General features: G+C 66.2%; 52 protein-coding genes (1 of these 52 only partly in view). 28 read left to right on the top strand and 24 right to left on the bottom strand.

Features of this window, described 5'->3' with window-relative positions; all coding sequences use genetic code 11:
• The 5 genes from lysA to IN820_RS14925 all read left to right on the top strand — a co-directional run.
• A protein-coding gene (gene lysA, locus IN820_RS14945; RefSeq protein WP_193681721.1) for a diaminopimelate decarboxylase crosses the window boundary here: on the top strand, nt 1-666 show its 3' portion. Its footprint begins 582 nt before the window's first position; only the last 666 of its 1,248 coding nucleotides appear in the window; its start codon lies off the left edge, out of view; the stop codon is at nt 664-666.
• Between the two features lie 10 nt (nt 667-676).
• Nucleotides 677-1,507 (top strand): diaminopimelate epimerase, encoded by an 831-nt coding sequence (gene dapF / locus IN820_RS14940; protein WP_193681720.1) that lies wholly within the window; start codon nt 677-679, stop codon nt 1,505-1,507.
• Nucleotides 1,504-2,199: a DUF484 family protein gene (locus tag IN820_RS14935; protein ID WP_193681719.1), complete on the top strand. Its 696-nt coding sequence runs from the start codon at nt 1,504-1,506 to the stop codon at nt 2,197-2,199. The genes dapF and IN820_RS14935 overlap by 4 nt, the downstream gene beginning before the upstream one ends.
• Nucleotides 2,200-2,330: 131 nt before the next feature.
• Entirely contained in the window at nt 2,331-3,230 is a 900-nt protein-coding gene (gene xerC / locus IN820_RS14930) for a tyrosine recombinase XerC (protein ID WP_193681718.1), read from the top strand.
• Nucleotides 3,227-3,928 (top strand): HAD family hydrolase, encoded by a 702-nt coding sequence (locus tag IN820_RS14925; protein ID WP_193681717.1) that lies wholly within the window; start codon nt 3,227-3,229, stop codon nt 3,926-3,928. Before xerC ends, IN820_RS14925 begins: the two co-directional genes overlap by 4 nt.
• A gap of 238 nt (nt 3,929-4,166) precedes the next feature.
• On the opposite strand, the gene sutA is transcribed toward IN820_RS14925, so the two are convergent.
• The 5 genes from sutA to glnK form a co-directional block, all read right to left on the bottom strand.
• Nucleotides 4,167-4,496 carry a transcriptional regulator SutA gene (sutA, locus tag IN820_RS14920; RefSeq protein ID WP_193681716.1) on the bottom strand — a complete coding sequence of 110 codons (330 nt, stop codon included), beginning with the start codon at nt 4,494-4,496 and terminating at the stop codon, nt 4,167-4,169.
• 77 nt (nt 4,497-4,573) lie between these two features.
• Entirely contained in the window at nt 4,574-4,999 is a 426-nt protein-coding gene (locus IN820_RS14915; protein ID WP_193681715.1) for a secondary thiamine-phosphate synthase enzyme YjbQ, read from the bottom strand.
• A 99-nt stretch (nt 5,000-5,098) separates the two neighbouring features.
• Entirely contained in the window at nt 5,099-6,346 is a 1,248-nt protein-coding gene (locus tag IN820_RS14910) for an ammonium transporter (protein WP_193681714.1), read from the bottom strand.
• A 112-nt stretch (nt 6,347-6,458) separates the two neighbouring features.
• The gene (locus tag IN820_RS14905; RefSeq protein ID WP_193681713.1) at nt 6,459-7,775 is read right to left on the bottom strand and encodes an ammonium transporter; all 1,317 of its coding nucleotides are present in this window, start codon (nt 7,773-7,775) and stop codon (nt 6,459-6,461) included.
• Nucleotides 7,776-7,812: 37 nt separating this feature from the next.
• Complete coding sequence (gene glnK, locus IN820_RS14900) at nt 7,813-8,151, bottom strand: P-II family nitrogen regulator (RefSeq protein ID WP_003096476.1); 339 nt, start codon at nt 8,149-8,151, stop codon at nt 7,813-7,815.
• A 399-nt stretch (nt 8,152-8,550) separates the two neighbouring features.
• Between glnK and IN820_RS14895 the strand changes: the two genes are divergently transcribed.
• The 3 genes from IN820_RS14895 (at nt 8,551) to IN820_RS14885 (ending at nt 12,692) form a co-directional block, all read left to right on the top strand.
• Nucleotides 8,551-8,814 carry an accessory factor UbiK family protein gene (locus IN820_RS14895; RefSeq protein ID WP_193681712.1) on the top strand — a complete coding sequence of 88 codons (264 nt, stop codon included), beginning with the start codon at nt 8,551-8,553 and terminating at the stop codon, nt 8,812-8,814.
• A 34-nt stretch (nt 8,815-8,848) separates the two neighbouring features.
• Nucleotides 8,849-10,351, top strand: coding sequence for a YifB family Mg chelatase-like AAA ATPase (locus IN820_RS14890; RefSeq protein ID WP_193681711.1), 1,503 nt, complete (start codon nt 8,849-8,851; stop codon nt 10,349-10,351).
• Between the two features lie 364 nt (nt 10,352-10,715).
• On the top strand, nt 10,716-12,692 hold the full coding sequence (locus IN820_RS14885; RefSeq protein WP_193681710.1) for a BCCT family transporter: 1,977 nt from the start codon (nt 10,716-10,718) through the stop codon (nt 12,690-12,692).
• Between the two features lie 36 nt (nt 12,693-12,728).
• On the opposite strand, the gene IN820_RS14880 is transcribed toward IN820_RS14885, so the two are convergent.
• Nucleotides 12,729-14,363, bottom strand: a complete 1,635-nt coding sequence (locus tag IN820_RS14880) for a putative bifunctional diguanylate cyclase/phosphodiesterase (protein ID WP_193681730.1) — start codon at nt 14,361-14,363, stop codon at nt 12,729-12,731.
• 230 nt (nt 14,364-14,593) lie between these two features.
• Here IN820_RS14880 and rep point away from each other — a divergent pair, with 230 nt between their 5' ends.
• Nucleotides 14,594-16,603 (top strand): DNA helicase Rep, encoded by a 2,010-nt coding sequence (rep, locus tag IN820_RS14875; RefSeq protein WP_193681709.1) that lies wholly within the window; start codon nt 14,594-14,596, stop codon nt 16,601-16,603.
• Between the two features lie 179 nt (nt 16,604-16,782).
• The gene (trhA, locus tag IN820_RS14870; protein ID WP_193681708.1) at nt 16,783-17,400 is read left to right on the top strand and encodes a PAQR family membrane homeostasis protein TrhA; all 618 of its coding nucleotides are present in this window, start codon (nt 16,783-16,785) and stop codon (nt 17,398-17,400) included.
• Nucleotides 17,401-17,413: 13 nt separating this feature from the next.
• On the opposite strand, the gene IN820_RS14865 is transcribed toward trhA, so the two are convergent.
• From IN820_RS14865 to gap, 5 genes are all read right to left on the bottom strand, one after another.
• Nucleotides 17,414-18,202 carry an IclR family transcriptional regulator gene (locus tag IN820_RS14865; protein WP_193681707.1) on the bottom strand — a complete coding sequence of 263 codons (789 nt, stop codon included), beginning with the start codon at nt 18,200-18,202 and terminating at the stop codon, nt 17,414-17,416.
• A 204-nt stretch (nt 18,203-18,406) separates the two neighbouring features.
• Complete coding sequence (locus IN820_RS14860) at nt 18,407-19,909, bottom strand: CoA-acylating methylmalonate-semialdehyde dehydrogenase (protein WP_193681706.1); 1,503 nt, start codon at nt 19,907-19,909, stop codon at nt 18,407-18,409.
• 4 nt (nt 19,910-19,913) lie between these two features.
• Entirely contained in the window at nt 19,914-21,080 is a 1,167-nt protein-coding gene (locus IN820_RS14855) for an iron-containing alcohol dehydrogenase (RefSeq protein WP_193681705.1), read from the bottom strand.
• A 216-nt stretch (nt 21,081-21,296) separates the two neighbouring features.
• Nucleotides 21,297-21,917, bottom strand: a complete 621-nt coding sequence (locus tag IN820_RS14850) for a cyclodeaminase/cyclohydrolase family protein (RefSeq protein WP_193681704.1) — start codon at nt 21,915-21,917, stop codon at nt 21,297-21,299.
• Nucleotides 21,914-22,927 (bottom strand): type I glyceraldehyde-3-phosphate dehydrogenase, encoded by a 1,014-nt coding sequence (gene gap / locus IN820_RS14845; RefSeq protein WP_193681703.1) that lies wholly within the window; start codon nt 22,925-22,927, stop codon nt 21,914-21,916. The genes IN820_RS14850 and gap overlap by 4 nt, the downstream gene beginning before the upstream one ends.
• A gap of 294 nt (nt 22,928-23,221) precedes the next feature.
• Here gap and IN820_RS14840 point away from each other — a divergent pair, with 294 nt between their 5' ends.
• From IN820_RS14840 to IN820_RS14830, 3 genes are all read left to right on the top strand, one after another.
• Complete coding sequence (locus IN820_RS14840) at nt 23,222-24,754, top strand: alpha-amylase family glycosyl hydrolase (protein ID WP_193681702.1); 1,533 nt, start codon at nt 23,222-23,224, stop codon at nt 24,752-24,754.
• Nucleotides 24,755-24,756: 2 nt separating this feature from the next.
• The gene (locus IN820_RS14835; RefSeq protein WP_193681701.1) at nt 24,757-26,376 is read left to right on the top strand and encodes an alpha-amylase family protein; all 1,620 of its coding nucleotides are present in this window, start codon (nt 24,757-24,759) and stop codon (nt 26,374-26,376) included.
• Nucleotides 26,377-26,633: 257 nt separating this feature from the next.
• Nucleotides 26,634-27,206, top strand: coding sequence for a xanthine phosphoribosyltransferase (locus IN820_RS14830; RefSeq protein WP_193681700.1), 573 nt, complete (start codon nt 26,634-26,636; stop codon nt 27,204-27,206).
• Here the strand turns inward: IN820_RS14830 and IN820_RS14825 are convergent.
• From IN820_RS14825 to dadA, 5 genes are all read right to left on the bottom strand, one after another.
• Complete coding sequence (locus IN820_RS14825; protein WP_193681699.1) at nt 27,196-27,732, bottom strand: cupin domain-containing protein; 537 nt, start codon at nt 27,730-27,732, stop codon at nt 27,196-27,198. The two genes, IN820_RS14830 and IN820_RS14825, sit on opposite strands and share 11 nt — an antisense overlap.
• A gap of 142 nt (nt 27,733-27,874) precedes the next feature.
• Complete coding sequence (locus IN820_RS14820) at nt 27,875-28,300, bottom strand: c-type cytochrome (protein WP_193681698.1); 426 nt, start codon at nt 28,298-28,300, stop codon at nt 27,875-27,877.
• Between the two features lie 308 nt (nt 28,301-28,608).
• A complete protein-coding gene (locus tag IN820_RS14815; RefSeq protein ID WP_193681697.1) occupies nt 28,609-29,157 on the bottom strand; it encodes a cupin domain-containing protein in 549 nt (182 codons plus the stop codon).
• A 265-nt stretch (nt 29,158-29,422) separates the two neighbouring features.
• On the bottom strand, nt 29,423-29,797 hold the full coding sequence (locus IN820_RS14810) for a RidA family protein (protein WP_193681696.1): 375 nt from the start codon (nt 29,795-29,797) through the stop codon (nt 29,423-29,425).
• On the bottom strand, nt 29,772-31,070 hold the full coding sequence (dadA, locus tag IN820_RS14805) for a D-amino acid dehydrogenase (RefSeq protein WP_193681695.1): 1,299 nt from the start codon (nt 31,068-31,070) through the stop codon (nt 29,772-29,774). Before dadA ends, IN820_RS14810 begins: the two co-directional genes overlap by 26 nt.
• Before the next feature lie 150 nt (nt 31,071-31,220).
• On the opposite strand from dadA, the gene IN820_RS14800 reads away from it, so the two are divergent.
• The 4 genes from IN820_RS14800 to IN820_RS14785 all read left to right on the top strand — a co-directional run bounded on the left by IN820_RS14800 (nt 31,221) and on the right by IN820_RS14785 (nt 35,670).
• Complete coding sequence (locus IN820_RS14800) at nt 31,221-31,709, top strand: Lrp/AsnC ligand binding domain-containing protein (protein ID WP_193681694.1); 489 nt, start codon at nt 31,221-31,223, stop codon at nt 31,707-31,709.
• A 126-nt stretch (nt 31,710-31,835) separates the two neighbouring features.
• Nucleotides 31,836-33,146: an NAD(P)/FAD-dependent oxidoreductase gene (locus tag IN820_RS14795; protein WP_193681693.1), complete on the top strand. Its 1,311-nt coding sequence runs from the start codon at nt 31,836-31,838 to the stop codon at nt 33,144-33,146.
• A 56-nt stretch (nt 33,147-33,202) separates the two neighbouring features.
• The gene (locus IN820_RS14790; protein ID WP_193681692.1) at nt 33,203-34,750 is read left to right on the top strand and encodes a phospholipase D family protein; all 1,548 of its coding nucleotides are present in this window, start codon (nt 33,203-33,205) and stop codon (nt 34,748-34,750) included.
• Between the two features lie 170 nt (nt 34,751-34,920).
• Entirely contained in the window at nt 34,921-35,670 is a 750-nt protein-coding gene (locus IN820_RS14785; RefSeq protein ID WP_193681691.1) for a hypothetical protein, read from the top strand.
• A gap of 16 nt (nt 35,671-35,686) precedes the next feature.
• Here IN820_RS14785 and IN820_RS14780 read toward each other — a convergent pair whose 3' ends face one another.
• Nucleotides 35,687-37,159, bottom strand: coding sequence for a methyl-accepting chemotaxis protein (locus IN820_RS14780; protein WP_235989171.1), 1,473 nt, complete (start codon nt 37,157-37,159; stop codon nt 35,687-35,689).
• Between the two features lie 260 nt (nt 37,160-37,419).
• Nucleotides 37,420-38,940, bottom strand: coding sequence for a 3-hydroxyacyl-CoA dehydrogenase (locus IN820_RS14775; RefSeq protein ID WP_193681689.1), 1,521 nt, complete (start codon nt 38,938-38,940; stop codon nt 37,420-37,422).
• Nucleotides 38,941-39,061: 121 nt separating this feature from the next.
• Between IN820_RS14775 and IN820_RS14770 the strand changes: the two genes are divergently transcribed.
• Nucleotides 39,062-39,505, top strand: coding sequence for a PaaI family thioesterase (locus IN820_RS14770; RefSeq protein ID WP_193681688.1), 444 nt, complete (start codon nt 39,062-39,064; stop codon nt 39,503-39,505).
• A gap of 4 nt (nt 39,506-39,509) precedes the next feature.
• Entirely contained in the window at nt 39,510-40,850 is a 1,341-nt protein-coding gene (locus tag IN820_RS14765; protein WP_193681687.1) for a hypothetical protein, read from the top strand.
• 47 nt (nt 40,851-40,897) lie between these two features.
• On the opposite strand, the gene radC is transcribed toward IN820_RS14765, so the two are convergent.
• Nucleotides 40,898-41,572, bottom strand: coding sequence for a RadC family protein (gene radC, locus IN820_RS14760; protein ID WP_193681686.1), 675 nt, complete (start codon nt 41,570-41,572; stop codon nt 40,898-40,900).
• Between the two features lie 140 nt (nt 41,573-41,712).
• Here radC and coaBC point away from each other — a divergent pair, with 140 nt between their 5' ends.
• Genes coaBC through argB form a run of 4 tightly spaced genes read left to right on the top strand, consistent with a single transcriptional unit; the run spans nt 41,713 to nt 46,918 of the window.
• Nucleotides 41,713-42,924 (top strand): bifunctional phosphopantothenoylcysteine decarboxylase/phosphopantothenate--cysteine ligase CoaBC, encoded by a 1,212-nt coding sequence (gene coaBC, locus IN820_RS14755; RefSeq protein WP_193681685.1) that lies wholly within the window; start codon nt 41,713-41,715, stop codon nt 42,922-42,924.
• 1 nt (nt 42,925) lies between these two features.
• Nucleotides 42,926-43,381 carry a dUTP diphosphatase gene (dut, locus tag IN820_RS14750; RefSeq protein ID WP_193681684.1) on the top strand — a complete coding sequence of 152 codons (456 nt, stop codon included), beginning with the start codon at nt 42,926-42,928 and terminating at the stop codon, nt 43,379-43,381.
• Between the two features lie 39 nt (nt 43,382-43,420).
• A complete protein-coding gene (locus IN820_RS22870) occupies nt 43,421-46,000 on the top strand; it encodes a phosphomannomutase/phosphoglucomutase (RefSeq protein WP_193681683.1) in 2,580 nt (859 codons plus the stop codon).
• Nucleotides 46,001-46,015: 15 nt separating this feature from the next.
• The gene (argB, locus tag IN820_RS14740) at nt 46,016-46,918 is read left to right on the top strand and encodes an acetylglutamate kinase (RefSeq protein WP_193681682.1); all 903 of its coding nucleotides are present in this window, start codon (nt 46,016-46,018) and stop codon (nt 46,916-46,918) included.
• A 55-nt stretch (nt 46,919-46,973) separates the two neighbouring features.
• Here argB and IN820_RS14735 read toward each other — a convergent pair whose 3' ends face one another.
• The 3 genes from IN820_RS14735 to pyrE form a co-directional block, all read right to left on the bottom strand.
• Nucleotides 46,974-48,449 (bottom strand): DUF3360 family protein, encoded by a 1,476-nt coding sequence (locus IN820_RS14735; RefSeq protein ID WP_193681681.1) that lies wholly within the window; start codon nt 48,447-48,449, stop codon nt 46,974-46,976.
• A 218-nt stretch (nt 48,450-48,667) separates the two neighbouring features.
• Complete coding sequence (locus IN820_RS14730) at nt 48,668-49,261, bottom strand: DUF4124 domain-containing protein (RefSeq protein ID WP_193681680.1); 594 nt, start codon at nt 49,259-49,261, stop codon at nt 48,668-48,670.
• 20 nt (nt 49,262-49,281) lie between these two features.
• Nucleotides 49,282-49,923: an orotate phosphoribosyltransferase gene (pyrE, locus tag IN820_RS14725; protein ID WP_193681679.1), complete on the bottom strand. Its 642-nt coding sequence runs from the start codon at nt 49,921-49,923 to the stop codon at nt 49,282-49,284.
• Between the two features lie 85 nt (nt 49,924-50,008).
• On the opposite strand from pyrE, the gene IN820_RS14720 reads away from it, so the two are divergent.
• The gene (locus IN820_RS14720; RefSeq protein ID WP_193681678.1) at nt 50,009-50,788 is read left to right on the top strand and encodes an exodeoxyribonuclease III; all 780 of its coding nucleotides are present in this window, start codon (nt 50,009-50,011) and stop codon (nt 50,786-50,788) included.
• Between the two features lie 236 nt (nt 50,789-51,024).
• On the opposite strand, the gene IN820_RS14715 is transcribed toward IN820_RS14720, so the two are convergent.
• Together IN820_RS14715 and rph are read right to left on the bottom strand one after the other, a co-directional pair.
• A complete protein-coding gene (locus tag IN820_RS14715) occupies nt 51,025-51,393 on the bottom strand; it encodes a DUF4870 domain-containing protein (protein WP_193681677.1) in 369 nt (122 codons plus the stop codon).
• 11 nt (nt 51,394-51,404) lie between these two features.
• Nucleotides 51,405-52,127 (bottom strand): ribonuclease PH, encoded by a 723-nt coding sequence (gene rph, locus IN820_RS14710; protein ID WP_193681676.1) that lies wholly within the window; start codon nt 52,125-52,127, stop codon nt 51,405-51,407.
• Nucleotides 52,128-52,270: 143 nt separating this feature from the next.
• Between rph and IN820_RS14705 the strand changes: the two genes are divergently transcribed.
• The 4 genes from IN820_RS14705 to spoT all read left to right on the top strand — a co-directional run bounded on the left by IN820_RS14705 (nt 52,271) and on the right by spoT (nt 56,504).
• Nucleotides 52,271-53,134, top strand: coding sequence for a YicC/YloC family endoribonuclease (locus tag IN820_RS14705; protein WP_193681675.1), 864 nt, complete (start codon nt 52,271-52,273; stop codon nt 53,132-53,134).
• A gap of 68 nt (nt 53,135-53,202) precedes the next feature.
• Nucleotides 53,203-53,823, top strand: coding sequence for a guanylate kinase (gene gmk, locus IN820_RS14700; protein ID WP_193681674.1), 621 nt, complete (start codon nt 53,203-53,205; stop codon nt 53,821-53,823).
• A gap of 248 nt (nt 53,824-54,071) precedes the next feature.
• A complete protein-coding gene (rpoZ, locus tag IN820_RS14695; protein WP_003283345.1) occupies nt 54,072-54,335 on the top strand; it encodes a DNA-directed RNA polymerase subunit omega in 264 nt (87 codons plus the stop codon).
• Between the two features lie 60 nt (nt 54,336-54,395).
• Nucleotides 54,396-56,504, top strand: coding sequence for a bifunctional GTP diphosphokinase/guanosine-3',5'-bis pyrophosphate 3'-pyrophosphohydrolase (gene spoT, locus IN820_RS14690; RefSeq protein WP_193681673.1), 2,109 nt, complete (start codon nt 54,396-54,398; stop codon nt 56,502-56,504).
• The last annotated feature ends 52 nt before the right edge of the window (nt 56,505-56,556 follow it).

The raw sequence follows: 56,556 nt of genomic DNA, 5'->3' as shown, positions 1-56,556 counted from the left end.
GGCGTCGACTGCCACATCGGTTCGCAGCTGACCAGCCTGCCGCCGTTCCTCGATGCCCTCGACCGCCTGCTGGCGCTGATCGACCGACTCGCCGAGCGCGACATCCGCATCCGCCACCTGGACCTGGGCGGTGGCCTGGGCGTGCGCTACCGCGACGAACAGCCGCCGCTGGCCGGCGACTACATCCAGGCCGTGCGCCAGCGCATCGAGGGCCGCGGACTGGCGCTGGTATTCGAGCCGGGCCGCTCCATCGTCGCCAACGCCGGCGTGCTGCTGACCCGCGTGGAATACCTCAAGCACACCGCGCACAAGGATTTCGCCATCGTCGACGCGGCGATGAACGACCTGATCCGTCCGGCGCTGTACCAGGCCTGGATGAACGTGGTCGCCGTGCAGCCCCATGAAGGCGATACGCGCCGTTACGACATCGTCGGGCCGATCTGCGAGACCGGCGACTTCCTCGCCAAGGATCGCGAGCTGGCGCTGGCCGAAGGCGATCTGCTGGCCGTGTGCTCGGCCGGTGCCTACGGTTTCGTCATGAGTTCCAACTACAACAGCCGCGGCCGCGCTGCGGAGGTGCTGGTGGATGGCGAGCAGGCCTTCGAGGTGCGCCGCCGTGAAAGCGTGCAAGAGCTTTATGCCGGCGAAAGCCTGCTGCCCAGTTGAGACCGAGACCATGCTTCTGCGCTTTACCAAGATGCACGGCCTGGGCAACGACTTCATGGTCATCGACCTGGTCAGCCAGCATGCGCACATCCAGCCCAAGCACGCCAAGCAATGGGGCGATCGCCACACCGGGATCGGCTTCGACCAATTGCTGCTCGTCGAGCCGCCGCAGAATCCGGACGTGGATTTCCGCTACCGCATCTTCAATTCCGACGGTTCGGAAGTGGAGCAGTGCGGCAATGGCGCACGCTGCTTCGCCCGCTTCGTGGTGGACAAGCGCCTGACCGTCAAACGCCGGATTCGCGTCGAAACCAAGGGTGGCATCATCGAGCTGGATATCCGTCCCGATGGTCAGATCCGCGTCGACATGGGCCCGCCACGGCTGGTTCCGGCCGATATTCCGTTCCAGGCCGAACGCGAGGCGCTCAGCTATCCGCTGCAGGTCGATGGCCAGAACCTCGAAATCGCCGCCGTATCCATGGGCAATCCCCATGCGGTGCTGCGCGTCGACAATGTCGACCACGCACCGGTGCATGAACTGGGGCCGAAGATCGAACACCATCCACGCTTCCCGCAGCGGGTCAACGCGGGCTTCCTGCAAGTCATCGACCGCCAGCATGCGCGCCTGCGCGTCTGGGAGCGTGGCGCCGGGGAAACCCAGGCCTGCGGCACCGGCGCCTGCGCCGCGGCGGTCGCCGCCATCGGCCAGGGCTGGATGGATTCGCCGCTGCAGATCGAGCTGCCCGGCGGCCGTCTGTCCATCGAATGGGCAGGCCCGGGGCAGCCGGTTATGATGACCGGCCCCGCCGTTCGCGTTTTTGAAGGACAGGTTCGCCTATGACCGACCAGACCCAGGGCAACGAGCCGCTGCCCGACGCCGAAGCCGTCGCCGCCTACCTGCGTGCCCACCCGGAATTCTTCGTCGACCACGACGAGCTGATTCCCGAACTGCGCATCCCCCACCAGCCCGGCAGCGCGGTGTCGCTGGTGGAGCGTCAGGTCAAGCTGCTGCGCGAGCGCAACATCGAGATGCGCCATCGCCTGTCGCAGTTGATGGACGTCGCCCGCGACAACGACCGGCTGTTCGACAAGACCCGCCGGCTGGTGCTCGACCTGCTCGACGCCGGCAGCCTGGAGGAAGTGGTCAGCGCCGTGGAAGACAGCCTGCGCCACGAATTCCAGGTGCCCTACGTCAGCCTGATCCTGTTCAGCGACGCCTCGCTGCCGGTGGGCCGCTGCGTCAGCTCCGGCGAGGCGCAGCAGTGCATCGGCGGACTGCTGGACGGCGGCAAGACTATCTGCGGCGTACTGCGCCCGCACGAACTGAGCTTCCTGTTCGGCGCCGAGGACAGCGGCAGCGTCGGCTCGGCCGCGGTGGTCACGCTCAACCAGCAACTGGGCGTACTGGCGATCGGCAGTCCGGACCCGCAGCACTACAAGAGTTCGCTGGGCACGCTGTTTCTCGGCTATATCGCCGAAGTGCTCACCCGCGTACTGCCGCGCTTCGCCACGTCGCTGCGGTCGGTACGCTAGAAGCAGCTATAAGCTGCAAGCTGCAAGCTGCAAGAACGGACAGATTCGTAGGGCGGGTGAAACCCGCCGGGCATGCGGGACGCCAGCTCCGTTCGGCGGGTTGCACCCGCCCTACGCTTTAAGGAAGCCCGATGCACACCGATCTCGACGCCTATTTCCAGCATCTGCGCAGCGAGCGGCAGGTTTCGCCGCACACGCTGGATGGCTATCGGCGCGATCTGCTCAAGGTGGCCGATTATTGCGAGCGGCAAGCGCTGCGGCAGTGGTCAGGGCTGAAGGCCCATCACCTGCGCCAGCTGATCGCCGAGCTGCACCGCAAGGGCCAGTCCAGCCGCAGCCTGGCGCGCCTGCTGTCCTCGGTGCGCGGGCTCTATCGCTATCTCAATCAGGAAGGCCTCTGCCAGCACGATCCGGCGACGGGCCTGTCGGCGCCGAAGGGTGAACGACGCCTGCCGCGCCTGCTGGATACCGATCGCGCCATGCAACTGCTCGATGGCGGCGTGGAAGACGACTTCATCGCCCACCGCGACCAGGCGATGCTGGAGCTGTTCTATTCCTCGGGGCTGCGCCTGTCCGAGCTGGTCGGGCTGAACCTCGACCAGCTCGACCTGGCCGCCGGCCTGGTGCGGGTGCTCGGCAAGGGCAACAAGGTCCGCGAACTGCCGGTCGGGCGCAAGGCACGCGAAGCGCTACAGGCATGGCTGCCGCTACGAGCACTGGCCCATCCGGCCGACGGCTCGGTCTTCATCGGCCAGCAGGGCCGTCGCCTCGGCGCCCGCGCCGTGCAACTGCGGGTGCGCCAGGCCGGCGTGCGCGAGCTCGGCCAGCACCTGCATCCGCACATGCTGCGCCACAGCTTCGCCAGCCACCTGCTGGAGTCCTCGCAGGACCTGCGCTCGGTGCAGGAACTGCTCGGCCACGCCGACATCGGCACCACGCAGATCTACACCCACCTGGATTTCCAGCACCTGGCCAAGGTCTACGACCAGGCGCACCCGCGCGCCAAGCGCAAGCAGGACACCGACACATGAACATCCGCCTGATCACCTTCGACCTCGACGACACCTTCTGGGAAGCCAGCCCGGCGATCCACAGCGCCGAAACCGCCCTGCGCGACTGGCTGGGCCACAACGCCCCGCGGCTGGGCGACTTCCCCATCGAGGCGCTGGGTGCGATCCGGCGCATGCTGGTCGAGCGCGAACCTCCGCTCAAGCACCGCATCAGCGAATTGCGCCGACGCATCCTGCGCCATGCGCTGAGCGATGCCGGCTACCCCGCCGATGAAGCGGAGGAACTGGCCGAACGCGGCTTCCAGGTATTTCTCGACGCGCGGCACGGGGTACAGATCTATCCCGATGTGCAGCCGACCCTGGAATTTCTCGCCAACCACTACACCCTCGGCGTGATCACCAACGGCAACGCCGACGTGCGCCGCCTGGGCCTGGCCGACTACTTCCAGTTCACGCTCTGCGCCGAAGAACTGGGTATCGGCAAGCCCGACCCGCACCCGTTCCAGCAGGCGCTGCGCCTCGGCGAGGCCGAAGCGGGCCAGGCCGTGCACGTCGGCGACCATGCGCTGGACGATATCGCCGGCGCGCAGCAGGCCGGCCTGCGCGCGGTCTGGTTCAACCCAGGCGGCATCGCCTGGCAGCACGCTTACCATCCGGACGGCGAGATCCGCAGCCTGGCGGACCTGCCCACGCTGCTGCAGGGCTGGCGCAACGGCTAGGGCTATCGAGCAAGCGTCGCCACAACCCACCGCAGGTGCGCCACGCGCACCGCATGCATCATGCCCCGGCGTTGCGCTAAGCGCGCCCTACAAGCCCCATGCACCGCAGCGGCGCGGCTCCATCCTAGGGTCTGTTGACGTTTCGTTCGCGGCCGCGCTGAAACGTCAACAGACCCTAACCGTACCGTTGAAACGAAGAAGCCCGCGCGATGGCGGGCTTCTTCGTATTCATCCGGGCTCAGATAGGGCGGCTTCCGTACTTGCTATCAGGCTTCTTCGGCGGGTCGGCGACCACGTTGGGCTCGACCTCCTGCACCCGACCGCCACGCGCCAGGAACTCTTCCATGGCCCGCGCCAGCGCATCGCGCTCCTTCTGCTTCGCCTCCAGGCTCGGCAGTTCGTCAGGCTCGGCGGTCTTCGCCTTGGCCTTCTTCGTCGGCGTGGCACGTTCGCTGTCGGTGCCCTCGTCGTCGAGGCTGTCGTCGGCGTCGTCGGCAGCGCTCAGTTCTTCCCCCTCCTCCTCGTCGCTTACGTCCAGATCGTCTTGTTCTAGTTCTTCTTCGCTCATGTTCACCTCATGGCTTGCCAAAGCGGTAGTAAGTTATAGCCCAGCGATGCGGAATGACCGTCACCGCCAAAAAAAATTCAACTTGCCGTTCCGTGCAGCGTTGCCACTATCTGCCGCGAACCACCCTGGTCGCGGTGTTCGCCGAGATAGATGCCTTGCCAGGTACCCAGCGCCAGGCGCCCCTCGCTGACCGGCAGGCTCAGCTGACAGCCGAGCAGGCTGGCCTTGAAGTGCGCGGGTAGATCGTCAGGTCCTTCGTAATCGTGCTCGTAGCCGCGTTCGCCCTGGGGTGCCAGGCGGTCGAAGAAACGCTCGAAATCCCGGCGTACCGCGGCATCGGCATTCTCGTTGACGGTCAGCGATGCCGAGGTGTGCCGCAGCCACAGATGTAACAGACCGACCTGGCATTGCCGCAGTTCCGGCAGCGCCGCCAGCAGTTCGTCGGTGATCAGGTGAAAACCGCGCGGACGCGGCCGCAGGGTGATCAGAGTCTGTTGCCACATGTTCGAAAACCCGTGCTCGACGGCTCGTCGCGCGCATTCTAGCGCGGCGCCAGAAAAAACAAAGGGCGCCAAAAGGCGCCCTTGTCATTCAACCGCGAATCACTTCTTGTTCATGAACTCCGGGTAGGCTTCCATGCCGCACTGGGAGAGGTCCACACCTTCGTATTCCTCTTCTTCGCTCACCCGCAGGCCCATCACCGCCTTGATGATGCCCCAGACGATCAGGCTGGCCACGAAGACCCAGGCGAAGATACCCAGAACACCGATGATCTGCGCCCCGAAGCTGGCTTCGGCGTTGTTCAGCGGTACCGCCAGCACGCCCCAGATGCCGACCACGCCGTGCACGGAGATGGCTCCGACCGGGTCGTCGAGCTTGAGCTTGTCCAGGCCGAGAATGCTGAACACCACCAGCACGCCGCCGACGGCGCCGATCAGAGTGGCGGCCAGGCCGCTCGGCGACAGCGGATCGGCGGTGATGGCCACCAGACCGGCCAGAGCACCGTTGATCATCATGGTCAGGTCGGTCTTGCCGAACAGCAGACGCGATACGATCATCGCCGCGATCAGTCCGCCGGCGGCTGCCATGTTGGTGTTGACGAATACCTGGGCGACGTTGTTGGCCGAATCGATGTCGGAGATTTTCAGCTCCGAACCGCCGTTGAAGCCGAACCAGCCCATCCACAGGATGAAGGTACCCAGGGTCGCCAGCGGCAGGTTGGCGCCAGGGATGGCATTGATCTGCCCGTTCGGGCCGTATTTGCCCTTGCGTGCGCCGAGCAGGATCACACCGGCCAGCGCCGCAGCGGCACCCGCCATGTGCACGATGCCCGAGCCGGCATAGTCGGAGTAGCCGATGCCGTCCAACCAGCCACCGCCCCAGCTCCAGGCGCCCTGGATCGGATAGATGAAGCCGGTCATGACCACGGCGAAGACCAGGAAGGGCCACAGCTTCATGCGCTCGGCCACCGCACCGGAGACGATCGACATGCAGGCACCGGCGAAGACGATCTGGAAGAAGAAGTCCGCCCGTCCCGAATAATAGGGCGCGTCTTCTTCGCCGGTCACTGCGCTGGCGAGGTTCTCGTCACCGATCAGGAAGCCCAGGCTGGGGAATACCGGGCCATCGGAGGAATACATGATGTAGTAGCCGATCAGCAGGTACATCACCGAAGCGACGGCGAACAGGGAAATGTTCTTGGCCAGGATTTCAGTGGTGTTCTTGCTGCGCACGAGTCCTGCTTCAAGCATGCAGAAACCCGCAGCCATCCACATCACCAGGGCGCCGCATATCAGGAAATAGAAGGTATCGAAGCCGTACCGCAATGCCGCCAGATCTATGTTGTCCATGTGTCACCTCTTGCTGTCGCGCTTTTTGCGCTGTTCGGTCTGCAGGCCGTCGCGTACCGTGCCGAAGGCCTGCCCTGACCCCGGGTTGGCTCCGGGATCGCCCTGAAATGGGTTACAGGTTGTAGCCACGCTCGTTGTGCAGGCTGAGGTCGAGGCCGACGGTCTCCTGCTCCTCGGTGACGCGCAGCCCCATCACCAGATCGATCACCTTGAGGATCACGAAGGTGACGATGGCGGTGTAGATCACTGTGAAGAGCACGCCCTTGAACTGGATCCACAGCTGCAGCGCGATGTTCTCCACTTCGCCGAAGCCGCCCAGCACCGGCGCCGCGAACGCGCCGGTGAGCAGCGCGCCGACGATGCCGCCGACACCGTGCACACCGAAGACGTCCAGCGAATCGTCGTAGCCGAGCTTGCGTTTCAGGCTGGTGGCGCAGAAGAAGCAGACCACCCCGGAAGCCAGGCCGATGACCAGCCCGCCCATCGGGCCGACGGTGCCGGCGGCCGGCGTGATGGCGACCAGACCGGCGACCACCCCGGAGGCGATGCCCAGCGCACTGGGTTTGCCGTGGGCGATCCACTCGGCGAACATCCAGCCCAGCGCAGCCGCCGCGGTGGCGATCTGCGTGACCAGCATGGCCATGCCGGCGGTGCTGTCGGCGGCCGCCGCGGAGCCGGCGTTGAAGCCGAACCAGCCGACCCACAGCATCGCCGCGCCGATCAGGGTCAGGCCCAGGCTGTGCGGCGCCATCGGCGTGGTGGGGTAACCCTTGCGCTTGCCCAGCACCAGGCAGGCCACCAGGCCGGCGATACCGGCGTTGATGTGCACCACGGTGCCGCCCGCGAAGTCGAGTACGCCCCAGTCCCACATCAGGCCGCCATCGCCGCTCCAGACCATATGGGCGATCGGTGCGTAGACCAGGGTGAACCAGACGCCGAGAAACACCAGCATCGCCGAGAACTTCATGCGTTCGGCGAAGGCGCCGACGATGAGGGCCGGGGTGATGATGGCGAAGGTCATCTGGAAGGTAATGAAGACGCTTTCAGGGAAAGCACCGATCAGGCTGTCCGGGGTCAGGCCGCTGAGGAAGGCGCGATCCAGGCCACCGACGAAGGAATTGAAGTTGGTGACTCCCGCTTCCATGCCGGTGGTGTCGAAAGCCAGGCTGTAGCCGTAGACCATCCAGAGGATGCTCATCAGGCCAGTGACGGCGAAGCACTGCATCATCACCGAGAGGATGTTCTTCGAGCGGACCATGCCGCCGTAGAACAAGGCCAGCCCAGGGATCGTCATGAACAGCACCAGCGCAGTGGCCGTAAGCATCCATGCCGTATCGCCTGAATCCAGCGTTGCCTCCTGCGCCATGGCCAAGCCAGGGCTCAACAGAGACAAAAGGGCTCCTAGCCCTGCGAATCTTCGCAGAGTCATGGTTTTACTCCTGGGGCGTGGGGTTCGGAGGTCTTGCTTAAATCGCGTCGGTATCGGTTTCGCCGGTACGGATGCGGATGGCCTGTTCCAGGTTGACCACGAAGATCTTGCCGTCACCGATCTTGCCGGTATTGGCAGCCTTGGTGATGGCCTCGATCACGCGGTCGAGCTGGTCGTCGGCGATGGCGACGTCGATCTTCACCTTAGGCAGGAAGTCGACGACGTATTCCGCACCGCGATACAGCTCGGTATGCCCCTTCTGGCGACCGAAGCCTTTGACTTCGGTGACGGTGATGCCCTGTACGCCGATTTCCGACAGCGACTCGCGCACGTCGTCCAGCTTGAACGGCTTGATGATGGCAGTGACTAGTTTCATGAAAACTTCTCCCGTTTTAGGTGGACTTGCCCCAGAAGTACGAACCCGGTTCAAGTCTAAGCTCAGTGTCTGGCTCTTGTAACGCTCCGGCTGCCGCCGGGCGGCTAAACCGACACCACCAACCACTCCGACAAAGCGTCTCGAATCGCCTGTGCACCGCAATCCGGTGGTGCATGCGTCGATGGGGATAAAGCAGAAACGATGCCAGCTTTGCCTAAAGCCCGGTTTTACGGGACTCTTCGGCGCGGGAGCGGCGCCGACGAACGGTTAAGACGCGCAATCGCACCAAAATAGTGCGATTGCACATCCACAGCTGCTCAAACTTTGTGCGCGCCTCCCGCGGCAAGCGTGAAAAAACGGCGTGCTACACTGCGCGCCGTTCAACAGCAGGTGTTTTCAATGTTGCCACCCAAAGCTTTTCTCGATGCCATCGGTTCCCAGGCCTCACGTTTGTTCAATGGCGAGACGCCACTGCCGCACGGCGAATTCGAAGCCCGGCTCAAGGCCGTGGTGCAAAGTGCGCTGAGCAAACTCGATGTGGTCAGCCGCGAAGAGTTCGACAGCCAGATGGTCGTGCTCGCCCGCACGCGCGCCCGTCTGGAGGCGCTCGAGGCCAAGGTCACCGAACTGGAAGAGAAACTCGCAGCGCCCGCGTCCGAATAGACCGGACCGCGGCAACGATCAAAGGAGTGATCGAATGTCCCTGGCCATAGTTCACAGCCGCGCGCAGGTCGGCGTCGAAGCCCCGCCGGTGACGGTCGAGGCCCATCTGGCCAACGGCCTGCCATCGCTGGCGCTGGTCGGCCTGCCGGAAACCGCGGTCAAGGAAAGCAAGGACCGCGTGCGCAGCGCCATCCTCACCTCGGGTTTCGACTTTCCGCCGCGGCGCATCACCCTCAATCTCGCCCCCGCCGATCTGCCCAAGGATGGCGGCCGCTTCGATCTGTCCATCGCACTGGGCATTCTGGCCGCCAGCGGCCAGTTGCCGGCCGATCGCCTCGACGACCTGGAATGCCTTGGCGAACTGGCGCTGTCCGGCGCGCTTCGGCCGGTCCAGGGGGTATTGCCGGCCGCGCTCGCCGCGCGCGCCGCGGGGCGTGCATTGCTGGTGCCGCGCGCCAATGCCGAAGAAGCCAGCCTGGCCTCCGGGCTGACCGTATATGCCGCCGACCACCTGCTCGAAGTCGCCGCGCATTTCAATGGCGGGACGCCGCTGCAACCCCATGTGGCGCAGGGTCTGCTCCGCCAGGTGGTGCCCTATCCCGACCTGGCCGACGTGCAGGGCCAGCAGGCCGCCAAGCGCGGCCTGCTGATCGCCGCGGCCGGCGCGCACAACCTGCTGTTCTCCGGTCCGCCGGGGACCGGCAAGACCCTGCTGGCCAGCCGCCTGCCAGGGCTCCTGCCGCCGTTGGACGAACAGGAAGCGCTGGAGGTCGCGGCCATCCAGTCGGTGGCCAGCCACAGTCCGCTCGAACACTGGCCGCAGCGACCGTTCCGCCAGCCCCATCATAGTGCATCCGGCCCGGCACTGGTCGGCGGCGGCAGTCGCCCGCAACCGGGCGAGATCACCCTGGCGCATCAGGGCGTGCTGTTTCTCGACGAGCTGCCCGAGTTCGACCGCAAGGTCCTCGAGGTCCTGCGCGAGCCGCTGGAATCGGGCTGCATCGTGATCGCCCGGGCGCGCGACAAGGTGCGTTTTCCGGCACGTTTCCAGTTGGTCGCGGCGATGAATCCCTGCCCCTGCGGCTACCTCGGCGATCCCAGCGGCCGTTGCCGCTGCTCGCCGGACCAGATCCAGCGCTACCGCGGCAAGCTCTCCGGCCCGCTGCTCGATCGCATAGACCTGCACCTGACCGTCGCCCGCGAAGCCACCTCGCTCAACGCACCGCCGCAAGCCGAGCAAAGCAGCGCAGTGGCCGCCGCCGAGGTGGCACGGGCGCGACAGCTCCAGTTGACCCGCCAGGGCTGCGCCAACGCCTTTCTCGACCTTGCCGGCCTGCGCAGCCACTGCCAGTTGAACGCCGAAGACCAATTGTGGTTGGAACGAGCCTGCGAGCGCCTCGGCCTGTCGCTGCGCGCAGCCCACAGGCTGCTCAAGGTTGCGCGCACCCTCGCCGACCTCGAACGAGCCTCCCGAATCGGCCGCCAGCACCTCGCCGAAGCGCTGCAATACCGGCCCGCCAGTGTCCTGTCTGGTTAGTTGGCTAACTCACTGGGATTAGGTTGTAGGCGCCAGCGTGCTGGCGATCATCGGCAAGGGTGATCGGGATCGCCAGCAAGGACCAGGCGTCCTCCAGGCTCCTACGCTCGAAAGGCTCTTGCGCGTCTCCCGAGCTGCGGCAATGCGTGGATAAACGAACGTCCAAGACAGTCCACTAGCCAGGCCTGAGCCCCTCCGCCCGCTGCCGCCGCCGCAGCATTCGGCATGTCCGCAGGCGCAGTTCGCGCCACGTACCGAGCGCTGCAAGGCCGGCCGCTCGGCGAGCCGGCGCCAAGTCTGTGTTAGATTGCTGTCCTTTCGCCACAGGCGGCCACTCCCCAGCCACACACTCAAGGAGCGCAGCATGGAGGCAAAACAGTCTTCCATTTCAACTCTCAACGCCCCGGTCTTCTACGGCTCGGCCCTGATCATCTTGGCGCTCGTGATCTACAGCATCGTCTTCCAGAGCCATGCGCAGACGCTGTTCGATGACGCACAGGCCTGGATCATCACCAATGTCAGCTGGTTCTACATCCTCGCCGTCGCGATCATCCTGCTGATGGTGGTGCTGCTGGCCTTCAGTCGCTACGGCGACATCAAGCTCGGCCCGGACCACAGCGTGCCGGATTACAGTGCGCTGACCTGGTTCGCCATGCTGTTTTCCGCCGGCATGGGCATCGGCCTGATGTTCTTCGGCGTTGCCGAGCCGGTGATGCACTTCCTCTCGCCACCGACCGGTGAAGGCGGCACCACGCTCGCCGCGCGCGAGGCGATGAAGATCACCTTCTTCCACTGGGGCCTGCATGCCTGGTCGATCTACGCCATCGTGGCGATGATCCTGGCCTATTTCGCCTACCGCCACGGCCTGCCGCTGACCCTGCGCTCGGCGCTCTACCCGTTGATCGGCGAACGCATCTACGGGCCGATCGGGCATGCCGTGGACATCTTCGCCATCATCGGCACGGTGCTGGGCGTGGCGACCTCGCTAGGCCTGGGCGTCACCCAGATCAATACCGGCCTGAACCACCTCTACGGCTTGCCGATCTCGGTGCCGGTGCAGATCGGGCTGATCATCGCCACCACCCTGCTGGCCACGGTTTCGGTCGTCACCGGCCTGGACAAGGGCGTACGCCGGCTTTCGGAGCTGAACCTGACGCTGGCGGCGCTGCTGCTGCTGCTGGTGCTGGTTGCCGGGCCGACGGTGTTCATCCTGCAGACCTTCGTACAGAACACCGGCAGCTACCTGTCGGACATCGTCAACAAGACCTTCAACCTCTACGCCTACGAGCCGAACGACTGGATCGGCGGCTGGACCCTGTTCTACTGGGGCTGGTGGCTGGCCTGGTCGCCCTTCGTCGGGCTGTTCATCGCGCGGATTTCCCGCGGACGGACGATTCGCGAGTTCGTCACCGGCGTGCTGCTGGTGCCGACCGCGTTCACCCTGCTGTGGATGACCGTATTCGGCGATACCGCGATCCACATGATCCTCTGGGAGCACGTCAGCAGCCTCGGCGAAGCCATCGAGCGCGACAGCTCGCTGGCACTGTTCGCCTTCCTCGAGCATTTCCCCTTCTCGGCGCTGATATCGCTGGTCGCCATCGTCATGGTGGTGGTGTTCTTCGTCACCTCGGCCGACTCCGGTGCGCTGGTGGTGGACATGCTCGCCTCCGGCGGCCAACAGGGCACGCCGGTATGGCAGCGGATCTTCTGGGCGGCATCGATGGGCGGTGTCGCCATCGCGCTGCTGCTGGCCGACGGCCTGACCGCGCTGCAGACGGCGACGATCGCCAGCGCCCTGCCCTTCACCATTGCCCTGCTCTGCTCGATGTGGGGCTTGCTCAAGGCGCTGCGTCTGGACGCGACCAAGCAGGGTTTGCGCTACCAGGCACTGAGCACTTCACCCAGCGCACCGCGCAGCGAGGGCGGCTGGCAGCGGCGCCTGCGGACGCTGATGCTGTTCCCGCGCCGCGCCCATGTGGTGCGTTTCATCGCCGAAGTGGTGCATCCGGCCTGCGAGGCCATCGCCGAGGAAATGCGCAAGCAGGGTTACACCGTCGAGATCAACGAAGGCGAGGACCGCCGTGTGCGCTTCGAGATCGTCCACGAGGGCGAACCGGACTTCATCTACGAGGTTCGCCCGCGGGCCTATGCGATGCCCAGCTTCGTCGCCGCCAGCAGCGAGGATGACGAGCGCGAGGAGCGCAAGTACTTCCGCGCCGAGGTGCATCTCAAGGAAGGCGGCCAGGACTACGACGTGATGGGCTGGAGCCGCGAGGACGTGATCAGCGACATCCTCGGCCAGTATGAAAAGCACATGCACTTCCTGCACATGGTCCGCTGAACCGTCGACCGGTCTGCCGCGAACGCGGCGGACCGGTCAGTGCGCCTGTCCCGCGCGCTGCTCGACCTGCATGAACGCCATCAGCTCGGCCAGCGGCAGCGGCCGGCTGACCAGGTAGCCCTGCACCTGCTGGACGCCGAAGCGCCGCAGCAGGTCGAGCTGCTCGGCGGTTTCCACCCCTTCGGCGACCACCTCCAGATTCAGGTTGTGCACCAGGCCGACCATCGCCTGCACCAGTTGCAGTTTCTCGGGGCGCATGACCATGTCGGCGACGAAGCTCTTGTCGATCTTCAGCAGGGTGATCGGCAGGGTGGAAAGATGCACGAACGAGGAAAAGCCCGTCCCGAAGTCGTCCAGCGAGAAACGCACGCCGAGCCGGCCGAGGGCCTGCATGGTCTGCTGGACCTGCTCGCTGCGGCGCATCACCGCGGTTTCGGTAAGCTCGAACTCCAGCCAGTGCGGGTCGATGGCGCATTCGTCGATCAGCCGGTTGAGGGTCGGCAGCAACTGGCTGTCCTGGAACTGGCGGAACGACAGGTTGACCGCCATGTGCAGCGCATCCGCACCGTGCGCATGCAGGCAGTGCAGGTCGCGCAGCGCGCGGGCGATCACCCAGTAGCCCAGCGGCACGATCAGCCCGCTCTCTTCGGCCATGGGGATGAACGCATCCGGGCCCAGCAGGCCGCGCTCGGGATGCACCCAGCGCACCAGCGCCTCGAACCCGACGATGCGGCCGCTCGCCAGGCACAACCGTGGCTGGTAGTGCAGCTCCAGCTCGCCGCGGCGCAGCGCCCGGCGCAGCTCGCCCTCCTGATCGGCCAGGCTGCGCGCACTGCGGTTGCTCCGCTCGTCGTAGACATGCCAGGTACAACCCTGGCCAGCCTTGGCCTGGCGCATGGCGATCTGGGCGTTCCACAGCAGCGGATCGGCACCGATGCCGGCGCTGGCACGCGCCAGGCCGAGGCTGCAGCCGAGCATCAGGCTTTCGCCATCGATCCAGTAGGGCTCGGCCAGGGCCTCGACGACGAGATCGGCGACCGATTCGGCACGGCGGGGGTCGCCGCGGGTATCCAGCAGCAGGGCGAACTCGTCGCCGCCCAGGCGCGCCAGCAGGTCGCGGGCCTCCAGCTGTGCCTTGAGCCGCGCCACCACCTGCAGGATCAGGCGATCGCCGGCCTGGTGGCCGAGCGCGTCGTTGACGTGGCGGAAATTGTCCATATCCAGATAGCCGAGTACCAGCCCATGGCCCTGGTGCTCGGCCAGCGCATTGAGCAGCAGCGCCTGGAAGCCCTGGCGGTTGGCGATGCCGGTATGCGGGTCCTGCTCGGCGAGGCGCTGCAGGGTGCCCTGCAGGTTGCAGCGCTCGCGCAGATAGCGCAGGCAGCGGCGCAGCACCTCGGGGCTGAGCTGGTCGGCCACCAGCCAGTCGACCGCGCCTTCCGGGGGTTCCCGGGGCTCCTCGTCCAGCAGCAGGATCAGCGGCCAGGGACAGCGCCCGGGAGGTGGCCGGCGCCCGGGTGTGGCCAGCAGCAGGCAGGGGCCTTCGAGATGCGCGCTGGCCGTTTCCCAGTCCGGCTCGACGATCAATGGCTGTGCGCTGTGCGAGGCCTGCAGGCAGGCACGCAGCCGCCCGGCCCATTCGGGCCGTTCGGCCAGCAGCAACAGCGGCATGGATTGGACGGGCGCTGGCAAACAGCCTCCGGAACTCGATATGTTCGAGGCGTGTGTTACGCCCCCATGGTTCAACATATCCCTATGCGCGTGGATAATCGCATCCTGCAACGCGCCGACAAGACTAACGGGCCCACAGGCGACGATCGGCGGTTTCTTGATCGATGGCCGACCGGCAAAGGCGACCAGCCTGTTAAACTCCCGCCCCCGCTTCGAACGACCTGAACGACATGTCCCGACTCAACCCTCGGCAACAGGAAGCCGTGAACTACGTCGGCGGCCCCATGCTGGTGCTCGCCGGCGCCGGCTCCGGCAAGACCAGCGTGATCACCCGCAAGATCGCCTACCTGATCCAGCAGTGCGGCATCCGCGCGCAGTACATCGTCGCCGTGACCTTCACCAACAAGGCCGCCCGCGAGATGAAGGAGCGCGTCGGCAGCCTGCTGCGCGGCGGCGAAGGCAAGGGGCTGACCGTGTCGACCTTCCACAACCTGGGCCTGAACATCATCCGCAAGGAATGTGCCAGGCTCGGCTACAAGCCGGGCTTCTCGATCTTCGACGAGGGCGACATCAAGGCGCTGCTGACCGACATCATGCAGAAGGAATACTCGGGCGACGATGGCGTCGACGAGATCAAGGGCTACATCGGTAACTGGAAGAACGACCTGATCCTGCCGGAACAGGCCCTGGCCGAGGCGCGCAATCCCAAGGAACAGACCGCGGCCATCGTCTACACGCACTACCAGCGCACCCTCAAGGCGTACAACGCGGTGGATTTCGACGACCTGATCCTGCAGCCGGTGAAGCTGTTCCAGGACCACCCCGAGGTGCTGGAGAAGTGGCGCAACAAGGTGCGCTACATGCTGGTGGACGAATACCAGGACACCAACGCCAGCCAGTACCTGCTGGTCAAGCTGCTGGTGCAGGAGCGCGCGCACTTCACCGTGGTCGGCGACGACGACCAGTCGATCTATGCCTGGCGCGGCGCGCGGCCGGAGAACCTGATGCAGCTCAAGGAAGACTTTCCCTCGCTGAAGGTGGTGATGCTCGAGCAGAACTATCGCTCCACCAGCCGCATCCTCAAGTGCGCCAACATCCTGATCGCCAACAACCCGCACGCCTTCGAGAAGCAGCTGTGGTCGGAAATGGGGCACGGCGACCCGATCCGCGTGATCCGCTGTCGCAACGAGGAAGCCGAGGCCGAGCGGGTGGCGGTGGAAATTCTCACCCTGCACCTCAAGACCCAGCGGCCCTACAGCGACTTCGCCATCCTTTACCGCGGCAACTACCAGGCCAAGCTGATCGAGTTGAAGCTGCAGCACCACCAGATCCCCTATCGGCTGTCCGGCGGCACCAGCTTCTTCGCCCGCCAGGAGGTCAAGGACCTGATGAGCTATTTCCGCCTGCTGGTCAATCCGGACGACGATAACGCCTTCCTGCGGGTGATCAACGTGCCGCGCCGCGAGATCGGCTCCACCACCCTGGAAAAGCTCGGCAACTACGCCACGGCGCGCAAGATCAGCATGTACGCCGCCTGCGACGAGATCGGCCTGGCCGAACATCTGGACACCCGCTTCACCGATCGCCTGGCGCGCTTCAAGCGCTACATGGACAACCTGCGCCAGCAGTGCGCGCAGAGCGACCCCATCGCCGCCCTGCGCAGCATGGTGATGGACATCGACTACGAGACCTGGGTGCGCTCGCAGACTTCCAGCGACAAGGCCGCGGATTTTCGCATGGGCAATGTCTGGTTCCTCATCGACGCGCTGAAGAACACCCTGGAGAAGGACGAGGACGGTGACATGACCATCGAGCAGGCCATCGCCAAGCTGGTGCTGCGCGACATGCTCGAACGCCAGCAGGAAGAGGAAGAAGGCGCCGAAGGCGTGCAGATGATGACCCTGCACGCTTCCAAGGGCCTGGAATTCCCCTATGTGTTCATCCTCGGCATGGAGGAGGAAATCCTCCCGCACCGCTCCAGCATCGAGGCCGACACCATCGAGGAAGAGCGCCGCCTGGCCTATGTCGGCATCACCCGCGCGCGACAGAACCTGGCGATGACCTTCGCCGCCAAACGCAAGCAGTACGGCGAGATCATCGAATGCCTGCCCAGCCGCTTCCTCGACGAACTGCCACCGGAAGACCTGGAATGGGAAGGCCAGGAGGACGCCCCGGTGGAGGTCAAGGCCGCGCGCGGCAACGACGCGCTGGCGGCGATGCGGGCGATGCTGAAGCGCTGAAGGCAGCTGGAGGCTGGGGGAAACGTAGGGCGGGTGAAACCCGCCAGGCGTGCGAGATGCCTGCCCCACTCGGCGGGTTGCAACCCGCCCTACGCCTGAAACCTTCAATCAGCGGTCTGTTTGTATCCCGCAGCCCAAGCGCGGCATGCTTGACTGATCGCATGTTCGGGAGGGACTCGATGTATCACGGCGAACGCTTCAATGCCTGGACGCACCTGGTCGGTGCCGTGCTGGCGTGCCTGGGCGCCATCTGGCTGCTGGTGCTCGCCGCGCTCGACGGCGCGGTGCTGAAGATCGTCAGCGTGGCGATCTACGGCCTCAGCCTGATCCTGCTCTACAGCATCTCCACGCTCTATCACAGCCTGCGCGGGCGAACCAAGTTGGTCATGCGCAAGCTCGATCATCTGTCGATCTACCTGTTGATCGCCGGCAGCTACACGCCGTTCTGCCTGGTGACGCTGAACGGCGCCTGGGGCTGGACGCTGTTCGGCATCGTCTGGAGCCTGGCGGTGATCGGCATGCTGCAGGAGATCAAGCCGCGCTCGGAAGCACGCGTGCTGTCACTGGTGATCTATGCGGTGATGGGCTGGATCGTGCTGGTGGCGGTCAAGCCACTACTGGCTGCATTGGGTGGCGCCGGCTTCGCCTGGCTGCTGGCCGGCGGCATCTGTTATACGGTTGGCATCCTGTTCTTCGTCTTCGACGACCGCTTCCGTCACTGGCACGGCATCTGGCACCTGTTCGTGATGGCCGGCAGCCTGCTGCATTTCATCGCGATTCTGTTCTACGTGATCTGACCCAGAGCTGCTCTCAGCGTGGCCCGTCCAGCGGCGCCGCGCTGCCGAGCACCGCCTCCAGCTCCCTGGCCGCCGCGCGCATCTGCGGCACGAATTCGAGCAACTGCGCCATCGAGCAGCGGATCACCGGCGCATGGCTGAACAGGCAGGCCAGCAGTTCTCCGCGCGCGTCGCGCACCGGCACCGCACAGGCGACCATGCCGTCGATGAATTCTTCCGTGTCGGTGCCCAGCGCCTCTTCGCGTACCCGCGCGAGGTCGTCGCGCAGCGCGCCGAGGTCAGTCAGGGTATTGCGCGCCAGACGCTGGATCGACAGGCGCGGCAGCACCCGCTCCAGCTGTTCCGGAGGCAGCGAGGCAAGGTAGAGCTTGCCGCTGGCCGTGCACCAGAGCGGCGTATGGCTGCCGATGGCCAGATTGATCTGCAGCGGCCAGTTGGTCTGCACCCGGTCGAAATAGAGCATGTCCAGCCCGTCCGGAATCGCCAGACCACAGGTTTCGCCGATGGCCTCGGACAGCTGGCGCAGGATCGCCTGGCGCAGGGCCTTGTGTCGGCTGCTGCGCAGGATGTTCAGCGCCGTGGCGTGCAGCCGCTCGCCGGGCAGCAGACCGCCGCGCAAGCCGAACTGCAGGAAGCCCTCCTTTTCCAGCGTCTGCACCAGCCGGTGTGCGCTGGCCTTGGGAATGTCCAGGCGCTCGGCCAGGGCGGTCGGGCTGAGCGGCTCCTTCGCCGCGGCCACCGCCTCGATGATTTCCAGCACGCGGGTGATGGAGGAGCCCTTTTCGCGAGGAGTGCTGCGCATCGTCTGCCTTGTCGTTGATGGATAAGAGCGGCTTGCGGAAAGTCACAGTGTATCGCTGGCGGCATGAGACCGGCTGGACCGCTGCCGCACTGGTGGGCTGAAGCCCACCCTCACAGCACAGCCGCCAAGCCATGGGGTGGGCGCCCCTTGGTGGGCTGAAGCCCACCCTACGGAACGAGGTCGGTCCGGTGGGAACGCCGGGACCTACTTCATGGTCGGCATGGAGAAATCCGCCCCCGCGCGGATACCGGTGGGCCAGCGCCGGGTCACCGTCTTCATCCGGGTGAAGAAGCGCACCCCGTCCGGGCCGTGCATGTTCAGCGGGCCGAAGATCGAGCGCTTCCAGCCACCGAAGCAGTGGAAGGCCATCGGCACCGGGATCGGCACGTTGACGCCGACCATGCCGACCTTGACGTTCTCCTCGTACTGCCGCGCGGTATCGCCATCGCGGGTGAAGATCGAGGTGCCGTTGCCGTATTCGTGGTCGTTGACCAGCTTCAGCGCGTCGTCGAACGAATCGACCCGCACCACGACCAGCACCGGGCCGAAGATTTCTTCCTGATAGATGCGCATCTGCGGCGTGACGTGGTCGAACAGCGTCGGGCCGACGTAGAAGCCGTTCTCGTAGCCCTGGACCTTGAAGCCGCGGCCGTCGCAGACCAGCGTCGCGCCCTCTTCAACGCCAAGGTCGATGTAACCGCTGACCTTCTGCTGATGCTCGCGGGTGACCAGCGGGCCCATGTGCGGTTCGGGCTCGACGCCCAGGCCGGGGCCGGTGCGCATCTGGCCGATCTCGTCCTTGAGCATGCCGACCAGCTTGTCCGCCACCTCGTCGCCGACGCAAACGGCCACGGAAATCGCCATGCAGCGCTCGCCGGCCGAGCCGTAGGCCGCGCCCATCAGCGAGCTGACCACCTGCTGTGGATCGGCGTCGGGCATGATCACCATATGGTTCTTCGCCCCGCCGAGGGCCTGGCAGCGCTTGCCGTGGGCCGAGGCGGTCTTGTAGATGTATTCGGCGATCGGCGTCGAGCCGACGAAGCTCACCGACTGTACGCGCTCGTCGGTCAGCAGCACGTCCACCGCTTCCTTGTCGCCGTTGACGATGTTCAGCACGCCGGCCGGCAGCCCGGCTTCGGTGAGCAGTTCGCCGAGCAGCATGGTCGCGCTCGGATCCTTCTCCGACGGCTTGAGGACGAAGGTATTGCCGCAGGCGATGGCCACCGGCAGCATCCACAGCGGCACCATGGCCGGGAAGTTGAACGGGGTGATGCCGGCGCAGACACCCAGCGGCTGCATCAGTGAGTTGGAATCGATGTCGCGACCGACGTTGGAGGAGAACTCGCCCTTGAGCAGGTGCGGGATGCCGCAGGCGAACTCGACGACCTCCAGCCCGCGGGTGACTTCGCCCTGGGCATCGGAGAAGACCTTGCCATGCTCGCTGGTGATCAGCCGTGCAACCTCGTCGCGACGCGCTTCGAGCAGCGCCTTGAAGCGGAACATGACACGGGCACGAACCAGCGGCGGCGTCTTCGACCAGCTTTCGAAGGCGGCCTGGGCGGCGGCGATGGCTTCGCGGGTTTCGTCCGCCGACGACAGCGAAACGTACAGGCGCGGCTCGCCGGTGGCCGGGTTGTAGACGGTCGCGTGGCGCTCGGAGCGGCCAGCGACGGCCTCGTTGTTGATCAGGTTGCCGAGGGTCTGCATGGGGTCACTCCTGGTTCCAGACGGTTTCGTAGAGGTCGATGATTTCCGCTTCCGTGGGCACGCGCGGGTTGTTGCCCGGCGAGCCCGAGGCCAGGGCCTGACGGGCCATGGTTTCGCGCAGCTCGAAGAAGCGCGCGCGTTCAATGCCGAACTGCGCGGGGCTCGGTACCTTGAGCTCCGTGTTCAAGGCGCGCAGCTCGGTCAGCAGCTTGTCGTTCGCTGCCTCGACACTGTCGCCTTCGGCGGCGACGCCCATGGCCCGGGCGCAGTCGGCGTAGCGCTCGGCCGCGGCGGGAATGGAGAATGCGGTGATCGCCGGCAGCAGCATGGCGTTGGACAGGCCGTGCGGCACATGGAAGAAGGCGCCGATCGGCCGGCTCATGCCGTGCACCAGCGCCACCGAGGCGTTGGAGAAGGCGATGCCGGCCAGGTTCGAGCCGAGCATCATCGCCTCGCGTGCCGCGCGGTTGCCCGGCTCGTGGAACGCTTTGCGCAGGTTGGGCCCGAGCAGGCGCATGGCCTCCAGCGCCTGGGCGTCGCTGTAGAGGCTGGCCTTGCGGCTGACATAGGCCTCGATGGCATGGGTCAGGGCGTCGATGCCGGTGTCGGCGGTGACGCGCGCTGGCAGCGACAGGGTCAGCTCGTAGTCGATCAGCGCGGCGATGGGCATGAAGCCGAGGCCGGCGCAGAGCATTTTCTCGTCGCTGGTCTCGTCGGTGATGATGGTGAAGCGGGTCGCCTCCGAGCCGGTGCCGGCCGTGGTGGGGATGGCGACCAGCGGCAGGCCGGCCTCGCTGACGTCGCGCGGGAAGCGGTAGTCGCGCATCTCGCCGCCGAACTTGCCGAGGATGCCGATGGCCTTGGCCGAGTCGATCGGACTGCCGCCGCCGAGGGCGACGATGGAGTCGAAGTCGCCCTCGCGGACCATCTCGACGCCGGCATGAATCGACGCGGCGGTGGGTTCGGGCAGGGTATCGGCGAAGCACTGGCTGGCGATGCCGGCCTCCTCCAGTTGTCCGGCAATGCGGGCGACGTAGCCCAGTTCGACCATCATGCGGTCGGTGACGATCAGCGGGCGGCTGCAACCCAATTCCTTCAGCACGCGGGCGAGTTGCTGGCTGGCGCCGGCGCCGACTTCCATCAGGCGCGGCAGAACGATGCGATGACTCATGGGAGCACTCTCCGAGTAAGGCTGCCTGTGGCACGGCAGCTTTCTTATTTTGAGACCTGTAGTCTCACTATCGTTTCCGAAGAGTAGAAAGTATAGACGGCCCGCGTCAACCACAAATCGAGACTTTTCGTCTCAATGAACGCAATCACCGATTCAGCTCAGGCGTACCGTGCGCCAGGCGGCACGGACAGGGCTCTCGCGACCGAACGAAGGTTTTCAGCAATGCCGAGCCGCGCCTTGCGCCAGCTCCGCCAACCGGGCGAGCCGCCGGTCAACCTGGCCCTGCAAGCGCTGGCGCGCCGCGCGCACCTCGGCACGGGCGGCAGGATCATCCAGCCCGCCGAGATCGGCGTCGACATTGAGCAGCACCGCCGCGGCGGCGGCGCCGATCAGCAGCACGCCAGCCTGCACATCGCAGCGCAGCATCGGCAGCACCTGCGGCCAGGCGCGCTCGGCGATCATCAGCGCCTCGACGCAGGCATGCGCAGTGGCCAGCGGCACGGCACAGGCCTGGCGCGAGGCGGCCTGCAGTTGCTCCGGTCCATCGCGACCGGCCTGCAGGTACCCACTGAAGGCCTGCACGTCGTCGTCGGCAAAGGCACCCGGCCGCCCCAGCAATGCTCGGGCATCACGCAGCAGCTCGGTGCGCTCGCCGTTGCCTTCGCGGTCCGCGCTGACCCGCAACGCCTTGACCACCAGCGCCAGGCCGAAATCCGCGGCCACCGCGGCCGCCGCGCCGCAGCCCGGCGTCGCGCGGTTGGCAATGCCCTCGCGAAACTGCGCGAGGCTCAGCCCCCATAGTCCCGTGTCCGCGCCGGGCCCGGCGGTCGCGCTCATCCGGCCGAGTGCAGTGCATCCCAGCTCAGCAGTACGTCGAGCATGCGGTGGGAGAAGGCCCACTCGTTGTCGTACCAGGCCAGCACCTTGACCAGATCGCCCTGCACGCGGGTATGGTTGAGATCGGCGACGCAGGAGATCGGATAGCCATTGAAATCGCTGGAGACCAGCGGCAGTTCGTTGCACTCCATGACGCCGGTCGGCATCTGCCGCGCGCCTTCGCGGAGCATCTGGTTGAGCGCCTCGACGCTGGCCGGCGGCCGCTCGGCGGTGAAGGTCAGGTCCACCAGCGAAACGTTCGGCGTCGGCACGCGCACCGACAGCCCGTCCAGACGCCCGGCCAGCTCTGGCAGCACCAGACCGATGGCCTTGGCCGCGCCAGTGGTCGAGGGGATCATCGACAGTGCCGCCGCGCGAGCGCGATAGAGATCCTTGTGCGCCTTGTCCAGCAGGCTCTGGTCGTTGGTATAAGAGTGCACGGTATTGAGCAGCCCCTGGCGGATGCCGACCGCCTGATGCAGCACCTTGGCCAGCGGCGCCAGGCAATTGGTGGTGCAGGAAGCATTGGAGATCACCCGCTGACTGCCGAGCAGCTCATGATTGACGCCGTAGACCACGGTCAGGTCGGCCCCGTCCAGCGGATGCGAAGCGAATACCCGCGCGGCGCCGGCCTGCAGATGCTGCTCGGCCAGTTCGCGCTTCTTGAACTTGCCCGAGCACTCCAGCACCACGTCCACGCCCAGCTCCTTCCACGGCAACTTGCTGGCGTCGCGCTCGCAGAGCAGGCGGATCGACTGCCCACGGATCTGCAGGATGTCGTCGTGCACGTCGACCTGGCCATGGAAACGACCGAAGGTCGAATCGAAGCGGGTCAGGTGCGCCATGGTGGCGGTCTCGCTGAGGTCGTTGATGGCTTCGATGTGGATCTGGTTGTCCAGCCCACGTTCGAACAGCGCGCGCAGGACGGTACGGCCGATACGGCCGTACCCATTGATGGCAATACGCAGCATGGCGTTCTCCGGAAGGGGTGAGTGAAAAGGCAGTAGGCCTTAGCTTAGGCGGAGTATCGCCGCCCGTGTTCAGTCTGACGCATGCACCGCCGGCCGGATTGATACGGGTCGGATGGCAGAGCGATCGCATGAAGCCCATTTTCTGTCTACGCATCCGGACGTTTCGCTGGCGGAGCGCTTCTCGCAGAGGGTTGGCGCAGAGTGAGCGAAAACGGCGAACCCGAACGCCTCGCGTCAGTCGTAAACTGCACGGGGTGTCGCCCACGACCAGCCAGAACCGACCGGGAGCCGAGCATGAGCGAACCAACCCAACTGCCATGGTGGAAAGGTGCCACCGTCTACCAGATCTACCCACGCTCGTTCGCCGACAGCAATGGCGACGGCGTCGGCGACCTCGAAGGCGTGCTGCGCCACCTCGATCATCTCCAGCAGTTGGGCGTCGATGCGCTGTGGCTGTCGCCGGTGTTCCGCTCGCCGATGATCGACGCCGGCTACGACATCAGCGACTACTGCGACATCGATCCGCTGTTCGGCTCGCTGGCCGACATCGACCGGCTGATCGCCGAGGCCCACGCCCGCTGCATCCGCGTGCTGCTGGACTTCGTGCCCAACCATACGTCGGACCAGCACCCCTGGTTCATCGAGTCGCGCAGCGCGCGGGACAATCCCAAGCGCGACTGGTACATCTGGCGCGACCAGCCGAACAACTGGCGCGCCCAGCTCAACGCCGGCAGTGCCTGGACCTGGGACGAGCACACCCAGCAGTACTACCTGCACCTGTTCCTGCCGCAGCAACCGGACCTGAACTGGCGCAACCCGGAGGTGATCGAGGCGATGCACGGCGTGCTGCGCTTCTGGCTCGAGCGCGGCGTCGACGGCTTTCGCATCGACGTCATCCACTGCACCGGCAAGGACCCGAGCTTTGCCGACGACCAACGCTGCCTGGCCGGCGAGCCGCTGGCCGACTTCAACGACCAGCCCTACAGCCACGAAGTGCTGCGCGGCATCCGCAAGCTCGTCGACAGCTACCCCGGCAACCGTGTGCTGGTGGGCGAGGTGAACATCCGTTCCACCGAACGCATCCTGCAGTACTACGGCGCCGGCGACGAGCTGCACATGTCGTTCAACTTCACCCCGCTGGACGCGCCTTGGGACCCGGTGATGTTCCGCACCTGCATCCGCGACGTCGAGCAGTTGCTGGAGCCGGCCGGTGCCTGGCCGACCTGGGTGCTGTCCAACCATGACAACCGCCGCCAGCGCAGCCGCTATCAGGGCTCGCTGCGCAGCGCCCATGCCGCCGCCGTCCTGCTGATGACCCTGCGCGGCACGCCGTTCCTCTACCAGGGCGAAGAACTGGGCCTGGAGGACGCCGTGATCACCCCGGACGACCAGGTCGATCCCGGCGGCCGTGACGGCTGCCGCGCACCGCTGCCCTGGCTCGCCGAACCGCCGCATGGCTGGGGCGACACGCCATGGCTGCCGTTCGCGCCCGACGCCGACGAGCGGGCCGCCGAACGCCAGTATCGGGCCGTCGGCTCCACCTTCGCCCTCTATCGCCGGCTGATCGCCGCGCGCAAGGCCAGCCCCGCCCTGCGCCACGGCCGCTGGGAAGAGCTGCCGTCGCATCCGCAAGTGCTCGCCTATCGCCGCGAGCTGGGCGACGACGTGCGCATCGTCTGCATCAATTTCGTCGACCAGGCCCACGCCTGCCCGCTCAACGGCGCCTGGCAGGTCCAGGTCGCCAGTGACGGCCAGGGCGAAGACCGGCCCTACTCCGGTGAACTGGCTCCCGGCCAGGCCGTGCTCCTCTGTCCGAAGGAAAACTGAAGATGCGCCCACTCTGGTATCGCAATGCAGTGATCTATCAGATCGACCCCTCGCTGTTTCGCGACAGCAACGCCGACGGCTGCGGCGACCTGCTCGGCGTCGCCGAACGCCTCGACTACGTGCGCGGTCTCGGCGCCACGGCGGTGTGGCTGATGCCCTTCTATCGTTCACCGTTCCTCGATGCCGGCTACGACGTCAGCGACCACCTGCAGGTCGACCCGCGCTTCGGCGACCTGGCCGACGTGGTCAGCCTGCTGGAGAAGGCCGAGGAACTCGGCCTGCACGTGATCGTCGAGCTGGTGGTGCAGCACACCTCGCGCGAGCACCGCTGGTTCCAGCAGGCACGCAGCGATCGCCATTCGCCGTACCGCGACTACTACCTGTGGGCGGACGAACCGGACGACAGCATCGAGTCGATCTTCCCCACCATCGAGGACAGCGTCTGGACCTGGGACGACAAGGCCGGCCAGTACTACCGGCACCTGTTCTACAGCCACGAGCCGGACCTCAACCTGGCCAACCCGCGCGTGGTGGAGGAAATCGAACGGATCATGGCGTTCTGGCTGCGGCTCGGGGTTTCCGGCTTTCGCGTCGATGCCGCCTCGCACCTGGTCGAACAGGCCGGCAACGGCGACAGCGCCGAGGGCTACTGGCTGCTGGAGCACATGCGCGACTTCGTCACCCTGCGCCGGCCGGAAACCGTGCTGCTGGGCGAGGTGGACGTCGAGCCGGAGCAGTACCGCGACTACTTCGGCGAGGGCGACCGGCTGACCCTGCTGCTGAATTTCTGGGCCAACAACCATTTCTTCCTCGCCCTCGCACGCAACGACGCGCAGCCGCTGATGGACGCCCTGAGCCGCCAGCCGGAGCCACCCGAGCGCTCGCAATACGCCATCTGGCTGCGCAACCACGACGAACTGGACCTGGAACGGCTCACCGAACAGGAGCGCGAAGAGGTGATGCAGGCCTTCGCTCCCGATCCGGACATGCGCGCCTACGACCGCGGCATCCGCCGGCGCCTGGCGCCGATGCTCGACGGCGATGAGCGGCGCCTGGCCATGGCCCATGCCCTGCTGTTCTCCCTGCCCGGCACGCCGATCATCCGCTACGGCGAGGAGATCGGCATGGGCGACGACCTGGCGCGCCCCGAGCGCCTGGCGGTGCGCACGCCGATGCAATGGTCCAACGAGCCCAACGCCGGCTTTTCCTGCGCCGAGGCCGGCCTGTTGGTCGCGCCCCTGATCGATGAAGGGCCGTTCAGCCACGAACGGCTCAACGTCTATGCACAGACGCTGCGCGGCGATTCGCTGCTGGCCCGGACCGGCAACATGATCCGAACCCGTATCGGCCTGAGGGAAATCGGCCAGGGCCGGCACCGCCCCGTGCGGGTCGACCAGCCCTCGGTATTCGCCGTCCGCCACGACGATGGCTCCACCGTGCTGATGCTGGCCAACCTGTCGCCCGACGAGGTGACCCTGGAGATCGCCGACGAGGACCTGCAGGACATGCTCGACGTGCTCGCCGACAGCGACTATGAGCAACCCCAGGGCCATCCGTTGCGCCTGCGCCTGGCCGGCTACGGCTATCGCTGGTTGCGTCGCAAGCAGCATCTGTTCGGCTAAGCGCCGATGCAAGAGCTGCGCGATGGTCTGCCGGGCCATCGCAGGCCCACCGCCCGTCGACCGCCGTGGCCGCCGCAACCGCCGGTTTTGCACGCGGCGCGCGATTTGAGCGAGAATGCGCGGCTTTCCAGGCTGCGCGCGAGCGGCAGCGAGCGGATGGCACCGGTGACGAGGCGCGCGAGCCCGGCCCCAGGACGCAGTCGCTTGCCGCGCTCGAGGGCGGCCTGTCCCTGGGGTCCGCTTGAGGTAGCGTGTTCGTGGAACAGCTGAAACAGAAAATCCGCAGTCAAGGCATCGTACTTTCCGACCGTGTGCTCAAGGTCGACGCATTCCTCAACCACCAGATCGACCCCGCCCTGATGCAGGCCATCGGCCAGGAATTCGCCCGCCGCTTCCGCGAGGACGGCGTCACCAAGATCGTCACCATCGAGGCCTCGGGTATCGCCCCGGCGGTGATGGCCGGGCTGGAACTGGGCGTGCCGGTGATCTTCGCGCGCAAGCATCAGTCGCTGACGCTCACCGACAACCTGCTGACCGCCTCGGTGTACTCGTTCACCAAGCAGGTTGAAAGCACCATCGCGATTTCCACCAACCACCTCTCGGCCAATGACCGGGTGCTGATCATCGACGACTTCCTGGCCAACGGCAAAGCCGCCAAGGGCCTGATCTCGATCATCCAGCAGGCCGGCGCAAGCATCGCCGGGCTCGGCATCGTCATCGAGAAATCCTTCCAGAACGGCCGCCGGGAACTGGAAGAAGCCGGCTATCGGATCGAGTCGCTGGCCCGGGTCCAGTCGCTGGCCGACGGCCAGGTGCAGTTCATCGACTGAGCGGCGGCGCGGATGCGCGCCATAGCGGCACCAGCGCGCCCTGGGTGCCGGCCAGCGGATCGCTGACCGGCACGCCGACCTGCGCGATACGCTCGCGCGCCGCCTCGTGGCTGGCCTCGTCGGGGCGCAGCAGATCGTATCGCTGGCCCACCGGATACCCCGCGGCGACCTGGAAATCGGTGCTCGCCTGCAGGCAGCAATGGCCGGTGCCGGCCGGCAGCACCAGGGCATCGCCGGCGCGCAGCTCGACTTCACGCCCCCGCTCGCCGCCCACCATCACCCGCGCCTGGCCACGGAACACGCCGAGCACTTCATGCGCGGTGGAATGGTAGTGCTGGTAATCGTAGATCGAACCGCGCCAGGCGGATGGCCAGAGATGGCTGTCGAACAGCCGCTCGAAGGCGGCGGCGAGGTCGCCATCGTCCAGCGGCAACTGGCGGTAGATCAGCACCGGATGCGGGCTGTTGGGGGTGCGCCCGTCGCTGGCGAAACGCAGCTGTTCGGGTTGCGGCGCGGAACTGGGCATGACGACCTCTCGTGACTGCGATGACCACGCGGCGCGTGGAAACGGAATTCGCAGCATTCGACTCGGCGCGCCGCCGCTTTGCTCCCTGCAGATACGACAAAGCCGCCCGAAGGCGGCTTTGCAGGTGATGCCAGACGTTCGATCAGAGACCGGACATGTGCTGGATCGCAGCCTTCAGCTCGTCATCCGAGCAGTCCGCACAGGTGCCCTTCGGCGGCATGGCGTTGATGCCGCTGATGGCATGCTTGAGCAGGCCGTCCAGACCGCCGGCGGCGTCGGCACGAGCGGACCAGGCAGCGGAATCGCCGGTCTTCGGCGAATTCAGCAGGCCGGAACCATGGCAGGCAGTACAGAACTTGCCATAGACCTCGTCGCCGCTGCGAGCGGCGCCTCCAGCGGCAGCGGCAGCGCCGGCACCCGCTGCTGCGCACTCTTCACCCTGAATGCATACCTCACCCACCGGCTTCAGGCGCTCGGCGATGGCTTCGTCGGTCGCAGCCTGAGCGCTCATTGCCCACAGGGCCACTACGGCAGTCTGTGCTACCAGGATCTTCTTAATCAGGTTCACCTTACACCCTCATTGTGGCTAGACACGCCCGCGGCCACGGTTACGCAGGCGGGCGGTAGTATAGCGGCAAGCCTTGCTCGCCGAAACAACCGGCTTGGACGCAAGCGCCAGCAGCGACCCTGTGTCGCATTCCAGCGCGTGCAAGCCTTTGCTTGGCCAGTCGAGCTGCCGTACACCCCATGCAGGAACACTCCGCCCCCCATTCCCGGGCCTGGGTGATCAGACGCACCGGGTAGGCTGGCGTTGAGCGTAGCGAAGCCCAGGTACCGGCACGAACGCCATCTCGCTAGTCCCGGGCCGTTCGCCGTTCAGAAATTCGCTGGCGTCGTCGCGCTGATCAGCCTGGCCGGCGCGTCGAACGGATTGCGGAAACGGTGCGGCTTGCTGCTTTCGAAGTAGTAGCTGTCGCCGGTTTCCAGCACGTAGATCTGCCCGCTCACGGTCAGTTCCAGGCGCCCCGCCACCAGCATGCCGGCCTCCTCGCCCTGGTGCGCGAGCATTTCCTCGCCGGTGTCGGTGCCCGGCGGATAGGTCTCGTCGAGAAAGGCGATGGCCCGGCTCGGATGCGCCTTGCCCACCAGCTTCATGCTCACCGCGCCGTCGGAGATATCGATCAGTTCGCCGGCCTTGTAGACCACCTGGGTGTCGCCGTCCTGCTCGAAATCCGGCGAGAAGAACTCCACCAGCGACATCGGGATGCCGCCCAGCACCTTCTTCAGCGAGCTGATCGACGGGCTGACGCTGTTCTTCTCGATCATCGAAATGGTGCTGTTGGTAACGCCTGCGCGCTTGGCCAGTTCACGCTGGGACAAGCCCTTGAGCTTGCGGATGGTTTGCAGTCGAACGCCGACGTCCAATACGGGAGCCCCCTTTCAAGAGCGATGCGATGAGGGCGCTTATCATGGCAACGGCGTTCAGAATTTACAACACGGCGAGGCGATATACCGGGCGCTGCGGATGGACAGCGCCTCCTGCGCGGAAGGCCTTACAGGCACAGGAAAAACGGTTCTGCGAGGGGTGGGAGCTTTCGTAGGAGCGGGCCATGCCCGCGAAAGGCAGCCCCGCCTTTGTGTGGGCCTTGTTCGCGGGCATGGCCCGCTCCTACAAGGATACGCGCAGCGCCTAGAGCACCGGCCCGGCCAGATCGGGCATGGCGGCGACCACGGTGATCTCCACGCGTACCTGCGGCGCATACATCAGCGCCTGCACCGTGGTGCGCGCCGGCGCGGTGCCCGGGGCGACCCAGGCATCCCAGACCTCGTTCATCCCGGCGTAGTCGCCGGCGATGTCCTTGAGGTGGATGGTCGCCGAGAGCAGCCGTGACTTGTCGGTGCCGGTCTCCGCCAGCAGGCGCTCGATGCTCGCCAGCGTCTCGCGGGTCTGCTGGCGGATATCGCCGTCGAGATCGTCGGCCAGTTGCCCGGAGAGATACACCGCGCCGTTGTGGATGACCGCCTCGCTGTAGCGGGTTTCAGTGTGCAGGCGCCGGATGGGCATGCTTGCGGATCTCCTTGTGCTTGCCGTAACGGAAGATGTCCAGCCCCTCGGTGCTGATCTGCGGCCGCTTGGAGGCCAGCAGATCGGCGAGTACCCGGCCGGAGCCGCAGGCCATGGTCCAGCCGAGCGTGCCATGGCCGGTATTGAGGAACAGGTTGCGATAAGGGGTTGCGCCGACGATCGGTGTGCCGTCCGGCGTGGCCGGTCGCAGGCCGGTCCAGAATACCGCTTCGGCCGGATCGCCGCCCAGCGGGAAGAGATCGCCGACGACCATCTCCAGGGTCGCCCGGCGACGTGGATCGAGCGACAGATCGTGCCCGGCGATTTCCGCCATGCCGCCGACGCGGATGCGCTGATCGAAACGGGTGATGGCCACCTTGTAGGTCTCGTCGAGCACGGTCGACTGCGGCGCCATCGCCGGATCGCTGATCGGCACCGTCAGCGAGTAACCCTTGAGCGGATACACCGGCGCACGAATGCCCAGCGGCTCGAGCATCTGCGCGCTGTAGCTGCCCAGCGCCAGCACGTAGCGGTCGGCGGTTTCCAGCTGGCCGTCGATCCATACGCCGGCGAGCCGGTCGCCGGCGTAGTCGAGGCGCTGGATGTTCCGTTCGAAGCGGAACTCGACGCCCAGCTCGCGGGCCATCTCGGCCAGACGGCTGGTGAACATCTGGCAATCGCCGGTCTGGTCGTTGGGCAGGCGCAGGGCGCCGGTCAGCTTGTCCGCCACCTGGGCCAGCGCCGGCTCGGCACGGGCGATGCCGGCGCGATCGAGCAATTGGTAGGGCACGCCGGAACGCTCCAGCACCGCGATGTCCTTGGCCGCGGCATCAAGCTGCGCCTGGGTGCGGAACAGCTGGGTGGTGCCGAGCTGGCGACCTTCATAGGCGATGCCGGTCTCCAAGCGCAGCTCGTCGAGGCAGTCGCGGCTGTATTCGGACAGCCGCACCATGCGCTCCTTGTTCACCGCATAGCGCGCCGCGGTGCAATTGCGCAGCATCTGCGCCATCCACAGGTACTGGTCGACGTCCCCGGTGAGCTTGATCGCCAGCGGCGCGTGGCGCTGCAGCAACCACTTGATCGCCTTCAACGGCACCCCCGGCGCGGCCCACGGCGAGGCGTAGCCGGGCGAAACCTGGCCGGCGTTGGCGAAGCTGGTCTCCATGGCCACGGCCGGCTGACGGTCGACCACCACCACGTCAAACCCGGCCCGCGCCAGATAGTAGGCGCTGGCCGTACCCACCACGCCGCTACCCAGTACCAGTACACGCATGACATGCCCTCCCGCCCGTTTCGACCGGGCTTTCGCGAATCACTGTTAATGAGGAGTATAAAAAGGCTTTGCCAGGGATATTCACCATATAAAAAGCTATATTTGCCATTTATTCACGCTCGTTACGCTTTTTATGGAGGGTATTTCCCCGTGAGGACCAAGCATCAGACTCGCCGCGAACTGGACAAGATCGACCGCCAGATCCTGCGCATCCTGCAGGCCGAAGGGCGCTTGCCATTCACCGAACTGGGCGAGCGCGTCGGGCTGTCCACCACCCCCTGTACCGAGCGCGTCCGCCGGTTGGAGCGCGAGGGCATCATCATGGGCTACTCGGCCCGCCTGAATCCGCAGCACCTCAAGGCCGGGCTGCTGGTCTTCGTCGAGATCAGCCTGGCGTACAAGTCCGGCGACATCTTCGAGGAGTTCCGCCGCGACGTGCTCAAGCTGCCGCATGTGCTCGAATGCCACCTGGTGTCCGGCGATTTCGACTACCTGGTCAAGGCGCGCATCTCGGAGATGGCCTCCTACCGCAAACTGCTCGGCGACATCCTGCTCAAGCTGCCGCACGTACGCGAATCGAAGAGCTATATCGTGATGGAGGAAATCAAGGAGTCGCTGGACCTGCCGGTACCGGAGTAGAGCGCTTCTGGCCGAGCCATGCAGCCCCTGGGAGCCGGAATGCGGCGCCATCGGTCAGGCCGTGCTTTGCCCGGCACGGCCGCTTCGGTCTACCCTAGGCCCATGCAAAGAACCAATGACTCTTCGATGAACAGCAGTACATCCGCGCCGAACGACGGCGTTCATGTCCCTTCCTACTATGCCGCCAGCGCCAACCGCGAGCTCGAATTCGCGCCACTGCAGGGCGAACAGCAAGCCGACGTCTGCGTCATTGGCGGCGGCTTTTCCGGGCTGAACACCGCCATCGAACTCGCCGAGCGCGGCCTCTCGGTGGTCCTGCTGGAGGCCCGGCGGATCGGCTGGGGCGCCAGCGGGCGCAACGGCGGGCAACTGATCCGCGGCGTCGGCCACGATGTCGAGCAGTTCGCGTCGATCCTCGGCGAGGACGGGGTCGACGCACTCAAGCGCATGGGCTTCGAGGCCGTCGACATCGTCCGCCAGCGCATCGAGCGGCATGCCATCGACTGCGACCTGACCTGGGGCTATTGCGACCTGGCGACCAAGCCGCGCCACCTGAAGGGCTTCGACGAGGAATATTCCGACCTGCTGCGCCTGGGCTACCCGCACCCGCTGCAGCGCGTCTCGCGGCCGAACATCGGCTCGGTGGTCGGCTCGCAGCGCTACCTCGGCGGCCTGGTGGACATGGGTTCGGGCCACCTGCACCCGCTCAACCTGGCGCTCGGCGAGGCGGCCGCCGCACAGGCGCTGGGCGTTCGGCTGTACGAGCAGTCCGCCGTCGGACGCATCGACTACGGGCCGCAGGTGCGGGCGCACACCGCGCACGGCGTGGTCCGTGCCGACAATCTGGTGCTGGCCTGCAACGCCTACCTGAACGGCCTGCAGCCGAAGCTGGCCGGCAAGGTGCTGCCGGCGGGCAGCTACATCATCGCCACCGAGCGCCTGCCCGAGCCGCTGTGCCAGGAGCTGCTGCCGCACAACATGGCGGTCTGCGACCAGCGTGTGGCGCTCGACTATTTCCGCCTCTCGGCCGACGGCCGGCTGTTGTTCGGCGGCGCCTGCCACTATTCGGGGCGCGACCCCAAGGACATCGCCGCCTACATGCAGCCGAAGATGCTCGAGGTGTTCCCGCAGTTGGTCGGCATCGGCATCGACTACCAGTGGGGCGGCATGATCGGCATCGGCGCCAACCGCCTGCCGCAGATCGGCCGGCTGCCGGAGCAGCCCAACGTGTTCTACGCCCAGGCCTATTCCGGCCACGGTCTGAACGCCACCCACCTGGCCGGGCGGCTGCTCGCCGAGGCCATCGCCGGGCAGCACGGCGGCCGCTTCGAGCTGTTCGCCAAGGTCCCGCATGCGACCTTCCCCGGCGGCCGCGCGTTGCGCTCGCCGCTGCTGGCGCTGGGCATGCTCTGGTACCGACTCAAGGACCGTTTCTGAATTCCCGGCGCAGCGCAACGTCCAAGCCTGGATAATGGACGCGTTCCGGAGGGAGCTTGCGCGCTTACCTGCTGACCCTGACGATCCTGCTGCTCGCCGGCTGCGCCAACCGACCGACGCCGTCCGAGTCCTACTCGGTGGCACCCGGCGAATCGCCGCTCGGCCGCCATGTGCAGCAACTCGCCGCCGCGCAACCGGCCGGCCACTCCGGTTTCCGCCTGCTGGCGGAGAGTACCGAGGCCTTCACCGCCCGCGCCGAAATGATCCGCGCCGCGCAGCTCAGCCTGGATATCCAGTACTACATCGTGCACGACGGCCTGACCACCCGCGCCCTGGTGGACGAGCTGCTGCAGGCCGCCGACCGCGGCGTGCGCGTGCGCCTGCTGCTGGACGACACCACCAGCGACGGCCAGGACTACCGCATCGCCACCCTGGCCGCCCACCCGAACGTGCAGATCCGCGTGTTCAACCCCCTGCATCTCGGCCGCAGCACCGGCATCACCCGGGCGATGGGGCGGCTGCTGCACCTGTCGCTGCAGCATCGGCGCATGCACAACAAGCTGATGCTGGTCGACAGCAGCCTGGCCATCGTCGGCGGCCGCAACCTGGGCGACGAATATTTCGATGCCGACCAGGCGTTCAACTTCACCGATATCGACCTGCTCGGCGCGGGCCCGGTGGCCGAACAGCTCGCGCAAAGCTTCGACCAGTACTGGAACAATCAACTGAGCGTGCCCATCCAGCATTTTCTCTGGCGCGCGCCGCAACAGGCCAGCCTGGACGAGGCACGGCGGCAACTGCACGACTACCTGGCGCAGGCACGCCGGGAGAACGGCGAGCTGTATCGGCGACTGCTCGCCTATCGACAGCGCCCGCAGCTGCAGCAGTGGCTGGAGCAACTGGTATGGGCACCGGGCGAAGCGCTCTGGGACGCCCCGGAAAAACTGCTCGCCGACGGCACACCGGCGCCGGCGCTGCTACTGACCACGCAACTGGCACCGGCCATGCAGGCGGTGAGCCGTGAGCTGACGCTGGTCTCGGCGTATTTCGTACCCACCGGCAACGGCGTCGACTACCTGGCCGACCGCGCCAAGGCCGGCGTCACCATCCGCGTGCTCACCAACTCCCTGGAAGCCACCGACGTGCCGGCCGTCCACGGCGGCTATGCGCCCTACCGGCAGCAGATGCTCGAACTGGGCGTACGCCTGTTCGAGTTACGCCGCCAGCCCGAGCAGGAGGACGCCTACAGCTTCCTCGGCGAGTCCGAATCCAGCCTGCACAGCAAGGCCGCGGTGTTCGACCAGGAGAAGGTCTTCATCGGCTCGCTGAATCTCGATCCGCGCTCGGTGTTGTGGAACAGCGAAGTGGGGATTCTGCTGGAAAGCCCGGAGCTTGCACGCGAGGTGCACCGGCTGACCCTGGAGGGCATGGCGCCGGCGCTCAGCTACGAGGTACGTCTGGAGCAACGCGACGGCGGTACACGCATGGTCTGGATCGCCGAGGACAATGGCCAGCGGCGCGTTCTGGACAAGGAACCGGGCGGCCTCTGGCGCCGCTTCAATGCCTGGCTGGCCGACGTCATCGGCCTGGAGCACATGCTCTAACGCCCCACCCTCGCCTCGCTTTCATCCAGCGGGCACTTCGGCCAAGCCTGGCCGCCAATCGGCCCTGTCGTGGGGAAATCACTCCTTGGGGCGATACCACCCGGCCACCGCTCCGCTAGGCTCGAAACGCTGTCGCAACGCCTCCATAAAAACAACAAAGGAGCACGACCATGCATCGTCATACCCGCTTCTGGCTGTTGCCTGTGATCCTCGGCCTGTTTTGCGGCCTGGCCTCGACGGCCCACGGCCAGCCGCTGACGCCCCTGGAAAGCCTGCAGATCCACGCCAACCGCGCCACCAGCAGCCTCTTGCTGTACCGTGGCGAAGGCTTCCAGAAGACCCATCTGCTGCGTCTGGAAAACGACATTCTGGCGCTGAACGCCGCGCTGCAGGGCGTTCCCAACCCGACCACGGCACTGCGCGAAAGCCACCGGCACTTGCAGGAACGGCTGCGCGAGGGCGCCGGCTTCGGCCACGAAGAGGACGACATGCCCTGGGGCTGGCCGTTGCAGATGAGCAAGGCGCTGCGCGACTTCCTCAGCGAGGTACGCACCCAGCAAGGCGCTGCCGGCGCGCAGGCCGAGCTGCCGGCGAAGGTCGAGTACCTGGCCGTGCAATATCTCAGCCGCGCTTATATCGGCTCGTTCGAGATCGCCCGCGAACAGCCGGACACCTACCTGGGACAGGACGAGCGTGAGCTCGTGCCGGCCATCGATGCCCAACTGGCGGCGTTGGATGGCAAGCGCGATCCGGCGCTAGCCAAGCTCAAGACCCGCTGGGACTTTCTCAAGGTGGCGCTGGAAGACATGAACAGCGCCAGCAACAACCTCACCACCGCTTCGGGTCGCCCCTTCGCGCCGATCATGGTCGACCGCCACGCGCGCAGCCTCAGCGAGCAGTGGATGGCCGTGGCCCCCTGAGCGACGGTGCGCGCGACTACGCCTCCGGCCGGTAACCCAGGCGCAGGCCACCCCAGTGCCGGCCGCGCACCATGATCGGCACCGACAGATCGTGCATCAGCTCGCCGGTGTCGCGGCTGTAGGTCTGTAGCAGCACCTTGCGCTGGTGGCTGCCGCAGCGCCCGCCGGTGCGATCATTGAACAGGCGTTTGCTGCGGCTCTTGACCCGGTCGATCTGCGGGTCGCCCACCGGCGGCTGGCTGAAGGCGCGATTGTGGGTCGGCACGTAGCCTTCCGGCGTGGTGGCGATGGCATAGACCACGGCCGCATGCTTCTCCAGCAGCGGCTCCTGGATCGCCGGCAGCACCTCGTCGGCGTAACGGTCGAAGCGGGTGTGGTACTTCTGCGGATCGGTCCCGGGCTGAGCCTGGTAGTTGCGGTCGAACAGATCGTCCAGGCTGATCCGCCCCGCTTCGATATCGGCTTCGAAGCGCGCGGCGATCGCCGCCGCTCCCCCGCGGGCGAGGTCGAAGATGCTCTGGTGATAGTCGTCGAGCTGCACCTCGGCCAGTTGCTCGCTGGCGCTCTCGGCCTGCGCCACCAGGCGCTCGGCGGCCTGCTCGAGTTGGCGGGTCTGCTTCTCGCTGTCCAGGGCGTCGGCGCGCAACTGGTCGAGTGCGACGAACTGCCCGGTGAGGCGCTCGTGATTACTGGCGGTACCCGAGCTGATCTGCGCCACCTGGCTCTCGACGCTGCCGGCCAGGCCGGCGATGCCGCTGAGCTGCTCGCCGGTGCTGGCGATCTGCTCGGCGGCGGCGTCGAGTTCGTCGGCCTGGTTCTGGATATGGCTCACCACCGCCTCGCTCTGCTGGCGGATGTCGGCGACCATGCGCCCGACTTCCTCGGTGGCGCTGGAGGTGCGCGCGGCGAGGTTGCGCACCTCGTCGGCGACCACCGCGAAGCCGCGCCCGGCCTCGCCGGCACGCGCCGCCTCGATGGCGGCGTTCAATGCGAGCAGGTTGGTCTGGCTGGCGATGGACTGGATCACGTCGGTGATCTGGCGGATTTCCTCGGTACGCGACGACAGTCCGTCGATCAGCGTGCGGCTGGACTGGGTCTGCGCGCTCAGCTGCTGCATCCGCTCGATCGCCTGCTGCAGCTCGGCCTGGCCGGCATCGCTGCGGCGGCGCACGGCCTCGGCCGCCTCGAGCGTCTGCCGCGCCCGTTCGGCGCTTTCCTGTTCGGTGGCGGCGATGCCCTCGGCGCCATTGGCGATCTCGCTCACCGCCTGCAGCTGGGACTGCAGGCGGCTGGCCAGTTGCTCGGCGCTGTAGGCCACCTGCGCCGCCGAAAGGGCGTTGTGGCAGGTATTGCGCGAGAGGTTCTTGCTGAAATCGGTGAACGCCTGCGGGACACGGTCGGCACTGGCGGCAGTCTCGTTCGTCGCCAGCCAGGTGCCGAACCAGGGCCACAGCGCCGCCGCCAGCAGCAACGGCGCTGTCACCAGCATCGACGGAGCCAGCCAGGCGTGAAGCAGCAGCAGGCCGATGATCAGCAGCCCATGGAGCAGGACGGCCCTGGGGTGACAGCGGAAGGCGGGGCTCATGTGCGGCCTCTTGTTCTTGTCGGATTGACCGAGTGTTGTACCCATCCCCGGCGAGAAACGCATTACTGCCTTAGTAGCAACCGGCCTTCACGGGGAGCCGTACAGGCTAGCGGCCGCTGCGCCGCAAACTGAAGGCCTGCCGTCTGCGCCCGGCGCATTCAATATCAGGCGCTACGGCAATCGGGTGTGGCCAGCGGCAAGGCCAGCTGTACGCGCCGGCGCAGCCATGGGCTGGGCCGGTAACGCGCCTCGCCGCCGTAGCACAGCTGCAGGCCCTGCAGAATGGTGAGAATCCGCGCCGGGCCATAGTGCTCGGCGAAGCCCAGCGGGCCTTTCGGGTAACCGAGGGCGAGCTGGACGGCGCGGTCCAGTGTCTGCGGGTCGGCGATGCCCTTCTGCGCGATCTCGCAGCCGAGGTTGACGATGCTGGCGATCACCCGCTGACTGACGAAGCCGGGCGAGTCGTTGATCACCTCCACCGGCACGCCATCGGCTCCCAGCGCCTGGCACGCCTGCGCCTCCGGCGCCGGCTCGAGGGCCGGCTGGCGCATCAGCACACGGCGCCTGTCGAGGTCGCAGAACACGTCCAGGGCGATGCAGCGCGCCGCCGGCAGCACCAGGCGCTCAATCATGTTGCTGGCATCCTCGCCCAACGGAGTGACGAGGCAGATGGCGCGATCCGAAGGCGTCGCGCCGGCCTCCAGCAGCGCCCCCGCCCCGGCCAGTAGCGCGGCGATTCGGCCGCGCAGTTCGGGGTCGCGGCTGTCCAGCCAGAACGGCCGGTCGATAACGACCGGCGCGCGCATCGGCTCCGCCGGGCGGATCTGCTGGCCGTTGTCGTAGCGGTAGTAGCCCTGGCCGCTCTTGCGCCCGAGCAGGCCGGCGGCGACCCGCTGGGCCGCCAGGTAGGAGGGCGTGTAGCGCGGGTCCTGGTAGAACTGCCCATGGACCGACTCCATCACCGCATGGGAGATGTCCAGCCCGGTCAGGTCGAACAGCTCGAACGGCCCCATGCGAAAACCCGGCCCGTCGCGCAGGATGCGGTCGATCTGCTCGGCGCTGGCGATCCCTTCGCTGAGAATGCGCAGGGCCTCGGTGCCATAGGCGCGGCCGGCATGGTTGACCAGGAAGCCGGGGGTATCCGGGGTGATCGCCGGAAAGTGCCCGGCCTGCTCGGCGAGCCGTACCAGCCGCTCGATCACCTGCGCAGCGGTGCGTTCGCCGCGCACCACCTCCACCAGTTTCATCAGGGGCACCGGGTTGAAGAAATGAAAACCCGCCACCCGCTCCGGACGCCGGCAGGCGGCAGCGATACGCGTCACCGAGAGCGACGAGGTGTTGCTGGCAAGCACCGCCTCCTCGCCGACCAGCCCCTCCAGTTCGACGAACAGCGCCTGCTTGGCCTCGAGGTTTTCCACGATCGCCTCGATCAGCAGGTCGCAACCCGCCAGTTCGACCAGCGTATGCGCCGGCTGCATGCGCGCGAGCGTGGCGGCAAGCTGTTCGGCCGTCATGCGCCCCTTGGCGACGTTGCGCTCGAGCAGTTCGCGGTTGAACGCGAGCGCCTGGGCGATGACCTCGGGGCGCGTGTCGTACAGCCAGACCTGCTGGCCGGCGGCGGCGAAGAGCTGAGCGATGCCACGCCCCATGGCGCCGGCACCGATGATGCCGATACGGGAAAACATGCGAATCTCCTCGGTCGTCCGACCCTTATTTTATTTCGCACAGCGGAACAATATTCCGCGCAATTGACCGGAAGCCTAAAGGCTGCCAGGCTGCTGCGCAAGCCAGCCTCGAACAGTCGCCATGCTCGATTCCCATTACTCCGATGCCACGCTGCGTCAGGTGGAAACCACCGTCACCGGCTTCTTCCAGGACCTCGGTTGCCGCCTCGTCGACTACGCGCCCGACCTCGCGGTGGTCGAACTGCTCCTGCTGCCGCGTCACCTGAACAATGCCAGCAGCCTGCATGGCGGGGTCAGCGCGACCCTGCTCGACGTCGCCATGGGCCTGTGCGGAACCTGGGCCGAGCAGCCGGAGCGGCGCCGCGTCGCCACCACCCTGTCGATGAACGTCAGCTTCAGCGCGCCGGCGCCGGCCGGCAGCCGCATCCGCGCGGTAGCCCGCTGCCGCTCCAGCGGCCACAAGGTGTTCATGGCCAGCTGCGACCTGCTCGATGAACAGCAGCGCCTGATCGCCTTCGGCGAGGGCGTCTACAAGCGCGGTCCACTGCGCAGCGAGCTGCCCTGAAACCATGACCGCCCTGCTGCCGCTGGCATTGCTCTGCGAACTGCTGGCCCTGGTGACCCGGTTGCAGCCACTCAGCGTGGCCAGCGGGCTGCTGCTGGGCCTGTTCTTCGCCTGGCACTGGCGCTCGCTGATGCCCTATCCGCGTCGGCTCGGGCTGGTTACCCTGAGCCTGCTCGGCTACTGGCTGGCGTCCGGCGAAGCCAGCTGGGAGCAAGGCCAGCGGATGCTCGCCTCGGCGGCGTACTACGGCGCCTTCATCGGCGCGCTGGGGCTGATGCACTGCCTGGTCAGGCGCCTGCACCAGCTCGGCGAACTGCACCGGCTGCTGCTCGCCGGGCCGCGCACAAGCCTGTATCCGAGCTACCTGCTGAGCACCTTCGCGATCAGTTCGATTCTCAGCTTCGGCATGCTCAATCTGGTCTGCGGCTCGCTGGATCGCCACCTGCAGAAACACCGCTACAGCGAAACCCAGCGCCGCGAGGGCAGCCGCGGGGTGATGGTGACCGCCCTGCGCGGCTTCGCCCTGGTGCCTCTGCTGGCGCCGACCAGTGTGGCGGTGGCGATCCTCACCCGCGAACTGCCGGAGTTGAGCTGGGGCGCGCTGCTGCCGTTCGGCCTGCTCGCCGCCGCGATCCTGCTGCTGGTCGGCTGGCCGCTGGAGAACCGCCGGCTGCAGCACCTGCACGGCGCGGCTGTGTCCGCTACGCCAACGGACGAGTCGCCTCCAACCGGATTGCGCGGCCTGCTGCTCGGCAGCCTGGTCGGCATTCTGCTGATCGCCCTGCTGGCGGCGCTGACCTGGCTGTCGGCGACCCAGGCGGCGATGCTGCTGGTGCCGCTGGCGGTGATCGGCCTCCTGCTCAGGCAGGGCGAAAGGCCCCGTGCGGTTTACATGGAGGTGCGCGAAACCCTCGCCGGCATGCGCAACGAGACCTTCATCTTCGCCTGCTCGGCGCTGCTCGGCGGTCTGACCGCCGTGCTGGTGCCGGTGGACACGCTGGCCGGGCATTTCAGCGCCACGCCGCTGGCGCTGTTCGGTCTCGGCAGCGCCGGCCTGTTCACCCTCATCGGTCTGGCCCTGCTCGGCGTCGCGCCGATCATCTCGCTGAGCCTGTGCGCCGCGCTGCTGGCGCAACTGGCCGGGCACGGCGTGGCGGTCATGCAGCCGGCGGTGGCGCTGCTCTGCGGCTTCTCGCTGGCGATGCTGCTTTCGCCCTACGGGCCCTCGGCACGCATGCTCGCGCGCCAGGCGCAGCTCTCGCCGTGGCGCATCGCCTTCGGCTGGAACGGGCGCTTCGTGCTACTGGTGCTTGGGCCGTTGCTGCTGGTGCCGTTGTTGGCATAGGGCTGCGGAGACCATTCAAGCGATGGGGCGCTGCGAAGTGCAGTGCCTCACACCCAACCATATTCGGCCATCGACAACGGCTCCCCCTCGCCGACGATGAAATGATCCAGCACCCGCACGTCGATCAACGCCAGCGCCTCCTTCAAGCGCAGAGTCAGTTGGCGATCGGCCTGGCTCGGCTCGGCCACGCCGGAGGGATGATTGTGGGTGAGGATCACCGCCGCCGCGTTCTGCGCCAGCGCGCGCTTGACCACCTGCCGCGGGTAGACGCTGGCACCGTCGATGGTGCCGTGGAACAACACCTCGAAGGCCAGCACGCGATGCTTGGAATCGAGAAACAGGCAGCCGAACAGCTCATGCGGTTCGTGGCGCAGCCGCGCCTTGAGGTAGTCGCGCACCGCCTGCGGGCTTTCCAGCGCCGAGTCGCGGCGCAAGCGTTCGGCCAGATGCCGCCGCGCCATTTCCAGCACCGCCTGCAACTGGGCGAACTTGGCGGGTCCGAGGCCCAGGTGCGCGCCGAATTCGGCGAGATCGGCCTCCAGCAGCGCGCGCAGGCTGCCGAAATCACCGAGCAGGTGGCGGGCCAGGTCCACCGCGCTCTTGCCGGCCACGCCGGTACGCAGAAATATCGCCAGCAGTTCGGCGTCGGAAAGCGCTGCCGCGCCCTGTTCGAGTAGCTTCTCCCGCGGCCGTTCCGCCGCCGGCCAGTCACGAATGCTCATGTCAACCTCCCTGTCGAGCGGGCCCACTTCTGCGCAGTGGGCGCTGTGCTATCTTAGCCCGTCATTTTTTCGGGGTGCGCCGGCGAGTTCCGACGCAGTTCTCACCCCGGCAATTCTTACCAGGCAACAAAGGCAGGCCTATGCAGCGGCTGTATCGTAAACGCATCGTCCTGGGCGTCGGCGGCGGCATCGCCGCCTACAAGAGTGCCGAACTGGTCCGCCGCCTGCGCGACCACGGCGCCGAGGTCCGGGTGGTGATGACCCAGGGCGGGCGTGAGTTCATCACCCCGCTCACCCTGCAGGCGCTGTCCGGCCATCCGGTGCATCTGGACCTGCTCGACCCCGCCGCCGAAGCGGCCATGGGGCATATCGAACTGGCCCGCTGGGCCGACCTGGTGCTGGTCGCCCCGGCTACCGCCGACCTCATGGCGCGCCTGGCCCAGGGCACCGCCAACGACCTGCTGACCACCCTGGTGCTGGCGACCAACGCGCCGGTCGCCCTGGCGCCGGCGATGAACCAGGCGATGTGGGCCGATCCGGCCACCCAGGCCAACCGCGCATTGCTGCTCGAGCGCGGCATCCGCCTGTTCGGCCCCGGTTCCGGCAGCCAGGCCTGCGGCGACGTCGGCATGGGCCGCATGCTCGAGGCCGAGGAGCTGGCGCAGGCGGCCGCCGACTGCTTCGACAGCGGCCTGCTGACCGGCCTGCACCTGTTGATCACCGCCGGGCCGACCCAGGAAAACATCGACCCGGTGCGCTACATCACCAACCACAGTTCGGGCAAGATGGGCTTCGCCCTCGCCGAGGCCGCCGCTGAAGCCGGCGCGCGGGTAACGCTGGTCACCGGCCCGGTGTTCCTGCCGACCCCCGACCGCGTGCAGCGCATCGACGTGGTCAGCGCCCGCGACATGCTCGCCGCGTGCGAAGCGGCGATGCCCTGCGACCTGCTGATCGCCGCTGCCGCAGTGGCCGACTACCGCCCGGAAGTGGTCGCGCCGCACAAACTGAAGAAAGATCCCAACAGCGGGGACGGCCTGCTGCTCCAGATGGTGCGCAATCCGGATATCCTCGCCACCCTGGCCAGCCGCCCGGATCGCCCGTTCTGCGTCGGCTTCGCCGCCGAAACCGAGAACCTGCTGGAATACGCCACGCGCAAGCTGCGCGACAAGCATCTCGACCTGATCGTCGCCAACGACGTGGCCAACCCCAGCATCGGCTTCAACAGCGAAGACAACGCCGTCAGCGTGATCGACCGCCAGCAACACGAAACCCGCTTCGGCCAGGCCAGCAAGGGGCACATCGCCCGCGAGCTGGTGGCCTTCATCGCCGACCGCTACAAAAAACAGGCCTGACATGCACGCACTCCAAGCGAAGATTCTCGACCCGCGCCTCGGCCGGGACTTCCCGCTCCCCGAATACGCCACCCCGGGCTCCGCCGGGCTCGACCTGCGCGCCATGCTGCAAAGCGACACCGTCCTGCAGCCGGGCCAGACCCTGCTGATTCCCACCGGCCTGGCGATCCACATCGCCGATCCGGGCCTGGCGGCGCTGGTGCTGCCGCGCTCGGGGCTGGGCCACAAGCACGGCATCGTGCTCGGCAACCTGGTCGGCCTGATCGATTCGGATTACCAGGGCGAGCTGATGGTGTCCTGCTGGAACCGCGGCCAGAACGCCTTCGGCATCGCCGTCGGCGAACGCATCGCGCAGCTGGTGCTGGTGCCGGTGGTGCAGGCCCGCTTCGAACTGGTCGACGACTTCCACAGCAGCGACCGCGGCGCCGGCGGCTTCGGGCATTCCGGCAGCCACTGAGCCAACCGCCCACCTTTTCAGGATGATTCGAGGAGCTTCATGGCACTCTTCAAACGCACCGCCAAGGATTCAGGCGTACTGAACCCGGCCGACACCCGCGCCAAGCGCAGCGGCACAGCCAGCCTGAAACCGCTGTTGGCCGGCCTGACCAGCAGCCTGATCGGCCTGGGCGCCGCCGCGGCGCTGCTCTGGTTCGGGCTGCAGAACGCGCAACAACAGCAGCAGGCACTGCTCGCCGATGCCTGGGGGCAGAGCCAGGCGAGCGCCCTGCAACAGGCGCTGCGCCAGTTGCAGGCCGATGCCCAGGCCAGCGCTGCCCAACTGCGCCTGCCGGACGTGCTGGACGGCGATGCGCAGCAGATCGGCGAGGCCGAGCGCAGCCTGCGCGAGCGACCGGGCATGGTCGATGCCCATCTCAATCCCCTTGGCCGGGTCACGCCCGACAGCCATCGCCCGGGCCCGATGAACTTCGCCGCCCTGGACCTGCTGCAGCGTGCCGAAAACGGCCAGGCGCCGGCAGCGGAAGCCTACAAGGTGGGCGAGCGCTGGCTGCTCTACAGCGCAACCGCGCTGCGCGCCGACCCGCAACAACCGATACGCGGCACGCTGCTGCTGGTCGTCGAACTCGAGCGGATACTCGCCGCACTACCGAGGCTGCCCGCCGACGCCGGTCAGTTACGCCTGACCCAACAGTTCTCCGGCGCGCCGGCCCAGTTGCTCATGGAGCGCGGCGCCGGTGCCGGCGCGGCAGCGGCGCTGGACCTGTCCGTCGGCAATCCCAACTGGAAGCTGAGCTTCCAGCTGGGCAGCGCGGCCCGCGCCGCGACGATCCCGCCCCTGACGCTGCTGGCCGCCGCACTGCTGGCGCTGGCCGGCGTGCTGATCGGCCTGCAGCTGGTGCTCGGCGCCCAGCAGCGACGGCTGCGCGAGGACGTATTGCAGATCAATCGGCTGCTGCAGGAACTCTGCACAGGCAAGACCATCCAAATACCGGCCTTGAGCCTGCCGGCGCTCGATGCGCTGGCCAGGAACATGGTCCGTCTGCCCATCCGCTCCGCCGGATCGGCTCCGACCCACGCATCCGCTGCGACGGTGCCCGCCGTCCGGCAAGCCACATCCAGCGAGTACGTCGATCCGCGCGTGCCGGACACCGACATTCTCGACATCGATATTCTCGACGAGGACCAGGATCTTTTCGGCCTCGACAGCAAGGAGCGAGAAACCGCAATGAGCAGCGCCAAAGCCCCGAACCTGCCCGCCAGCATCTTCCGCGCCTACGACATCCGCGGCGTCGTCGGCGACAGCCTGACCAACGAGACCGCCTACTGGGTCGGCCGCGCGGTGGGCTCGGAAAGCCTCGCCAAGGGCGAACCCAACGTTTCCGTGGGCCGCGACGGCCGCCTCTCCGGCCCGGAACTGGTGCAACACCTGATCCAGGGCCTGCTCGACAGCGGCTGCACTGTCAGCGACATCGGCATGGTGCCGACCCCGGTGCTCTACTACGCGGCCAACATCCTCGCCGGCAAGTCCGGGGTGATGCTCACCGGCAGCCACAACCCACCGGACTACAACGGCTTCAAGATCGTCATCGCCGGCGACACCCTGGCCAACGAACAGATCCAGGCGCTGCGCCGGCGCATCGAAACCAACGACCTGGCCGAAGGCGTCGGCAGCGTCGAACAGGTCGACGTGCTCGAGCGCTACTTCGAGCAGATCCGCGGCGACATCGCCATGGCCAAGCCGATGAAGGTGGTGGTCGACTGCGGCAACGGCGTGGCCGGCGTCATCGCCCCGCAGTTGATCGAGGCGCTGGGCTGCAAGGTGATCCCGCTGTACTGCGACGTCGACGGCCACTTCCCCAACCATCACCCGGACCCGGGCAAACCGGAAAACCTGGTCGACCTGATCGCCAAGGTGAAGGCCGAGAACGCCGACCTGGGCCTGGCCTTCGACGGCGACGGCGACCGTGTCGGCGTGGTGACCAACGCCGGCAACATGATCTACCCCGACCGCCTGCTGATGCTGTTCGCCAAGGATGTCGTTTCACGCAATCCGGGCGCCGACATCATCTTCGACGTCAAATGCACCCGCCGCCTCACCCCGCTGATCAGCGGCTACGGCGGCCGTCCGGTGATGTGGAAGACCGGCCATTCGCTGATCAAGAAGAAGATGAAGGAATCCGGCGCGCTGCTGGCCGGCGAGATGAGCGGCCACATCTTCTTCAAGGAGCGCTGGTTCGGCTTCGACGACGGCATCTACAGCGCCGCGCGCCTGCTGGAGATCCTCAGCCAGGACAAGCGTGATGCCGAACAGGTGTTCGCCGCCTTCCCCGCCGATATCTCCACGCCGGAAATCAACATCACGGTGACAGAAGAAAGCAAATTCACCATCATTGACGCCCTGCAACGCGACGCCCAGTGGGGCGAGGCGAACCTGATCACGCTCGATGGCGTGCGGGTCGACTATCCCAAGGGCTGGGGCCTGATTCGCGCTTCCAACACCACGCCGGTGCTGGTGCTGCGTTTCGAGGCCGACAGCGAGGACGAGCTGCGCCGCATCCAGGATGTGTTCCGCGCCCAGCTGCACAGCGTTGCACCCGACCTCAAACTGCCGTTCTGACTTGCGGAGCCCTGCATGACCCTCAGCCGTGAAGCTGCCACCCAATTCGCCCAGGTTCTGTCCGAGGCGCTGCCCTACATCCGCCGCTTCGTCGGCAAGACGCTGGTGATCAAGTACGGCGGCAACGCGATGGAGAGCGAGGAGCTGAAGACCGGCTTCGCCCGCGATATCGTGCTGATGAAAGCGGTGGGTATCAACCCGGTGGTGGTGCACGGTGGCGGCCCGCAGATCGGCGACCTGCTCAAGCGGCTGAACATCGAGAGTCACTTCATCGACGGCATGCGGGTGACCGACAGCCAGACCATGGACGTGGTCGAGATGGTGCTCGGTGGCCAGGTCAACAAGAGCATCGTCAGCCTGATCAACCAGCACGGCGGCAGCGCCATCGGCCTGACCGGCAAGGATGCCGGCCTGATCCGCGCGAAGAAGCTCAAGGCCACGCGCCAGACGCCGGAAATGACCAAGCCGGAAATCATCGACATCGGCCACGTCGGCGAAGTCACCGGGGTCAACACCGAGCTGCTGGAAATGCTGGTGCACGGCAACTTCATCCCGGTGATCGCGCCGATCGGCGTCGGCGATAACGGCGAGTCGTACAACATCAACGCCGACCTGGTCGCCGGCAAGGTGGCCGAGGCACTGAAAGCCGAGAAGCTCATGCTGCTGACCAACATCGCCGGCCTGATGGACAAGCAGGGCAACGTGCTCACCGGCCTGTCCACCGCCCAGGTCGACGAACTGATCGCCGACGGCACCATCTACGGCGGCATGCTGCCGAAGATCCGCTGCGCGCTGGAAGCGGTGCAGGGCGGCGTCAACAGCGCGCACATCATCGATGGCCGGGTGCCCAACGCGGTGCTGCTGGAAATCTTCACCGACGTCGGCGTCGGCACGCTGATCACCAACAGCCAGCGCTGAATTCGCCGCACATGAAAAAGGGGAGCCGAGGCTCCCCTTTTTCATGCCGGCCGCATCAGAGATCGATGCGGAAGGATTCGAGCAGCGCCGGGATGCCCGGGAACATGCCGATGCCCAGCATCACGCCGCAGAGCACGACGAACACGATCGTCGGGATCACCCAGCGATGCAGATGGCTCAACGACTGGCCACGCTCCTTGTCGCCGATCAGCCCGAGATTGTCGAGCAGCACGGTCAGCGACCAGCCGAACACCGGGTTCACCAGCGCCGAGGAGAAGATCACGATGGCCGCCGACTGCGAGGTCTTGCCTTCGCGGGTCATCTGCATGCCGGCTTCCAGCAGCGGCAGGAACACCCCGACCATCAGCGCCACGCTGAGCACCGGCGGCCAGATCGCCAGGTCCATCGGATAGCCCCAGAGTGCGGCCACCACGCAGAGCAGGCCGGTCAGCAGCGCACCCGCCGGAATCGGCCGCTTGGCAATGGCCGCCGGCACCATGAACGTGCCCCAGGACGAAGCCAGGTTGCCGCCGCCCAGCGAGGTGCCGACGATCTGCCGCGCGGCGGCGATGCACATGGTGTCGTCGATGTTCATCAGCACTTTCTTCGCCTTCGGCGGATAGTTCAGCTGCTGGAACACCCGGTGGCCGAGGAAGTCCGGCGACCACATCGCCACTGCCAGCACGGCGAACGGCGCAACCGCGATGAAATGGTGCAGATCCGGCAGGCCGATCTGCCAGCCGGTGGTCTCGCCCCACCAGTACATGGGATTCAGATTGGGAATGCCCGGCTCGGTCGTGAACTCGAACGGGGCGCCCAACAGGAAGGCGATCAGTGCCGCCAGGCCCGAGCCCAGCGGTATCGCCAGCCAGCGCATGCGGATGTGTTCCAGATAGGCATACATCACGATGGTTGCGAACACCACCACGAAGGCGATGTAGCCCATGTCGAAGCTGTCCGCCCAGCCGAACAGTTTCTTGATCTGCGAGGTGATCCCGATGAAGCCCAGATACAGCAGCAGACCGCCGCACACCCCGTCACTGGTCAAACGCGCCAGCAGGCTGCCGCCCTTGAACACGCCGAGGGTGAAGCCGAGCACGCCGACCATGATCCCCAGCGCCATCGGGTGGCCACCGGAAGCGACGATCAGCGGAATCAGCGGGATCAGCGGCCCGTGCGTGCCAGCGAGATTGGCCGTCGGATTGAGGAAGCCGGAGAACAGCACCACGAACAGGAGCGCGGCGATCAGCATCTCGTAGCGGGCGTTCTCGATGACGAACTCGTTGGACAGCCCCATCGGCCCCGCGAAAGCGGCGACCACCGCCGCCACCATGACGATCTTGCCAATGGTCGCAGCCATCGCCGGCACCCAGTCTTCATACTCGAAGCGGTAATCGCGAAACGGCAGGTTCATCCCCCAGCGTTTCGGCGCCATGATCTCCAGCTCGTGCTCGAGGTATTCCGAGCGAGTCGCAAAATCTCCCTTTGGCTTGTGACGCTCCTGGTAACTGCGTAGGTCCCTATCACTCATGACGATCAGCCATACCCAAAAATTTGCGCAACGGTACAGACTGACCCGAGACAACTCACCCCTACCTTGAAACTATTGAGTTAGAGCCGTCGTCGTGATAGCAAGCAAGCTATGCATTGGCACCAAAGCGGTTCCCTTTGCAAACGCAGCCGACGGATGGTCGTGATTATCGGAAGGCGGGCGAACGGTGTACGGATAAGCCGCGAATCGAACTCGGCTTACTGCGCTCGACCGAGCAATTCGCCGATCCGCTGGCGATCGTCGGCGAAACTGATCTCGGCATCGGCTCGCACCTTCTCGTAGCGCTTGACGTCACGCAGCAGACCGGCCTGTTCCTTTTCGAGGTTGGCGATCTGCGCCAGCAGGTTGTCCGGGACCTTGCGTCCCGCCCGCTCATGATTGGCCGCCTGCTTGCGCAGACCGTCCTGCTGGTTGCGCAGCGCTTGCAGGTTGCCCTGCGCCAGACCGATCACGCTGTCCAGCTCGGCGAGTTTGCGCACCTCGGCATGCTCCACATCCTCGACGCTGGCATACAACCGAAGCAACCGGGCGTCCGAGGCGGCACGCCGCTTCTGCGCCTGTAGCTGTTCGAGCGCCTCGGCGGTCGGCGCCGGCGGAACCTCGCGAATGACGCGCCCCTGCTCGTTGAGCACCTGATAGCCGCGAGCGATGTGCTGCGGGGGCACGCCATGGCGATCGAGCACCACCACGCCGCGATCATCGACGTAGCGATACAGCTCGGCAGCCATGGTCATCATCGGGAACAAAGCACCCAGCATGAACACCGTTCGAATGGCTGCCGATTTGCGCATGGTGGAACACCTATCCGGGGTCAGATTCCGTATCGCTCGCGGTAGGCCTGTACCGCGGGCAGGTACTGTTTCAACTGAACGTCATCGGCAAGATATTCCAGCACTTGTTCGAGGGACACAATACTGATTACCGGCATTCGATAATCACGTTCCACTTCCTGGATCGCCGACAGCTCGCCCTGCCCTCTTTCCTGGCGATCGAGCGCGATCAGCACCCCTGCCGCCGCGGCGTTCTGCGCCTGGATGATCTGCATCACCTCGCGGATCGCGGTCCCGGCGGTGATCACATCGTCGACGATCAGCACGCGCCCGGCCAGCGGCGCCCCCACCAGGGTGCCGCCCTCGCCATGGTCCTTGGCTTCCTTGCGGTTGAAGCACCAGGGCAGGTCGCGCTGGTGCTGTTCGGCCAGCGCGATGGCGGTCGCCGCGGCGAGCGGAATGCCCTTGTAGGCGGGACCGAAGATGACGTCGAAATCGACATCGCTTTCGGCCACGGCCGCGGCATAGAAGCGCCCCAGTTGGGCCAGGGCGCTGCCGCTGTTGAACAGGCCGGCATTGAAGAAGTACGGACTGGTACGCCCGGATTTCAGAGTGAACTCACCGAAGCGCAGAACCCCGCGCTCGATGGCGAAGCGAATGAACTCGCGCTGGTACGCCTGCATGAAGAAATTTCCCGGTAAGGCACGGATTTAGCTAATTGCGAAGAGCTTGGGTTATCATACACGCACGTGTTTTTAGGGGCCATTTATGCGGATCATCAGCGTCAACGTGAATGGCATTCAAGCTGCGGCACAGCGAGGATTACTCAGCTGGCTGCAAGCGCAGAATGCCGATGTCATCTGCCTGCAGGATACCCGCGCCTCCGCCTTGGAACTCGACGAGCCCGCCTACCAGCTCGACGGCTATTTCCTCTACGCCTGCGACGCCGAAATCCCCGAGCAGGGCGGTGTGGCGCTCTACTCCAGGCTGCAGCCGAAAGCCGTGATCACCGGGCTGGGCTTCGAGACGGCAGACCGCTACGGGCGCTACCTGCAAGCCGACTTCGACAAGGTCAGCATCGCCAGCCTGCTCCTGCCCTCCGGCCAGGGCGGCGACGCCAACCTGAACCAGAAGCTCAAGTTCATGGACGATTTCGCCCATTACCTGGACAAGCAGCGCCGCAAGCGCCGCGAGTACGTGTACTGCGGCTCGCTGTACGTCGCCCACCAGAAGCTGGACGTGAAAAACTGGCGCGACTGCCAGCAGGACCCGGGCTTCCTGGCACCGGAGCGCGCCTGGCTGGACGAGATCTTCGGCAACATGGGCTATGTCGATGCGCTGCGCGAAATCAATCGCGAGGGGGACCTGTTCAGCTGGTGGCCGGATACCGAGCAGGCCGAGATGCTCAACCTCGGCTGGCGCTTCGACTATCAGATCCTCACCTCCGGCCTGCGCCGCTTCGTGCGCGGCGCCCGCCTGCCGCGCCAGCCGCGCTTCTCGCAACATGCGCCGCTGATCGTGGATTACGACTGGACGCTGAGCGTTTAAGCTGCAAGCTAGCGTAGGGTGGATGTCGTTTTTTACATCCACCCTGGACTCCGCTCGTCGGGTCGATGAAGCGTGACCCGACCTACAGCTAGCGTAGGGTGGATGTCGCTTTTTTACATCCACCGCGGACTCCGCTCGTCGGGTCGATGAAGCATGACCCGACCTACAGCTGCAAGCGAATCAGCCGCCAAGCTTTTTCTTGCAGCTTATGGCTTGCGGCTCGAAGCTCGATTTCCCTATTTGACGAGCCGCCAGCAGAACGGATAGCGGTAGGGCTTGCCTTCGTTGGCGCGGATGCCGGCGATCACCACCAGCACCAGCGCCACCACGCTGATCAGCGCCATCAGCGGAAAGCCGATGAGAATCCAGGCGAGCACGCCGCAGATCATCAACAGGATGCTGAAGGTGATCTGGAAATTCAGCGCCTCCTTGCCCTGCTGATCGACGAAGGGGTCCAGGTCCTTCTTCAGCTGCCAGACGATCAGCGGGCCGATGACGTTGCCGATCATCGGCGCGAGAAACCAGAAGAACGCCGAATAGTGGCAGAACATGGCCCACTGGCGTGCCTCGCGGCCGGGCAGCGGAACGAGCTCCCGATCAGTCATGCTTGCCCCACTCAGTCGGCCAGCGCCGCACGCTGCAGCTCGAACAGCTGGCGCACGCCATCGTGCGCCAGGGCCAGCATGGCGTTGAGTTCGTCGGGATGGAAGGGTGCGCCTTCGGCAGTGCCCTGCACCTCGATGAAGCCACCGGCATCGGTCATCACGACATTGAGGTCGGTCTCGGCGGCCGAATCCTCCAGGTAATCCAGATCCAGCACCGGCTCGCCCTGGTACATGCCGACGGAAACCGCCGCGACCATCTGCTTGAGGGGATCGCCGGCCTTGAGGCCGCCGCGCTTCTTCAGCAGCTTCAGCGCATCGACCAGCGCAACCATGGCGCCGGTGATGGATGCCGTGCGGGTGCCACCGTCGGCCTGGATCACGTCGCAGTCGATGAACAGGGTGTTCTCGCCGAGCTTGCTCATGTCCAGCGCCGCACGCAGCGAACGGCCGATCAACCGCTGGATTTCCAGTGTGCGCCCGCCCTGCTTGCCGCGGGCCGCCTCGCGCTGGTTCCGCTCGCCGGTGGCGCGCGGCAGCATGCCGTATTCGGCGGTCAGCCAGCCTTGGCCCTGCCCCTTGAGAAAGCGCGGCACACCGGTCTCGATGCTGGCGGTGCAGATCACCTTGGTATCGCCGAACTCGACCAGCACCGATCCTTCGGCATGCTTGGTGTAGTTGCGGGTGATCAGGATCGGGCGCAGCTGGTCGGCGGCACGGCCACTGGGTCGTTTCATGGGGAACGTCCTGCTTGGAAAGAAAGTTGACCGGCATTATAGAGGCCCCGCACGGAAAAGGGGCCGGCAGGGCAGCCTGCAGCCGGAGCCCTTTTCCTTTACAATCCTCCGCCTTTCGCAACCCGCATCGAGAGGTATCCCCGATGGTCCACAGCATGACGGCCTTTGCCCGCAGCGAACAGGCCGGCGCCCATGGCACCCTCAGTTGGGAGATCCGCTCGGTCAACCATCGCTATCTGGAGCCACACCTGCGCCTGCCGGAAGCGTTCCGCGATCTCGAGGGCGCGGTGCGCGATGCACTGCGCAAGGGGCTGTCGCGCGGCAAGGTGGAGTGCACCCTGCGCTTCACCGAGGCCAGCGACCGCACGGCACTGCAGGTCGACCGCGAGCGCGCCAGCCAGTTGATCGCCGCCGCCGAAAGCATCGCCGCCCTGATCGAGCGGCCAGCCCCGATCGATCCGCTGCAGGTGCTCGGCTGGCCCGGCGTGCTGGTAGGCGATGCACTCGATCCGCAGGCACTCAACCAGAGTGCGCTGGCGCTGTTCCACAGTGCCCTCGAGCAGCTCAAGGAGGGTCGCCAGCGCGAGGGTGCGGATCTGGCCACACTGCTCGATGACCGCCTGGACAGCATTCTTCAGGAAGTCGCCACGCTGCGCGAACAGGTCCCGCAGATGCTGGCAACGCAACGCCAGAAAATCATCGATCGCTTCGCCGAGATGCGGGCCGAACTCGACCCCCAGCGCCTGGAACAGGAAATGGTGCTGCTGGCACAGAAAAGCGACGTCGCCGAAGAACTCGACCGCCTGAGCACGCACGTGACCGAGGTGCGCCGCGTGCTGAAGGCCGGCGGCGCGGCCGGGCGCCGTCTCGACTTCCTCATGCAGGAACTCAACCGGGAAGCCAACACTCTCGGCTCGAAAGCCTTCGACCCGCGCAGCACCCAGGCGGCGGTCAACCTGAAGGTGCTGATCGAGCAGATGCGCGAACAGGTGCAGAACATCGAATAACCGCCAGCCGCACGAGCGGCTGGTCTACCTTCTCTATCAGCAGTCATAGCGCTTTCCAGGAACCCGTAATGTCCGCCACCACCGGTACGCTCTATATCGTCTCCGCGCCTTCCGGGGCCGGCAAGACCAGCCTGGTCAAGGCCCTGATCGATGCACAACCGCAGGTGCGGGTTTCGGTTTCGCACACCACGCGCGCCATGCGCCCGGGCGAAGTCGACGGGGTCAACTATCACTTCGTCAGCCGCGAGGAATTTCTCCAGCGCCTGGAGCGCGACGAGTTTCTCGAACATGCCGAGGTGTTCGGCAACCTCTACGGCACCTCGCAACGCTGGCTGGAAGAAACCCTGGCCGAAGGCTTCGACCTGATCCTGGAGATCGACTGGCAGGGCGCCCAGCAGGTGCGCCGGCTGATGCCCCAGGCCCAGTCGATCTTCATCCTGCCGCCGACCCAGGAAGCCCTGCGCCAGCGCCTCAACAACCGCGGCCAGGACAGCGACGAGATCATCGAGAAGCGCATGCGCGAGGCGGTGAGCGAGATGAGCCACTACGTCGAGTACGACTACCTGGTGATCAACGACGATTTCGCCCACGCGCTGATCGACCTGCAGTCGATCTTCCGTGCCAACCAGCTCAAGCAGCGTACCCAGCAACAGCGCCATGCCCGCCTGCTCGGCGATTTGCTGGCATGAAAGCCGCCGCAAGCTTCAAGCCACAAGCTGCAAGTAAAAGCCTGGGAGCGTAGTCCCCGTAGGGCGGGCTTCAGCCCACCTCGCTGGCATTCATGGCCTGGATCCGGTGAGCTGAAGCCCACCCTACCTGCTTGTAGCTTGTAGCTTGTAGCTTGTAGCTTGTAGCTTGTAGCTTGTAGCTGCTTTACAATACCCAGTCCGCTCGCCCATCCGGGCATGCTCCACCGCTATTGATCACGAGGAACACCATGGCCCGCGTTACCGTTGAAGACTGCCTGGACAACGTCGATAACCGCTTCGAGCTGGTCATGCTCGCCACCAAGCGCTCGCGCCAGCTGGCTACCGGCGGCAAGGAGCCGAAAGTGGCCTGGGAAAACGACAAGCCGACGGTCGTCGCCCTGCGTGAAATCGCCTCCGGCCTGGTCGACTACGATGTCATCGCCCAGGACGAGATCGTCGATGACGAACCGCTCTTCACCCAGTACGAGGAAGAGCCGAACGAGGCCATCTAAGTAAATGCCAGGTCGAAGTCGAACCGCGAACATCGAAGCCAGCCGGCAAGGAGTACCGCCTTGCCAGCCATAGACGCTCTTGCGGATCGCCTGTCGACCTACCTCGGCCCCGACCAGGTCAATCTGGTCCGCCGTGCCTATTTCTATGCCGAGCAGGCCCATGACGGCCAGCGCCGGCGCAGCGGTGAAGCCTACGTCACCCACCCCCTGGCGGTCGCCAACATCCTCGCCGACATGCACATGGACCATCAGAGCCTGATGGCCGCGATGCTGCATGACGTCATCGAGGACACCGGCATCCCGAAGGAAGCGCTGATCGCCCAGTTCGGCGAGACCGTCGCCGNACTGGTCGACGGGGTCAGCAAGCTGACCCAGATGAACTTCGAGACCAAGGCCGAGGCCCAGGCCGAGAACTTCCAGAAGATGGCCATGGCCATGGCGCGCGACATCCGCGTGATCCTGGTCAAGCTCGCCGACCGCCTGCACAACATGCGCACCCTGGAAGTGCTGGCCGGCGAGAAGCGCCGGCGCATCGCCAAGGAAACCCTGGAAATCTACGCGCCCATCGCCAACCGCCTGGGCATGCATTCGATGCGCGTGGAGTTCGAGGACCTCGGCTTCAAGGCCATGCACCCGATGCGCTCCGAGCGCATCCGCGCCGCGGTGCGCCGTGCCCGCGGCAACCGCAACGAGATCGTCGAGAAGATCGAGCAATCATTGATCCACTGCCTCGAACGCGACGGCCTCGAAGGCAAGGTGATGGGCCGCGAGAAGCACCTGTACAGCATCTACAAGAAGATGCGCGGCAAGCGCAAGGCGTTCAACGAGATCATGGACGTCTATGCCTTCCGCATCGTGGTGGACAAGGTCGACACCTGCTATCGCGTGCTCGGCGCCGTGCACAGCCTGTACAAGCCGCTGCCGGGGCGCTTCAAGGACTACATCGCGATCCCCAAGGCCAACGGCTACCAGTCGCTGCACACCACGCTGTTCGGCATGCACGGCGTGCCCATCGAGATCCAGATCCGCACCCACGAAATGGAAGAGATGGCCAACAACGGCATCGCCGCGCACTGGCTGTACAAATCCGAGGAAGACGAAGTACCCAAGGGCACCCACGCCCGTGCCCGGCAATGGGTCAAGGGCGTGCTTGAACTGCAGCAGCGCGCCGGCAACTCGCTGGAATTCATCGAGAGCGTGAAGATCGACCTGTTCCCCGACGAGGTCTACGTCTTCACCCCCAAGGGCCGCATCATGGAGATGCCCAAGGGCTCGACCGCCGTCGACTTCGCCTACGCGGTGCACACCGACGTCGGCAACAGCTGCATCGCCTGTCGCGTCAATCGCCGCCTGGCGCCGCTGTCGCAACCGCTGGAAAGCGGCTCGACGGTGGAGATCGTCACCGCGCCGGGCGCCCGGCCGAACCCGGCCTGGCTCAGCTTCGTCGTCACCGGCAAGGCTCGCACGCACATCCGTCATGCGCTCAAGCTGCAGCGCCGCTCGGAGTCGATCAACCTCGGCGAACGCCTGCTGAGCAAGGCGCTGAGCGGCTTCGAGACCAATATCGAGAAGATCGACCCCGAGCGTATCCGCCAGGTGCTCACCGAGTACCACATGGAATACGTCGAGGACCTGCTCGAGGATATCGGCCTGGGCAACCGCATGGCCTATGTCATCGCCCGCCGCCTGGTATCACGCGACGGCGAGCAGGCACCGGCGCTCGAAGGCCCGCTGGCGATCCGCGGCACCGAGGGGCTGGTGCTCAACTATGCCAAGTGCTGCACGCCGATCCCCGGCGACCCGATCGTCGGCCACCTGTCCGCCGGCAAGGGCATGGTGGTTCACCTGGAGAGCTGCCGGAACATCAGCGAGATCCGCCACAACCCGGACAAGTGCATCCAGCTGTCCTGGTCCAAGGACGTCACCGGCGAGTTCAACGTCGAACTGCGCGTCGAGCTGGAGCACCAGCGCGGCCTGATCGCCCTGCTCGCCGGCAGCGTCAACGCCGCCGACGGCAACATCGAGAAGATCGGCATGGACGAGCGCGACGGCCGCATCAGCGTGGTCCAACTGGTGGTCAGCGTGCACGACCGCGTACACCTGGCGCGGGTGATCAAGAAGCTGCGAGCGATCAAGGGCGTAACGCGGATCACCCGGGTCAAGGCGTAATCGCAGCTGCAAGCCAGCGTAGGGTGGATGTCGCTTTTTACATCCACCGTGG

Source organism: Pseudomonas lopnurensis, assembly GCF_015070855.1.
In the GTDB taxonomy this organism is placed as follows: Bacteria; Pseudomonadota; Gammaproteobacteria; order Pseudomonadales; family Pseudomonadaceae; genus Stutzerimonas; species Stutzerimonas lopnurensis.
Note: the sequence above shows the minus strand (reverse complement) of the source record. Positions and strands in the feature narration are given on the sequence as shown.

Excerpts from the sequence above, each read along its gene's own strand:
- dapF (WP_193681720.1), top strand. The coding sequence starts at position 677 with ATGCTTCTGCGCTTTACCAAGATGCACGGCCTGGGCAACGACTTCATG.
- IN820_RS14935 (WP_193681719.1), top strand. The coding sequence starts at position 1,504 with ATGACCGACCAGACCCAGGGCAACGAGCCGCTGCCCGACGCCGAAGCC.
- xerC (WP_193681718.1), top strand. The coding sequence starts at position 2,331 with ATGCACACCGATCTCGACGCCTATTTCCAGCATCTGCGCAGCGAGCGG.
- IN820_RS14925 (WP_193681717.1), top strand. The coding sequence starts at position 3,227 with ATGAACATCCGCCTGATCACCTTCGACCTCGACGACACCTTCTGGGAA.
- sutA (WP_193681716.1), bottom strand. The coding sequence starts at position 4,496 with ATGAGCGAAGAAGAACTAGAACAAGACGATCTGGACGTAAGCGACGAG.
- IN820_RS14915 (WP_193681715.1), bottom strand. The coding sequence starts at position 4,999 with ATGTGGCAACAGACTCTGATCACCCTGCGGCCGCGTCCGCGCGGTTTT.
- IN820_RS14910 (WP_193681714.1), bottom strand. The coding sequence starts at position 6,346 with ATGGACAACATAGATCTGGCGGCATTGCGGTACGGCTTCGATACCTTC.
- IN820_RS14905 (WP_193681713.1), bottom strand. The coding sequence starts at position 7,775 with ATGACTCTGCGAAGATTCGCAGGGCTAGGAGCCCTTTTGTCTCTGTTG.
- glnK (WP_003096476.1), bottom strand. The coding sequence starts at position 8,151 with ATGAAACTAGTCACTGCCATCATCAAGCCGTTCAAGCTGGACGACGTG.
- IN820_RS14895 (WP_193681712.1), top strand. The coding sequence starts at position 8,551 with ATGTTGCCACCCAAAGCTTTTCTCGATGCCATCGGTTCCCAGGCCTCA.
- IN820_RS14890 (WP_193681711.1), top strand. The coding sequence starts at position 8,849 with ATGTCCCTGGCCATAGTTCACAGCCGCGCGCAGGTCGGCGTCGAAGCC.
- IN820_RS14885 (WP_193681710.1), top strand. The coding sequence starts at position 10,716 with ATGGAGGCAAAACAGTCTTCCATTTCAACTCTCAACGCCCCGGTCTTC.
- IN820_RS14880 (WP_193681730.1), bottom strand. The coding sequence starts at position 14,363 with ATGCCGCTGTTGCTGCTGGCCGAACGGCCCGAATGGGCCGGGCGGCTG.
- rep (WP_193681709.1), top strand. The coding sequence starts at position 14,594 with ATGTCCCGACTCAACCCTCGGCAACAGGAAGCCGTGAACTACGTCGGC.
- trhA (WP_193681708.1), top strand. The coding sequence starts at position 16,783 with ATGTATCACGGCGAACGCTTCAATGCCTGGACGCACCTGGTCGGTGCC.
- IN820_RS14865 (WP_193681707.1), bottom strand. The coding sequence starts at position 18,202 with ATGCGCAGCACTCCTCGCGAAAAGGGCTCCTCCATCACCCGCGTGCTG.
- IN820_RS14860 (WP_193681706.1), bottom strand. The coding sequence starts at position 19,909 with ATGCAGACCCTCGGCAACCTGATCAACAACGAGGCCGTCGCTGGCCGC.
- IN820_RS14855 (WP_193681705.1), bottom strand. The coding sequence starts at position 21,080 with ATGAGTCATCGCATCGTTCTGCCGCGCCTGATGGAAGTCGGCGCCGGC.
- IN820_RS14850 (WP_193681704.1), bottom strand. The coding sequence starts at position 21,917 with ATGAGCGCGACCGCCGGGCCCGGCGCGGACACGGGACTATGGGGGCTG.
- gap (WP_193681703.1), bottom strand. The coding sequence starts at position 22,927 with ATGCTGCGTATTGCCATCAATGGGTACGGCCGTATCGGCCGTACCGTC.
- IN820_RS14840 (WP_193681702.1), top strand. The coding sequence starts at position 23,222 with ATGAGCGAACCAACCCAACTGCCATGGTGGAAAGGTGCCACCGTCTAC.
- IN820_RS14835 (WP_193681701.1), top strand. The coding sequence starts at position 24,757 with ATGCGCCCACTCTGGTATCGCAATGCAGTGATCTATCAGATCGACCCC.
- IN820_RS14825 (WP_193681699.1), bottom strand. The coding sequence starts at position 27,732 with ATGCCCAGTTCCGCGCCGCAACCCGAACAGCTGCGTTTCGCCAGCGAC.
- IN820_RS14810 (WP_193681696.1), bottom strand. The coding sequence starts at position 29,797 with ATGCCCATCCGGCGCCTGCACACTGAAACCCGCTACAGCGAGGCGGTC.
- dadA (WP_193681695.1), bottom strand. The coding sequence starts at position 31,070 with ATGCGTGTACTGGTACTGGGTAGCGGCGTGGTGGGTACGGCCAGCGCC.
- IN820_RS14795 (WP_193681693.1), top strand. The coding sequence starts at position 31,836 with ATGAACAGCAGTACATCCGCGCCGAACGACGGCGTTCATGTCCCTTCC.
- IN820_RS14785 (WP_193681691.1), top strand. The coding sequence starts at position 34,921 with ATGCATCGTCATACCCGCTTCTGGCTGTTGCCTGTGATCCTCGGCCTG.
- IN820_RS14780 (WP_235989171.1), bottom strand. The coding sequence starts at position 37,159 with ATGCTGGTGACAGCGCCGTTGCTGCTGGCGGCGGCGCTGTGGCCCTGG.
- IN820_RS14775 (WP_193681689.1), bottom strand. The coding sequence starts at position 38,940 with ATGTTTTCCCGTATCGGCATCATCGGTGCCGGCGCCATGGGGCGTGGC.
- IN820_RS14770 (WP_193681688.1), top strand. The coding sequence starts at position 39,062 with ATGCTCGATTCCCATTACTCCGATGCCACGCTGCGTCAGGTGGAAACC.
- IN820_RS14765 (WP_193681687.1), top strand. The coding sequence starts at position 39,510 with ATGACCGCCCTGCTGCCGCTGGCATTGCTCTGCGAACTGCTGGCCCTG.
- radC (WP_193681686.1), bottom strand. The coding sequence starts at position 41,572 with ATGAGCATTCGTGACTGGCCGGCGGCGGAACGGCCGCGGGAGAAGCTA.
- coaBC (WP_193681685.1), top strand. The coding sequence starts at position 41,713 with ATGCAGCGGCTGTATCGTAAACGCATCGTCCTGGGCGTCGGCGGCGGC.
- dut (WP_193681684.1), top strand. The coding sequence starts at position 42,926 with ATGCACGCACTCCAAGCGAAGATTCTCGACCCGCGCCTCGGCCGGGAC.
- IN820_RS22870 (WP_193681683.1), top strand. The coding sequence starts at position 43,421 with ATGGCACTCTTCAAACGCACCGCCAAGGATTCAGGCGTACTGAACCCG.
- argB (WP_193681682.1), top strand. The coding sequence starts at position 46,016 with ATGACCCTCAGCCGTGAAGCTGCCACCCAATTCGCCCAGGTTCTGTCC.
- IN820_RS14735 (WP_193681681.1), bottom strand. The coding sequence starts at position 48,449 with ATGAGTGATAGGGACCTACGCAGTTACCAGGAGCGTCACAAGCCAAAG.
- IN820_RS14730 (WP_193681680.1), bottom strand. The coding sequence starts at position 49,261 with ATGCGCAAATCGGCAGCCATTCGAACGGTGTTCATGCTGGGTGCTTTG.
- pyrE (WP_193681679.1), bottom strand. The coding sequence starts at position 49,923 with ATGCAGGCGTACCAGCGCGAGTTCATTCGCTTCGCCATCGAGCGCGGG.
- IN820_RS14720 (WP_193681678.1), top strand. The coding sequence starts at position 50,009 with ATGCGGATCATCAGCGTCAACGTGAATGGCATTCAAGCTGCGGCACAG.
- IN820_RS14715 (WP_193681677.1), bottom strand. The coding sequence starts at position 51,393 with ATGACTGATCGGGAGCTCGTTCCGCTGCCCGGCCGCGAGGCACGCCAG.
- rph (WP_193681676.1), bottom strand. The coding sequence starts at position 52,127 with ATGAAACGACCCAGTGGCCGTGCCGCCGACCAGCTGCGCCCGATCCTG.
- IN820_RS14705 (WP_193681675.1), top strand. The coding sequence starts at position 52,271 with ATGGTCCACAGCATGACGGCCTTTGCCCGCAGCGAACAGGCCGGCGCC.
- gmk (WP_193681674.1), top strand. The coding sequence starts at position 53,203 with ATGTCCGCCACCACCGGTACGCTCTATATCGTCTCCGCGCCTTCCGGG.
- rpoZ (WP_003283345.1), top strand. The coding sequence starts at position 54,072 with ATGGCCCGCGTTACCGTTGAAGACTGCCTGGACAACGTCGATAACCGC.